This is a genomic window from Yoonia sp. SDW83-1 (assembly GCF_046762885.1).
GTDB lineage: Bacteria > Pseudomonadota > Alphaproteobacteria > Rhodobacterales > Rhodobacteraceae > Yoonia.
Genome location: NZ_JBKQXO010000019.1, coordinates 1 through 52,096, shown reverse-complemented (window position 1 = coordinate 52,096; position 52,096 = coordinate 1). Strand labels below are relative to the sequence as shown.

The 52,096-nt window shown below is 59.2% G+C and carries 54 protein-coding genes; 24 read left to right on the top strand and 30 right to left on the bottom strand.

From position 1 onward, the window contains the following. The 4 genes from ACFWW4_RS19380 to ACFWW4_RS19365 form a co-directional block, all read right to left on the bottom strand. The coding region (locus tag ACFWW4_RS19380) for a phospholipase effector Tle1 domain-containing protein (RefSeq protein ID WP_411892370.1) at positions 1 to 227 on the bottom strand (227 nt) is incomplete at its 3' end. A 678-nt stretch (positions 228 to 905) separates the two neighbouring features. Further along, the gene (locus tag ACFWW4_RS19375) at positions 906 to 2,447 is read right to left on the bottom strand and encodes a methyl-accepting chemotaxis protein (RefSeq protein ID WP_411892369.1); all 1,542 of its coding nucleotides are present in this window, start codon (positions 2,445 to 2,447) and stop codon (positions 906 to 908) included. Between the two features lie 107 nt (positions 2,448 to 2,554). Next, positions 2,555 to 4,747, bottom strand: coding sequence for a primosomal protein N' (locus ACFWW4_RS19370; RefSeq protein WP_411892368.1), 2,193 nt, complete (start codon positions 4,745 to 4,747; stop codon positions 2,555 to 2,557). Further along, positions 4,737 to 5,366: a LysE family translocator gene (locus ACFWW4_RS19365; RefSeq protein WP_411892367.1), complete on the bottom strand. Its 630-nt coding sequence runs from the start codon at positions 5,364 to 5,366 to the stop codon at positions 4,737 to 4,739. Before ACFWW4_RS19365 ends, ACFWW4_RS19370 begins: the two co-directional genes overlap by 11 nt. 98 nt (positions 5,367 to 5,464) lie before the next feature. Here ACFWW4_RS19365 and fsa point away from each other — a divergent pair, with 98 nt between their 5' ends. Together fsa and ACFWW4_RS19355 are read left to right on the top strand one after the other, a co-directional pair. Further along, positions 5,465 to 6,118 carry a fructose-6-phosphate aldolase gene (fsa, locus tag ACFWW4_RS19360; RefSeq protein WP_411892366.1) on the top strand — a complete coding sequence of 218 codons (654 nt, stop codon included), beginning with the start codon at positions 5,465 to 5,467 and terminating at the stop codon, positions 6,116 to 6,118. A gap of 10 nt (positions 6,119 to 6,128) precedes the next feature. Further along, positions 6,129 to 7,016 (top strand): hypothetical protein, encoded by an 888-nt coding sequence (locus tag ACFWW4_RS19355; protein WP_411892365.1) that lies wholly within the window; start codon positions 6,129 to 6,131, stop codon positions 7,014 to 7,016. 4 nt (positions 7,017 to 7,020) lie between these two features. Here ACFWW4_RS19355 and ACFWW4_RS19350 read toward each other — a convergent pair whose 3' ends face one another. Continuing rightward, a complete protein-coding gene (locus tag ACFWW4_RS19350) occupies positions 7,021 to 7,617 on the bottom strand; it encodes a LysE family translocator (RefSeq protein ID WP_411892364.1) in 597 nt (198 codons plus the stop codon). Between the two features lie 284 nt (positions 7,618 to 7,901). Between ACFWW4_RS19350 and ACFWW4_RS19345 the strand changes: the two genes are divergently transcribed. The 7 genes from ACFWW4_RS19345 (at position 7,902) to ACFWW4_RS19315 (ending at position 14,052) form a co-directional block, all read left to right on the top strand. After that, positions 7,902 to 8,717, top strand: coding sequence for an RNA ligase family protein (locus ACFWW4_RS19345; RefSeq protein WP_411892363.1), 816 nt, complete (start codon positions 7,902 to 7,904; stop codon positions 8,715 to 8,717). Next, the gene (locus tag ACFWW4_RS19340) at positions 8,704 to 9,840 is read left to right on the top strand and encodes an AAA family ATPase (protein WP_411892362.1); all 1,137 of its coding nucleotides are present in this window, start codon (positions 8,704 to 8,706) and stop codon (positions 9,838 to 9,840) included. The genes ACFWW4_RS19345 and ACFWW4_RS19340 overlap by 14 nt, the downstream gene beginning before the upstream one ends. Positions 9,841 to 9,975: 135 nt before the next feature. Further along, a complete protein-coding gene (locus tag ACFWW4_RS19335; RefSeq protein ID WP_411892361.1) occupies positions 9,976 to 10,608 on the top strand; it encodes an imm11 family protein in 633 nt (210 codons plus the stop codon). A 358-nt stretch (positions 10,609 to 10,966) separates the two neighbouring features. Next, positions 10,967 to 11,671 (top strand): DUF484 family protein, encoded by a 705-nt coding sequence (locus ACFWW4_RS19330; protein WP_411892360.1) that lies wholly within the window; start codon positions 10,967 to 10,969, stop codon positions 11,669 to 11,671. Continuing rightward, on the top strand, positions 11,668 to 12,582 hold the full coding sequence (locus tag ACFWW4_RS19325; RefSeq protein WP_411892359.1) for a tyrosine recombinase XerC: 915 nt from the start codon (positions 11,668 to 11,670) through the stop codon (positions 12,580 to 12,582). Before ACFWW4_RS19330 ends, ACFWW4_RS19325 begins: the two co-directional genes overlap by 4 nt. 104 nt (positions 12,583 to 12,686) lie before the next feature. Further along, on the top strand, positions 12,687 to 13,268 hold the full coding sequence (locus ACFWW4_RS19320) for a cytochrome P460 family protein (RefSeq protein ID WP_411892358.1): 582 nt from the start codon (positions 12,687 to 12,689) through the stop codon (positions 13,266 to 13,268). Positions 13,269 to 13,356: 88 nt separating this feature from the next. Beyond that, positions 13,357 to 14,052, top strand: coding sequence for a CDP-alcohol phosphatidyltransferase family protein (locus tag ACFWW4_RS19315; protein WP_411892357.1), 696 nt, complete (start codon positions 13,357 to 13,359; stop codon positions 14,050 to 14,052). Here the strand turns inward: ACFWW4_RS19315 and ACFWW4_RS19310 are convergent. After that, positions 14,049 to 14,885: an EamA family transporter gene (locus ACFWW4_RS19310; protein ID WP_411892356.1), complete on the bottom strand. Its 837-nt coding sequence runs from the start codon at positions 14,883 to 14,885 to the stop codon at positions 14,049 to 14,051. The genes ACFWW4_RS19315 and ACFWW4_RS19310 overlap by 4 nt on opposite strands. 95 nt (positions 14,886 to 14,980) lie before the next feature. On the opposite strand from ACFWW4_RS19310, the gene ACFWW4_RS19305 reads away from it, so the two are divergent. Continuing rightward, positions 14,981 to 15,853 carry a LysR family transcriptional regulator gene (locus ACFWW4_RS19305; RefSeq protein WP_411892355.1) on the top strand — a complete coding sequence of 291 codons (873 nt, stop codon included), beginning with the start codon at positions 14,981 to 14,983 and terminating at the stop codon, positions 15,851 to 15,853. Between the two features lie 8 nt (positions 15,854 to 15,861). Here the strand turns inward: ACFWW4_RS19305 and ACFWW4_RS19300 are convergent, their stop codons facing one another. Together ACFWW4_RS19300 and ACFWW4_RS19295 are read right to left on the bottom strand one after the other, a co-directional pair. After that, a complete protein-coding gene (locus ACFWW4_RS19300) occupies positions 15,862 to 16,311 on the bottom strand; it encodes a methylated-DNA--[protein]-cysteine S-methyltransferase (protein ID WP_411892354.1) in 450 nt (149 codons plus the stop codon). Further along, positions 16,308 to 16,748 carry a PaaI family thioesterase gene (locus ACFWW4_RS19295; protein ID WP_411892353.1) on the bottom strand — a complete coding sequence of 147 codons (441 nt, stop codon included), beginning with the start codon at positions 16,746 to 16,748 and terminating at the stop codon, positions 16,308 to 16,310. Before ACFWW4_RS19295 ends, ACFWW4_RS19300 begins: the two co-directional genes overlap by 4 nt. A 113-nt stretch (positions 16,749 to 16,861) precedes the next feature. On the opposite strand from ACFWW4_RS19295, the gene ACFWW4_RS19290 reads away from it, so the two are divergent. Further along, entirely contained in the window at positions 16,862 to 17,863 is a 1,002-nt protein-coding gene (locus ACFWW4_RS19290) for an LLM class flavin-dependent oxidoreductase (protein WP_411892352.1), read from the top strand. 37 nt (positions 17,864 to 17,900) lie between these two features. On the opposite strand, the gene ileS is transcribed toward ACFWW4_RS19290, so the two are convergent. From ileS to hisC, 5 genes are all read right to left on the bottom strand, one after another. Continuing rightward, the gene (gene ileS / locus ACFWW4_RS19285) at positions 17,901 to 20,855 is read right to left on the bottom strand and encodes an isoleucine--tRNA ligase (protein WP_411892351.1); all 2,955 of its coding nucleotides are present in this window, start codon (positions 20,853 to 20,855) and stop codon (positions 17,901 to 17,903) included. A gap of 266 nt (positions 20,856 to 21,121) precedes the next feature. Beyond that, complete coding sequence (locus tag ACFWW4_RS19280; protein ID WP_411892350.1) at positions 21,122 to 22,738, bottom strand: FAD-dependent oxidoreductase; 1,617 nt, start codon at positions 22,736 to 22,738, stop codon at positions 21,122 to 21,124. A gap of 49 nt (positions 22,739 to 22,787) precedes the next feature. Then, on the bottom strand, positions 22,788 to 23,654 hold the full coding sequence (locus ACFWW4_RS19275; protein WP_411892349.1) for an extensin family protein: 867 nt from the start codon (positions 23,652 to 23,654) through the stop codon (positions 22,788 to 22,790). Continuing rightward, complete coding sequence (locus ACFWW4_RS19270; protein WP_411892348.1) at positions 23,651 to 24,574, bottom strand: prephenate/arogenate dehydrogenase family protein; 924 nt, start codon at positions 24,572 to 24,574, stop codon at positions 23,651 to 23,653. The genes ACFWW4_RS19275 and ACFWW4_RS19270 overlap by 4 nt, the downstream gene beginning before the upstream one ends. Next, positions 24,574 to 25,659 carry a histidinol-phosphate transaminase gene (gene hisC, locus ACFWW4_RS19265; protein ID WP_411892347.1) on the bottom strand — a complete coding sequence of 362 codons (1,086 nt, stop codon included), beginning with the start codon at positions 25,657 to 25,659 and terminating at the stop codon, positions 24,574 to 24,576. The genes ACFWW4_RS19270 and hisC overlap by 1 nt, the downstream gene beginning before the upstream one ends. 149 nt (positions 25,660 to 25,808) lie before the next feature. Between hisC and ACFWW4_RS19260 the strand changes: the two genes are divergently transcribed. The 3 genes from ACFWW4_RS19260 to ACFWW4_RS19250 are packed head-to-tail and all read left to right on the top strand — an operon-like array spanning position 25,809 to position 27,484. Beyond that, a complete protein-coding gene (locus tag ACFWW4_RS19260; RefSeq protein WP_411892346.1) occupies positions 25,809 to 26,435 on the top strand; it encodes a class I SAM-dependent methyltransferase in 627 nt (208 codons plus the stop codon). Then, entirely contained in the window at positions 26,432 to 26,725 is a 294-nt protein-coding gene (locus tag ACFWW4_RS19255) for a putative quinol monooxygenase (protein WP_411892345.1), read from the top strand. The genes ACFWW4_RS19260 and ACFWW4_RS19255 overlap by 4 nt, the downstream gene beginning before the upstream one ends. Positions 26,726 to 26,734: 9 nt before the next feature. Further along, positions 26,735 to 27,484 (top strand): AraC family transcriptional regulator, encoded by a 750-nt coding sequence (locus tag ACFWW4_RS19250; protein WP_411892344.1) that lies wholly within the window; start codon positions 26,735 to 26,737, stop codon positions 27,482 to 27,484. A 48-nt stretch (positions 27,485 to 27,532) separates the two neighbouring features. Here ACFWW4_RS19250 and ACFWW4_RS19245 read toward each other — a convergent pair whose 3' ends face one another. The 14 genes from ACFWW4_RS19245 to rpsD all read right to left on the bottom strand — a co-directional run bounded on the left by ACFWW4_RS19245 (position 27,533) and on the right by rpsD (position 40,453). Then, positions 27,533 to 28,033 carry a hypothetical protein gene (locus tag ACFWW4_RS19245; protein WP_411892343.1) on the bottom strand — a complete coding sequence of 167 codons (501 nt, stop codon included), beginning with the start codon at positions 28,031 to 28,033 and terminating at the stop codon, positions 27,533 to 27,535. A gap of 325 nt (positions 28,034 to 28,358) precedes the next feature. Next, on the bottom strand, positions 28,359 to 28,910 hold the full coding sequence (locus ACFWW4_RS19240) for a hypothetical protein (RefSeq protein ID WP_411892342.1): 552 nt from the start codon (positions 28,908 to 28,910) through the stop codon (positions 28,359 to 28,361). After that, complete coding sequence (locus ACFWW4_RS19235; RefSeq protein WP_411892341.1) at positions 28,907 to 29,791, bottom strand: hypothetical protein; 885 nt, start codon at positions 29,789 to 29,791, stop codon at positions 28,907 to 28,909. The genes ACFWW4_RS19240 and ACFWW4_RS19235 overlap by 4 nt, the downstream gene beginning before the upstream one ends. Next, complete coding sequence (locus ACFWW4_RS19230) at positions 29,775 to 30,719, bottom strand: DUF4123 domain-containing protein (protein ID WP_411892340.1); 945 nt, start codon at positions 30,717 to 30,719, stop codon at positions 29,775 to 29,777. The genes ACFWW4_RS19235 and ACFWW4_RS19230 overlap by 17 nt, the downstream gene beginning before the upstream one ends. A gap of 114 nt (positions 30,720 to 30,833) precedes the next feature. Next, positions 30,834 to 32,252, bottom strand: coding sequence for a homospermidine synthase (locus tag ACFWW4_RS19225; RefSeq protein ID WP_411892339.1), 1,419 nt, complete (start codon positions 32,250 to 32,252; stop codon positions 30,834 to 30,836). A gap of 783 nt (positions 32,253 to 33,035) precedes the next feature. Next, on the bottom strand, positions 33,036 to 33,386 hold the full coding sequence (locus tag ACFWW4_RS19220; RefSeq protein WP_411892338.1) for a hypothetical protein: 351 nt from the start codon (positions 33,384 to 33,386) through the stop codon (positions 33,036 to 33,038). Positions 33,387 to 33,470: 84 nt separating this feature from the next. Further along, on the bottom strand, positions 33,471 to 33,818 hold the full coding sequence (locus ACFWW4_RS19215; RefSeq protein ID WP_411892337.1) for a DUF1801 domain-containing protein: 348 nt from the start codon (positions 33,816 to 33,818) through the stop codon (positions 33,471 to 33,473). A 90-nt stretch (positions 33,819 to 33,908) separates the two neighbouring features. After that, the gene (locus tag ACFWW4_RS19210; protein WP_411892336.1) at positions 33,909 to 34,235 is read right to left on the bottom strand and encodes a hypothetical protein; all 327 of its coding nucleotides are present in this window, start codon (positions 34,233 to 34,235) and stop codon (positions 33,909 to 33,911) included. Continuing rightward, positions 34,232 to 34,651 (bottom strand): hypothetical protein, encoded by a 420-nt coding sequence (locus ACFWW4_RS19205; RefSeq protein ID WP_411892335.1) that lies wholly within the window; start codon positions 34,649 to 34,651, stop codon positions 34,232 to 34,234. The genes ACFWW4_RS19210 and ACFWW4_RS19205 overlap by 4 nt, the downstream gene beginning before the upstream one ends. Positions 34,652 to 34,894: 243 nt before the next feature. Next, on the bottom strand, positions 34,895 to 36,310 hold the full coding sequence (locus ACFWW4_RS19200) for a hypothetical protein (RefSeq protein ID WP_411892334.1): 1,416 nt from the start codon (positions 36,308 to 36,310) through the stop codon (positions 34,895 to 34,897). Positions 36,311 to 36,602: 292 nt separating this feature from the next. Further along, positions 36,603 to 38,033, bottom strand: a complete 1,431-nt coding sequence (locus ACFWW4_RS19195) for a cytochrome c peroxidase (protein WP_411892333.1) — start codon at positions 38,031 to 38,033, stop codon at positions 36,603 to 36,605. Positions 38,034 to 38,052: 19 nt separating this feature from the next. Continuing rightward, a complete protein-coding gene (locus tag ACFWW4_RS19190; RefSeq protein WP_411892332.1) occupies positions 38,053 to 38,820 on the bottom strand; it encodes a carboxypeptidase regulatory-like domain-containing protein in 768 nt (255 codons plus the stop codon). A gap of 28 nt (positions 38,821 to 38,848) precedes the next feature. Beyond that, positions 38,849 to 39,589 (bottom strand): c-type cytochrome, encoded by a 741-nt coding sequence (locus tag ACFWW4_RS19185; RefSeq protein ID WP_411892331.1) that lies wholly within the window; start codon positions 39,587 to 39,589, stop codon positions 38,849 to 38,851. A gap of 243 nt (positions 39,590 to 39,832) precedes the next feature. Then, positions 39,833 to 40,453: a 30S ribosomal protein S4 gene (rpsD, locus tag ACFWW4_RS19180; RefSeq protein ID WP_393926200.1), complete on the bottom strand. Its 621-nt coding sequence runs from the start codon at positions 40,451 to 40,453 to the stop codon at positions 39,833 to 39,835. Between the two features lie 250 nt (positions 40,454 to 40,703). Between rpsD and ACFWW4_RS19175 the strand changes: the two genes are divergently transcribed. From ACFWW4_RS19175 to ACFWW4_RS19155, 5 genes are all read left to right on the top strand, one after another. Further along, positions 40,704 to 41,132 carry a hypothetical protein gene (locus ACFWW4_RS19175; RefSeq protein WP_411892330.1) on the top strand — a complete coding sequence of 143 codons (429 nt, stop codon included), beginning with the start codon at positions 40,704 to 40,706 and terminating at the stop codon, positions 41,130 to 41,132. A gap of 11 nt (positions 41,133 to 41,143) precedes the next feature. Then, positions 41,144 to 41,611 carry a DMT family transporter gene (locus tag ACFWW4_RS19170; protein ID WP_411892329.1) on the top strand — a complete coding sequence of 156 codons (468 nt, stop codon included), beginning with the start codon at positions 41,144 to 41,146 and terminating at the stop codon, positions 41,609 to 41,611. Beyond that, positions 41,608 to 42,051, top strand: a complete 444-nt coding sequence (locus tag ACFWW4_RS19165; RefSeq protein WP_411892328.1) for a DMT family transporter — start codon at positions 41,608 to 41,610, stop codon at positions 42,049 to 42,051. The genes ACFWW4_RS19170 and ACFWW4_RS19165 overlap by 4 nt, the downstream gene beginning before the upstream one ends. Positions 42,052 to 42,166: 115 nt before the next feature. Further along, positions 42,167 to 42,673, top strand: coding sequence for a hypothetical protein (locus ACFWW4_RS19160; protein ID WP_411892327.1), 507 nt, complete (start codon positions 42,167 to 42,169; stop codon positions 42,671 to 42,673). Positions 42,674 to 42,706: 33 nt separating this feature from the next. Next, the gene (locus ACFWW4_RS19155; RefSeq protein WP_411892326.1) at positions 42,707 to 44,689 is read left to right on the top strand and encodes a putative bifunctional diguanylate cyclase/phosphodiesterase; all 1,983 of its coding nucleotides are present in this window, start codon (positions 42,707 to 42,709) and stop codon (positions 44,687 to 44,689) included. Between the two features lie 68 nt (positions 44,690 to 44,757). Here ACFWW4_RS19155 and ACFWW4_RS19150 read toward each other — a convergent pair whose 3' ends face one another. Then, the gene (locus tag ACFWW4_RS19150; protein ID WP_411892325.1) at positions 44,758 to 45,456 is read right to left on the bottom strand and encodes a rhomboid family intramembrane serine protease; all 699 of its coding nucleotides are present in this window, start codon (positions 45,454 to 45,456) and stop codon (positions 44,758 to 44,760) included. 100 nt (positions 45,457 to 45,556) lie between these two features. Between ACFWW4_RS19150 and trpS the strand changes: the two genes are divergently transcribed. Further along, entirely contained in the window at positions 45,557 to 46,573 is a 1,017-nt protein-coding gene (trpS, locus tag ACFWW4_RS19145) for a tryptophan--tRNA ligase (protein ID WP_411892324.1), read from the top strand. 175 nt (positions 46,574 to 46,748) lie between these two features. Here the strand turns inward: trpS and ACFWW4_RS19140 are convergent, their stop codons facing one another. After that, positions 46,749 to 47,711: a sulfurtransferase gene (locus ACFWW4_RS19140; protein WP_411892323.1), complete on the bottom strand. Its 963-nt coding sequence runs from the start codon at positions 47,709 to 47,711 to the stop codon at positions 46,749 to 46,751. Positions 47,712 to 47,872: 161 nt separating this feature from the next. After that, complete coding sequence (locus ACFWW4_RS19135) at positions 47,873 to 48,370, bottom strand: GNAT family N-acetyltransferase (RefSeq protein ID WP_411892322.1); 498 nt, start codon at positions 48,368 to 48,370, stop codon at positions 47,873 to 47,875. A gap of 452 nt (positions 48,371 to 48,822) precedes the next feature. Here ACFWW4_RS19135 and ACFWW4_RS19130 point away from each other — a divergent pair, with 452 nt between their 5' ends. Genes ACFWW4_RS19130 through ACFWW4_RS19115 form a run of 4 tightly spaced genes read left to right on the top strand, consistent with a single transcriptional unit; the run spans position 48,823 to position 51,842 of the window. Then, complete coding sequence (locus ACFWW4_RS19130) at positions 48,823 to 49,686, top strand: branched-chain amino acid aminotransferase (protein WP_411892321.1); 864 nt, start codon at positions 48,823 to 48,825, stop codon at positions 49,684 to 49,686. Next, positions 49,683 to 50,738 (top strand): AbrB family transcriptional regulator, encoded by a 1,056-nt coding sequence (locus ACFWW4_RS19125; RefSeq protein WP_411892320.1) that lies wholly within the window; start codon positions 49,683 to 49,685, stop codon positions 50,736 to 50,738. The genes ACFWW4_RS19130 and ACFWW4_RS19125 overlap by 4 nt, the downstream gene beginning before the upstream one ends. Positions 50,739 to 50,772: 34 nt before the next feature. Beyond that, complete coding sequence (locus ACFWW4_RS19120; RefSeq protein ID WP_393931513.1) at positions 50,773 to 51,228, top strand: universal stress protein; 456 nt, start codon at positions 50,773 to 50,775, stop codon at positions 51,226 to 51,228. Further along, the gene (locus tag ACFWW4_RS19115) at positions 51,228 to 51,842 is read left to right on the top strand and encodes a type II CAAX prenyl endopeptidase Rce1 family protein (protein ID WP_411892319.1); all 615 of its coding nucleotides are present in this window, start codon (positions 51,228 to 51,230) and stop codon (positions 51,840 to 51,842) included. Before ACFWW4_RS19120 ends, ACFWW4_RS19115 begins: the two co-directional genes overlap by 1 nt. Positions 51,843 to 52,096: the final 254 nt, after the last annotated feature.

The following is a 52,096-nucleotide window of genomic DNA, read 5'->3' as shown; positions in this document are numbered from 1 at the left end:
GGGTAATCCCCCACCTGTCCACCCACATCACCATGGTTTCCCTTGAACCAAACCTGCTCCATATGGCCTTTCCAACCCGGTGGGCAGGCCCACATTACCGGGGCATAGGCCTCGCGACGTTCATCCATGCCCAACGCATGAAAGCCGTGGCGAACATGACCGCCGAGCGAATGGTTGTGAAAATCATGCTGCGCTTGCGCCCAGCGCCAGACAATCGGCAGGCGCAATCCCGGGGCCTCTTCTTTAACGCTGAGAACCGTCGGAAGAGGCCATTCAGGCCGCTCTTTTGATCCTCAACTGCCTGACGTTTCGACCACTGGCCAACCTTATCCGGATTGATATCCAGCGTCCGCCTCAATTCCACAATGTCAGCTTGCGATCGCCATAAAGCCGCCCGGAAGGCGTACCTCTGCTTTCGACCTTCGCCCAGCAAACGATTGCCTGACAGCGAAGCGTGTCGCTCCTGTCGCAAACTTGTCCGATCATGCTTCCATTTATTCTGTCGATAGGATCAAAAAACTGGCGGCCCCACGGGTCATTGATGGCATGAACTGGCGGAAAACTCCCAGGGACACCGCCTTGATCCCCGTACCGATAAGACCCGAGGATACCTTGGTTATGCCAGCAATACAGGGTGCGCCCGCGCCCTGCAAAGTACGGCGGGTTTTGCCGCTGCCTACGCCAATTGGCTCTTGGTGCCGAACCATAATGATGCGGTTCAAACAGCTTACCGCCACAAAAACGGTCTTGAGCGAATGGCGAGAGATGCGCGCAAAGGCTTACCTTTTTTCTCGCAAATCTGGGCCCGCTTTCGCGTGAAATAGTGCAACGCTTCCAATGAACGGGTTTTTCGCCAGAATGCCAGCGTCCAAAGGGTTTGCATGAACCGTTATGAGACGGCGATCCTACCCCGCCAGCCGCACGTCGTCCCGATCGTCAAACTGAAAGCCTGACAGCGCGCCTGACAGTTCCGCCGCACCTGCATTCAGCTGGTGACCCATGGATTTCATCCGGTCACACATCTGGGCGTTTTCCTGTGTTGCCCGGTCCAGCGATTGCACCGCATCATTCAGATCACGCGACACGCCGGCCTGGCCGCTGACCGATTGCGTGATCTCGCCGATCATTTCGCTGGTCTGCGAGACCTGCTCGACAATGATCGACAATGCCTCGCCCGCCGCATTCACCAGATCGGACCCGGCTTCGACCTCTTGCGAGCTTTTGAAGATCAGTTGCTTCACGCTTTGCGCGGCCTCCGATGTCCGCTGTGCCAATGCGCGCACTTCCGAGGCGACAACGGCAAAGCCGCGCCCGCTTTCGCCTGCGCGGGCGGCTTCGACACCGGCATTCAGCGCCAGAAGGTTGGTCTGGAAAGAGATATCTTCGATCATGCTGATAATATTGGAAATCTCACCTGACGAACCTTCAATCCGTTTCATGGCCTCAACAGCGTTCCGGACAATATCGCCGTTGCGCGCGGCACTGTCGCGGGCCTGCGATGCGGTTTCATTGGCCTTCTTGGCCCCCTCAGCGGTGTCCTGCAACGCGCGGGTCAGATCCTGCAGCCCGCCTGCCGTCTGCGACAGGGTATCGGATTGGCGCATCGTCCGCTTGGCCAGTTCATCCGCCACATCTGACAATTCACGCGCGCTGATATTGTAATCGCTCGATGTCTCAGCAGCGGTCCGCAACACATCCCGCAGGCTGATCACAAGGTTATTGAAGCTCTGGCGCGCGCGGTCATATTGCCCGTCCAGTCTTTCGTCGATCATCCGCGAGAAATCCTGCTGCGACAGCGCCTGCAAATGCATGCTCAGCACTTCCACAGCGGTATCCGCCGACCGGCGCTCACCCTCTGCCGCCTCTTCTGCAGCGCGGCTCGCCTCGCTCGAGGCTTCAATCGCCTCGCGTTGTGAGGCCATTGCCCTGTCCATTTCGCGTCGCTGCAACAGTCCCAGTGTCAAGATAACCGTTTCCATCACAACAACCGCCGCATGTAGCAATGTGCGCGCGATAAACCCTTCGGTCATATCAGGATACAGCATCATAGGCATCGTAACACTCATCCCCAGATGATGCAGGGCAATAAACGCCGCCGACCCGATCAGCACCCTGATGTCGTACATCACGGCGATCACCGCCAGCACGGCAAAATACATCATATGTGTGTCGATCTGCCAAGGATTCCCCTGAAACGCCGCCGTCAGCACCATCGTCTGGATCAACAAGGCAAAAGCCACCGCTGGCTTGGCCAATGCGGGCAGCTTCAGCGCAACAGCAAAGGTCGCCGCGCAAAGGACAAAGGACACAACCGCAATACCCAGCACCGCATTGCCGATCATCCAGGCCGCAATTGCCGGTATCGGCGTAAGAACGGCAAGGTTCCACAGGGCCAGTTGAACCCCTTCCATATTGTGAGGGGCATGGTTGTCAGAATGCGTTGTCATTGCGATCCGTGGGTCCTGTCGTCAAATACACATCCCCGCCAAGGGGTTCGCGGTCAGAAGTGCACAACAGGATTTAAGATAGCGTTATCAGCATAACCGTTTGTTTTTTAATAAAAACTCTGCGGGTCGATATCAATCGACAGGCGCAGATTTGCTGGCAGCCGGAATTGCGACACCCATTGCGACAGCGCTTTTTGCAAGGGCGCGGTCTTATCAGCCTTGATCAGCAGCCGCACCCGGTGCCGCCCGCGCACCCTTGCAATGGGCGCCGGTGCAGGTCCAAACAACTGCGCCCCGATCTGGCGCAGGGGCTGATCCATGCGCGCCATTTCCGCACCCAGATCAAACACCTCCTGCACATTTGGACTGCTCAGGATGATGCCTGCCATGCGCCCATATGGCGGCACGCCCGCCGCCTTGCGCTCGGCGGCCTCAGCAGCCCAGAACGCCTCTTCATCGCCCGCAAGAATAGCCCGGATCACACCATGTTCCGGCTGATAGGTTTGCAACAGCGCCTCGCCCGGCGTGTCGCTGCGCCCGGCACGCCCCGCAACCTGACGCATCAGCTGGAATGTGCGCTCAGCGGCCCGCAAATCGGACCCCTGCAAGCCCAGATCGGCATCAATCACCCCCACCAGCGTGAGTAGCGGAAAGTTATGGCCCTTCGCCACCAATTGCGTGCCGATGATGATATCGGTGCCACCTTCCGCAATCTCCTCGATATGCGCTTTCATGGCCCGCGCAGACCCATACAGATCCGACGACAACACCGCGATCCGCGCATCCGGGAACAGCCCTGCAATCTCCTCACCCATCCGCTCGACGCCGGGGCCAACAGCGCTCAACCGATCCTCAGCCTCGCAACTCGGACAGACCGTCGGCATCGGCTTTGTCTCGCCGCATTGATGGCACATCAGCCGCTTGAGAAACCGATGCTCCACCATGCGCGCATCGCACTGATCGCAGCCAATCTGGTGGCCACAAGCACGGCAGAGTGTAATCGGGGCGTAGCCCCGGCGATTGAGAAAAACCAGCGATTGCTCGCCCTTCTCAAGACGGCTCTGGATCGCGGCCCGCAAGGTGGGCGAAACCCACTTGCCGCCAGGCACGTCCTCCACCCGCATATCAATCGCCGCCATCTTCGGCATGACGGCAGCCCCGAACCGCGACGTTAGCTCCAGCTTGGCATATTTCCCCGCCTCGACATTGGCCCAGCTTTCAAGGCTCGGCGTGGCCGAGGCGAGCACCACCTGCGCGTCATTGATCGCTGCCCGCAGCACAGCCATATCGCGGGCGTTATACAGCACGCCATCCTCCTGCTTGTAGGAGGTATCGTGTTCCTCATCGACCACGATCAAGCCAAGGTTCTGATAGGGCAGAAACAGCGCCGAACGGGCACCCACAACCAGTTGCGCGTCCCCCTGCCCGACCATGCGCCAGCAGCGGCGGCGTTCGGTCATGGTCACGCCGGAATGCCATTCAGCAGGCTTCATGCCAAAACGTGCCTCGACCCGGTTGATAAACTCGCCGGACAAGGCAATCTCAGGCAGCAACACCAGCGCCTGACGGCCCATCCGCAAGGCTTCGGCCACAGCCTCCAGATACACCTCGGTCTTGCCTGACCCGGTCACCCCTTTCAGAAGGGTCGTGCCATAGGTATCGCTGCGCAGGGCCGCGCGCAGCGCGTCGGCACCTGCGGCCTGATCCGGGCTCAGTTCCTTGCCGCCATAATCGGAGTCCAGTCGCGGATAGGGAGTATCGCGCGGGGCTTCCTCCTCCGACACCGCCCCTTGCTTGACCAGCCCCTTCACAACAGAGGTGCCCACCCCCGCCATCTCAGCCAATTCACGCAGAGTGAATGACAAGCCGCCATAGTCGCGCAAGACGCCCAGCACCTTCTCACGCGCCCCGGTCACGCGGTCCGGTTCCCGATCGCCCAGCCGGTACACCTTGCGCATCGACTGCGGGTCGCCCAGCCCCGGCGCACGGGTCCCCAAGCGCAGCATCGCTGGCATCGGGGTCAGCGTGTAATCGGCAGCCCGCCCCAGAAACTCCCGCATCTCATCGCGCATGGGCGCCACATCCAGCACCCGGATGACCGACCGGATCTTGGCGCGGTCATAATCACCCTTGCCCGGCCCCCAAACGACGCCCAGCACCTTGCGCGGTCCCAGCGGCACCTCCACAAAGGCCCCCAGATGGCACCCCCCCTCGGGCGCCTTGTAGTCCAGCAGGCGGTCGAGTGGCTGGGTGGTCAGAACACCAACCAGATCGCCTTCATGAAAGAACTCAGGCGGCACGGCGCAATGTGGCCGTCAGCGCACCCATCGCGATCAGAGCACCGCCACCGGCGCGGGTCAGCCAGGTCAGGATCGTAGGGCGGCGGATGGTCGCCCGCAGCCGGTCCGCCAACAAGGCGTAAGCCAGTGCATTCATGGCCGCGAGGCCGACAAATGTGCCAATCAGGATCGCAAATTGCGGGACAAGCGGCGCATCGGGCCGGATAAATTGCGGAACGAAAGCAATGAAAAACACAATCGACTTGGGATTCAGTGCCGTCACGACAGTTGCATGGCGAAAGATGCGGCCCGCAGGCAGCGCCGGGGCATCCACTACGCGCAGCCCGCTCTGTTGGCCAGACGCACGCAGCATCCCCCACCCCATCCATACCAGATAAGCAGCGCCCACCCATTTGATCATCGTGAACAACGCGGCCGAGGTCAGCACCAACGCCCCCAGCCCCACCAGCGACGCGGTCATCGCGATCAGATCTCCCAGCGCCACACCTGCGGCCGACGCAACAGCGACCTTGCGCCCTTGGCTCAGCGCATAGCTGAGCACCAGAATGACCGTCGGCCCGGGGATCAGCAGCAGCGCGATCGAGGCCGACACAAACGCAATCCAAAGCTGAAAATCCATCACGCGCACCCCTTGCAGACCCGAAGGGCTTTTCCCTCCGACCCCCATGAGGTAAACGAGGCTCAAGCAAACGCCAACCCCTTCCCCGGAGCACCGACATGCAGTTTTTCGTAGACACCGCCGAGATCGACCAGATCAAGGAACTCAACGACCTCGGGATGGTCGACGGGGTCACCACAAACCCGTCGCTGATCATGAAATCCGGGCGCGACATCCTCGAAGTGACCAAGGAAATCTGCGCCATCATCGACGGACCGGTGTCGGCCGAAGTGGTCGCACTGGAAGCCGATGACATGCTGGCCGAGGGGCGCAAACTGGCCAAGATCGCCGATAACATCGCGGTAAAGGTCCCGCTGACATGGGCTGGCCTCAAAACCTGCAAGACGCTGACGGATGACGGGATCATGGTCAACGTCACCCTCTGCTTCTCGGCCAACCAAGCACTGCTGGCCGCCAAGGCAGGGGCCACATTCATCAGCCCCTTCATCGGGCGGCTTGACGACATCAACATGGACGGGCTCGACCTGATCGAAGACATCCGGACGATCTATGACAATTACGGGTTCGAGACGAACATCCTCGCCGCCTCCATCCGGTCGGCCAACCACATGAGCGAATGCGCCAAGATCGGGGCGGATGTGGCCACGGCCCCACCCAATGTGATTAAGGCGATGGCGAACCACGTCCTGACCGACAAAGGGCTCGATGCCTTCATGGCCGACGCGAAAAAGGCCGGCATCAAAATCGTCTGAGGAGGCACCCATGACCATCGGAGCCAAAACATGTCTGGGTGTTCTGGTTCTGATGAGCGCCCTCGCGCCGATCACCGCCGCCGCACGGCCCTGCACCACTGACGAGACGGTCCTGCTGTCCTGCACCGTTGAAGACGGCGCGCGAACGCTGAACCTCTGCCTTGCAGGCGACACGCTGCACTACGCGTTCGGCCCCACCGGCGGCGCGCCAACGCTGGAAATGACCCGCATATTCGAAGATGTCGCCTACACGCCGTTTGAGGGCACCGGCGCTATCATCTACGAAAACGTGACGCTCTATAACGGCAATTACGGGTACGAGATGTTCACCTCATCCCGCCTGCGCATTGATCCCGATGCGACGGCCGAAGGCGGGATCATCGTGCGGCTGCCCAATGGCGACACCCAGACGCTGACCTGCGATGCGGGCACGGTCGAGCCCAACAACCCGTTTGACGGGATCGGGGTACTGGCGCGGCTGACGGGTGATGGGCAGGATGACCCGCTTGGCTATTGTCTGGAACGGCTCAGCCCCGGCGCACCGGCAACACTTTGCATTGGGCGTCAGCGGGAGGTCGAGATTTCCAATGGCCTCTGCGATCCGGCCGCCGATGCCAGCAATTGCTGGGCAGAAGAGGCTGCCGCATGGAATACCTTGTTGGATACACGGTTCGATGCAGCGCTGGCCTATCTTGCCGAACTCACTGAACCGGTCTTTCTGGATACGTTGAAAGTGGCTCAGGACACATGGTCGATCAGCCGCAACCTCGACTGCGATATCTATCTGCGTAATCCGTTTGCACCCGACGGCGGCAAGGCGGAATGCCAGGCAATTTATGCTGCCGCCCGGGTTTCTTTTCTGCAGGATGTCGTGAGCAGTGCTGAGTTCGACGGCTGAACCCTCAAGCCACCAACATCCAGACCGCCACACCCGCCAGCACAATCCCAAACACCGCATTCAGCCGTCGCGCGCTGTCCTCACTCCGAAACCCCGCCGCAATCGCGTCGCCCATCAGCGCCCAGAGCGAGAATGCCAGCAGATTGTTCAGCGTAAAGACCGTGGCAATCACGAGCACCGCCACCAACTGTCCCGCCTGCGAGCCCTCCAGAAACTGCGTGAACATCAGCGCCATGATCACGTAGGCCTTGGAGTTCAGCACCAGCAGCAGCGCCCCATCAACAAACCGCGCCGGACGGGCAGCGCCTTCATCCTTCAGCACGCTGGACCGGAACATCTTCCACGCAATCCACAGCACATAGAGCGACCCGGCAATCTTGAGCATATCGAACACCTGCGGAAACCGCTCCATCACGGCCAGAAAGCCAAAGCCGATCCCCGCGGTCACCACCCATGTCGCCAGATGATAACCCGCATTGGCAGGCATCGTCGCCCGAAAGCCGAACCTGGCACCATTGGCGGCAAAGAACAGGTTGCCGGGTCCGGGGCTATAAGCCAGCGGGAACAGGAAAATAACAAGGGCGGCAATGGTTTCGAACATGGGGCAACTCCGCGAATGGTCTTCATCAGCATGCGCCCGGCCAGCCCGCCAAGCGACCCGTTTCCTGCGCATTGACCCGTCGACTGTCCGCACACCGCCAATCACAACGCTTGATTTTGAACAAAGCCCCGTTTAACCCGCTCCAACGCAAACCCTTTGCCCCATGAGAGAGCCATGTAACGCGCAGCGACATAACCTGAACCTTCAACCCACCCTGACGGGATGGGCTGTTTGTTATGTCCAATTCGGGCGGCCCAATCGCCCCAACCTCTCGTGAGATACCAATGACACTGCTGAAATACCCGCGCACGCGGCATATTGAAGGGTCGCGGCTGCAAACCGGTGACCTGAACGATGACAAACCCATCGCCGAGTTGCGCGATACCCACCTCACCATCGAAGAAAAGGTGGACGGAGCGAATTGCGCCATCTCATTCACCGACGGGCAGTTGATGCTGCAAAGCCGGGGGCACTACCTGACCGGCGGTTACCGCGAACGGCATTTCGACATGCTCAAGACATGGGCCAATGTGCATCTGACGCGGCTGCAGGCCGTGTTGGGTGCGCGCTATGTGATGTATGGCGAATGGATGTATGCCAAGCACACGGTCTTTTACGACAAGCTGCCGCATTACTTCATGGAATTTGACGTTTATGACCGGGAAACCTGCTTGTTCCTGTCCACCGCCGCCCGGCGCGAGCTGCTGACAGGCCTGCCCATCATGCCGGTGCCGGTTGTGCATCACCGGCCCATCCGGACCGCCGCAGACATCACCAACCTGATCAGACCCTCGCTTTACAAATCAGCCAGCTGGCGGGATGCGCTGGACAAGGCGGCCATCGCCTCTGGCAGCCGCGCCGATTTTGTCGCCAAACAGACCGAAGACAGCGATCTGGCTGAGGGGCTTTATATCAAGGTCGAACCAGCGGGCAGCGTGACGGAGCGCTTCAAATATGTGCGCCACGATTTCCTGCAGGCGATCGAAGCGTCCGAAGGCCATTGGCAGGACCGGCCCATACTGCCGAACCAATTGGCAGAAGGGGTGGATATTTTTGCGCCCGTGCTTGGGGTGAAAGGGGCCTATGATGAAACGGCCTGACTTTGCCCACCTGCTATCCCTTGTCCCACAGGCCCCGGGCTGGCAGATCGACTGGCCTGCCATCTGGGGCCTCTGGCCAGAGTTCGCCGCCCTCGACACCTGCCCGCAGGACCCGATCCATCATGCCGAAGGCGATGCAGGCACCCACACCCGCATGGTGGTCGAGGCACTGGTGACCCAACCCGACTGGCGCGCCCTGCCGGATCCAGACCGCAGCATGTTGTTCTGGGCCGCCTGTCTGCATGACATCGGCAAGCCGGGCACAACCAAACACGAAGAGGACGGCCGGATCACTTCGCGCGGACATTCACGTCTGGGGGCGTCCATCGCACGGGGGGTCTTGCGAGAGGCACAGGTAGATTTCCATTGGCGAGAGGCCGTCTGCGGGATCATCGCCAAGCACCAACTGCCCTTCTGGCTGATCGAACGGCCCACCCCGGAACGGCTCGCCATCGCGACGTCGCTGATCTGTCGGCCCGATCTACTCTGCTTGCACGCACGTGCGGATGCGCTCGGGCGTATTTGCGATGATCAGCAGGCGGTGCTGGACAACGTCGCACTGGCGCAGACCAGCTTTGCTGAGGCCGGGTGCCCAACAGGCCCCTTCCCCTTCGCAAATGCCGAAAGCCGCCTTGCCTTTCTCGAACGCGACGACCGGGACCCGCATTATGCCGCGCAAGAGGATTTCCGCTGCACCGCCCATGTCATGTCCGCCCTGCCGGGCACCGGCAAGGACACATGGATCGCCGCCAATCTGCCCGACCTGCCAGTTGTCAGCCTCGACGCCATCCGCGCCGCGACAGGCACCGCCCCCACCGACAATCAGGGCGCAGTCATTCAGGCCGCCTATGAACAGGCACGCGTGCATCTGCGGGCAGGACAGGATTTCGTCTGGAACGCCACCAACATCACTGCCCAGACACGGGCCAAGGTGCTGCGGCTCCTGCGCGACTACAGCGCACGCATTCACCTGATCTATCTTGAGGTGCCACCAGACCAACTCACCCGGCAAAACGCCAACCGCCCTGCACCCGTTCCAGGCGGCGTCGTCAGCGATCTGGCACGCAAACTGGAACCTCCAACCAGCCTGGAAGGACACGACGTGACGTTCATCGTCCCGTAGGGTGGGTGATTTCACCCACCCCGCATTGGTGGCAAATATATGGTTCTCTCAGTTGGATTATTTGCAGGCCGACCACATGGATGTTCTTGGTTAAAGTAGGTTCATAACGAAATCGAAGGCGCAAAGTGACCGAGCATGATGTACAATCTTTTTCCAACAACCGAGGGCGCCTATAACCTTTACTTCGAGGAGTTGGACGGCGACTATGACAAGGTCGATATGGTGGACAAGTCACCTGACCGCACGCCCGCTCGTATTATGCAGACACATGCTTTCCGCGCAGGGCGCGAGATCGAAACCGAATATCTGCCGACCAAGTTACGCCCCAAGAAACGCAAGGGAAACCTGCCCGATCTGGCGATACACCGGATGGGCCAGATCTGCTCGCAACGGTTCCGCGATGTGATCGAGGCGCTGGAGCCGGGCGTGCATCAATTCGTGCCGGTGCAGATCGTCTGGAAAGACAAATCGGTCGATGAACGGCCGTATTACTGGTTTGTACCCCGCACGCGTATCTGGACGCTTGATCACGAGGCGAGCAATCCGCCGCTAAGAGAAAATGGTAAATATCTCGGATACGCTATGATGGGAGAGCCTCGCCCTGGCCCGATCCAACCGGTTTTCCGAAAGGACGGGGTGAAGGACCATCACATTTTTGTGGAAGGCGGCATCACGGGGCATTTCTATGCGTCTGAAAGGTTGAAGCAGGCGGTTGAAGACGCGAAGCTGACTGGCGTTGGCTTCAGCGATCCGCTGCCGCTGATTTAGCTCTTTGCAAGGCATCCCATAGGGCGGGTGATTTCACCCATTCTGCTCCAAATCCCTAACACCCGTTAACAAACGCCGCCGCACGCTCCGTTAATCGACCCCACCGCACGGTGGGGTCCGACGTTTTGCCGACGCAAATCCGACGCGATGCCGACCGGGCATTTCCCAATAAAATATGGCGTTAACACTTGATTCGCATGGCCCGCACATTTCCACCGCGCGGTGGGGGTCACGCAACACCCGCCAGCAGCCGGGGTGACACCGAAAAAACACCCTCGGCCGGTTTGGGAAAAATAAATGAAGAAATGCCCGCATCCCTCTGCTAATCTGCAAAAAAACCAAAAACAGAGCAGGCAAAATGAACAAAACACTGATGGCGAATGATCTGCGGGAAAAGATCATCGCGAACCCCAATGTGCTGTTGGAAGATGCTGACGTGATGCGCGCCCTCGTCGGTGCCAATGACGACAATATGGGCGTCAATATCGTTGATCTGCGCTCCATCGCCATGGAACGGCTTGAGGCGCGGTTCGACCGGTTGGAAGACACCCATCGCAACGTCATCGCCGCGGCCTATGACAACCTTGCGGGCACAAATCAGGTCCACCGTGCGATCCTTCGGATGCTTGAGGCCGACACGCTTCTCGCGTTTCTGACCGCGCTGACCGGCGATGTCGCCGACATCCTGCGCGTGGATACCATTCGTCTGGTGCTGGAAAGCGAAACCGGGGAAGACTTCGCCGATTTGGGCCCAGCCGTCGTGGTCATGCCCGAAGGTTTTGTTGATGGCTACGTCACCCTTGGTCGCAATGTACCCGTCCGCCCAGTGACCTTGCGGGCCACGCAAAAGATCAGCAGCGCGCTTTACAATGGGCAAGGCAAGGACATCCTGTCAGAAGCCTGCCTGCATCTTGATCTGGGGCCTGACCACCTGCCCGGTATGCTGGTGATGGGGGCGGAGGACGCGGCGCAGTTCACGCCGCAGCAAGGCACTGACCTGCTTACATTTTTTGCCGGTGTGTTCGAAAGGGCCATGCGCCGCTGGCTGACCGCTGACCGGTGATCGCCCCGGCGCTCACTGACGCGCTTGCCAAATGGCTCGACCATCAGCGGGCACTGGCGGGTGCTGCGAAAAACACGATCAAGGCGTATCAGACCGATGTGCTGGGCTTTCTGTCTTTCATGACCCAGCATAATGGCGACACACAGGGCCTTGGCCCGATCGCCAAAATCGGTGTGCGCGATATGCGATCTTGGATGGCCCATGAACGGGCACGCGGCGTTCGCGCCCGGTCGCTGGCCCGCTCATTGTCAGCCGTCAAATCCTTCTACCGTTGGCTGGCAGAGCGTGAAGGGTTCGAACCCACTGCCGTCCTGTCCACTCGCGCGCCGAAGTTTCAGAAAAAACTGCCCCGCCCGCTCGAGGTGAGCGCGGCCAGCGCCATGATCGACACGGTCGAATTGCAGGCCCGCGACCCTTGGGTCGCCGCCCGCGACGCAGCCGTCGTCACCCTGCTTTATGGCTGCGGGCTGCGGATATCAGAGGCACTGGGCTTGATGGGGCGTGACTTCCCCTTGCCAGAGGTGCTGCGGATCACCGGCAAGGGCGGCAAGGAACGCATCGTGCCAGTCATTGATGCCGCGCGCGACGCGGTTGAGACCTATGTCCGGCTTTGCCCCTACCCGGTCGAGGCGGACGCCCCCTTGTTCCGGGCCATCCGCAGCGGGCCACTGCGCCCCCGGGCGATCCAGAAAGTGATGGAACAGGCCCGGATGCAACTTGGCCTGCCAGCCACCGCCACCCCACATGCGATGCGCCACTCCTTTGCCACGCATCTTCTGTCAGCGGGGGGCGATCTGCGCGCGATCCAGGAACTGCTCGGGCACGCATCCCTGTCGACCACACAGGCCTATACCGCCGTTGATGCGGCCCACCTGATGGAGGTTTACGACAAGGCCCATCCGAAGGCCTGACTGACACAAACCGTCACGCCAATGTGTCGCCTTGTGACTAGGTGGACAGGCGCATCGGTGTCAGTATCCATTTGCATACCAATACATCGCGCATAGGATCAGCCATGAAACTTCGTTTGACAATTGCCGCCCTTGCCACAGTAACCGCAGGTGCTGCTGCGGCGCAGGACTGCACCGCATATACCGCCGAAAGCTCTTTCGATCTGGAAGAACCGGAAATCCTCGCCTTTTATGATTGCCTGAAGGATCAGATGGCCGAAGGCTATGCTGCAGAAGGCGACCCGGTCGGCAGTGTTTACCGCGACTGGGCGGTGACATCCACACGCCCCGCCGTCGCCGGACCGCATGGTGAGCGTCTGTTGCAAACCTTCGCCAATGATATCGCCGCCGATCAATATCTACAGTTCGCCGAGGAAGGGTTCGTCATGCCGGCCGGTTCTGTTCTGGCCAAGGAAAGCATCACGCTTAGTTCACAACGCGGGGCTGCGCGGCCGGGGCCGCTCTTTATCATGACCAAGCTTGATCCGGGCGCTGCCCCCGACACCAATGATTGGCTTTATGCCGGCGTGCAGCCCAATGGCAAAGTCATGAATGTCCAGCAATCGTTCTGCCATGATTGCCACATCGCATGGGACTACCGCGACATGCTGGCATACCCGCTGGAGGAAGTCCGCATCGGGCAATAGACGCATCATCGCCACGGTTGAAAACCCGTCAGCCATGCTGGCGGGTTTTCCTTTTGCATCCGGCGCGGTCATGGGCCATGACAATCCGATGACATTGCGTGCCAAAGCCCTTTTCGTTCACCTGCTCACTGCCAGCGGCGCCGTTTTTGCGATGCTCGCCATGCTGGCCGCCGTCGAAGAAGAATGGAGCCTGATGTTCCTTTGGCTGGTCGTGGCCTTTGCCGTGGATGGCATCGACGGGCCGCTCGCACGCAAATACGATGTCAAATCCAACGCGCCTGCCTTTGATGGCGTCCTGCTGGATCTGATCATCGACTACCTCACTTACGTCTTCGTACCCGCCTATGCGCTGTTCAAATCCGGGCTGCTTCCAGGCTGGACGGGGTGGCTGGCGATCATCATCATCACCTTCACCTCGGCGCTTTATTTCGCCGATACACGGATGAAGACCAAGGATAACTCATTCTCCGGCTTTCCGGGCTGCTGGAACATGCTGGTACTGGTCATCTTTGCGCTGGAGCCGAATTTCTGGGTCTCCCTCGCCTTGGTCAGCATCCTTGCCGTCGCGATGTTCGTCCCCGTCAAATTCGTCCATCCCGTCCGCACGGAGCGCTGGCGGATGCTGACGCTGCCGACAGCGCTCGCCTGGACATTCTTTGCCGGCTGGGCCGCCTGGGTCGATTTCTATCCTGATAGCTGGGCCCATTGGGGGCTGGTGGTGACATCCGTCTATCTGCTTTTTGCCGGGGCCGCGCAGCAGTTGATGTATGGCAGCGATGGCTAGAGCCGGGTCAGGACGACCCCACCCACGATAAGGGCTGCCGCAATCGCCTTGGTCACCCCCAACCTTTCGCCAAACCAGACCCAGCCGATCAGCACCGCAAACAGGATCGAGGTTTCGCGCAAGGCGGCAACCAGCGCAATCGGGGCAACCGTCATTGCCCAGACGGCAATCGCATAGGCGCCATAGGATGCCCCTGCCGCCAGACTGCCCATGACCCATGCCCGCCGATCCGCCACCAGCACTGCGCGCCCGCGCAGGGCCAGGCAGATTGGTGTAAAAAACAAGGCATCCAGCGCAAAAAGCCAGCCCACATAAGCGGTTGCGTCACCCGAAACCCGCGCGCCCAAGCCATCCACCAGCGAATATCCCGCCGTTGCCATGGCCGACCCGATGGCAAGGGGAACCAACCGGCGGCTTTCGCCTGACGAAAACACTCCTTGCGCCATGGTCAAAATGCCAAGACCCAGCACGAACACGCCCACATATTCCCACGGCAGGATCACATCCGCCAGAAATAGGGCCGAAATCACAACGACCATTAGTGGTGCCGCCCCGCGCGCGATTGGATAGACCCGGCTCAGATCACCCTGTTCATAGGCATAAGCCAGAAACAATTTATAGGCCGAATGAAACACGCCAGAGGCCAGAAGCCACAACCAGACCTGGGCGTCCGGCCACGGACGGCTCAGCGCGATGATCAGGCCCGCGCCCCCCTGCACCAGCGTCAGGATCAGCATGCCGGTCATTTTCGACGCGCCCAACTTGATCAGGGCGTTCCATGACGCATGCAGAAATGCAGCGCCCAGCACGGCCAGAAATACCCCGATTGTCATGATACCCGTCCTACCGGCCTGCTTTCGTTTGACACACAATGCATCGGCGCAATAGCTTTTCAAAGCGCCCAATTCTCAAACCCGTTGTGAGTTTCATGAACATTGAACGCCGTACCCTGCCCTTGACTGCACTACGGGCGTTTGAAAGCTTTGCGCGGCTGGGCACGATGGCCGCTGCAGCCCAGGAACTGGGCGTGACCCATAGCGCCATCAGCCGCCAGATCGCACAGCTTGAACATCTGCTGGATGCGCGGCTGCTCACCGGGCCACGCAACCTGCGTTCAGTGTCGCCAGACGGCGTGACGTTGGCACGCCGCACCGGCGAAGCGCTGGATCTGATTGAGGATGGGTTGCGGGCGCTTGCCCCTACACCGGGCATCATCGACCTGTCCTGCCTTGGGACACTGGCGATGCGCTGGCTGATCCCGCGTCTGCAGGATTTCCAGCATCGGCACCCCCAACTCAAGGTACGCCTGACCACCGATGACGCGCCGATCGCCCGCCTGAGCGGACCATCAGATGTGGCCATCCGCGTCGGGCCGCTGCCTGCGGATAACAGCCTGACCGTCACACCGCTGATACCTGACGCGACAGGCCTTGTTGCCGCCCCACAACATGCATGGCTGTTCGACGTGCCATCGCTGATCCCACCCGGCATCCCGCGATTGGCGACCCGGACCCGACCGGACGCATGGACAGATTGGTGCGCAGCACAGGGTCTTGGGCCGCCTGATGACGACGTGACCTGGTACGAACATTTCTACTTTCTGTTGCAGGCGGTCACATCCGGCCTTGGCATGACCATCGCGCCCGAGGTGCTGGTGCGCGACGATCTGGCGGCTGGGAAATTGATTGCACCGCACGGCTTTGCGCCAAACGGGCATATCTATCACGCGTTGACGCAACCGCGCGCGACGCCAGAAGTCATCTTGTTTGTCGATTGGCTCTCTCGGCTCGCCCACAATTGACCCTACCGTCAGATCAACAACCCTGCCGCCCCTTCCAGCCGCAACAGGGTCACCTTCGCCTCGATTCCGCCGGCGCCGGAATACCCGCCCAATCCGTTCGCTGCCAAAACCCGGTGGCACGGGATCAGGATCGCAATCGGGTTGGCCCCACAGGCCTGCCCGATGGCCTGCGCCGACACACCCAAATCCGCCGCCAGATCGCCATAGGTCCGGGTTTCGCCATAGGGAATGGCACAAAGGGCGGTGTAGAATTCCTGCTGAAAGGCGCTGCCACGTGGCGCCAGCGGCACGGTGAATTTCTTCAAATGGCCCGCAAAATAGGCAGCCATCTCATCGCGCAACTGGTCGTGCAACGCCCCTTGGGTCAGCGTCCCACCACGCCCCCAGATCAACCGCGTAATGGCACCGTCCTCGGCATCGGCCCCCAACGGACCAACCGGCGACGCCTCACAAATCACGGCTTCAAGCCGCGCACGGCCATCATCGTCGCGGTCATTGTCGCAACGGTCACAGCCGCGTCGCCATCCAGCGCAATGGCACGGCCTTCGGTAAAGGTGAGCGTCCGGCCCGATTTGACCACCTCACCTTCAAACCGGAACTGCGCACCTTTGGCCGGGGCCATGAAGTTGCATTTGAACTCAACCGTCAGCACCTCGGCGTCCGCCTCCATCAGCGTGAAGGCGGCAAAGCCACAGGCGCTATCCATCCCTGACGTGATCACCCCGGCGTGCATAAACCCATGATGCTGGCTGAAATCCGCGTTGAACGGCATCTCCAGCACCACCCACCCCGGGGCAACATCCGTAACCGTAATCCCCATCGCCGACATGGCCCCCTGCCTGGCGAAATCGGCCCGCATCCGGGCCACGGCATCTGGATTGCGAAACTCTGTCATCTCGGATCTTCCCATCAAACTCCTGCGCAACCTAGACTGACGCGGTGATGGCCGCCAAGCCCCTTGGTTTTGGCCAGCCCGCCCCCTAGATCAATGGGCAGGAGCCTTGCCACATGTATCACTTCTCACTGCTCGACCTGTCGCCCATCCCTGAAGGCCACAGTGCCGCTGATGCGCTTGCCAACACCGTTCAGCTGGCACGCGCGGCAGAGGCCCAAGGATATCACCGCTACTGGCTGGCCGAACATCACAACATGCCCGGCATCGCCAGCGCTGCCACAGCGGTGGTGATCGGCCATGTGGCCGCGGCGACGAAGACCATGCGGATCGGCGCCGGTGGTATCATGCTGCCTAACCACGCCCCGCTGGTGGTGGCCGAACAATTCGGCACGCTGGCCACGCTCTATCCTGACCGGATTGATCTTGGCCTTGGCCGTGCCCCCGGCACCGATATGGCGACAGCCCGCGCGCTGCGGCGGCACATGGCACCCGAAGACAGCTTTCCACAGGATGTGACCGAATTGCTTGGCTATTTCGGTGATGCGCCCGGCCGGGTTCAGGCCATTCCGGGGCAAGGCACACATGTTCCGGTCTGGATCCTCGGCTCCAGCCTTTACGGCGCGCAATTGGCAGCCCAACTGGGCCTGCCCTACGCCTTTGCTTCGCATTTCGCGCCAGCTGCATTGGAAGAGGCAATTGCGATCTATCGCCACCGGTTCCAGCCCTCGCAATGGCTGGCGCAACCCTATGTCATGATGGCAGCAGGCGTCTGCGCGGCAGACACGGACGACGAAGCCGCCTATTTGCGAACCTCACAACAACTGGCCTTTGCACGGTTGCGCACAGGCAAGCCGGGCAAACTGCCAAAGCCCACGCATGACCTTTCGCAAGAGATCCCACCGCAGGTCCTTGCACAGGTCAACGCCGCCCTCAGCTGTTCGGCCACCGGCGGACCAGACACCGTCAGATCGCAGTTGAAATCGCTTCTGGACACCTACCAACCAGATGAGTTGATCATCACAGGCATGATCCATGACAGCGCCGCGCGATTACGGTCGTTCGAGATTGCAGCGGATATTTTGACAGGGCTGCAAACCCGGTCAGCAGCCGCCTGAGGACGGCCCGGCATTGATACCGGGCCGCTCAGATCGCTTAGCTCAACGCTTCATTACATCGTGCGCATACGCCCGCATGGGTATGCGTGCCCACATCCGGCAGGATCTTCCAGCAGCGCTGGCATTTCTCACCATCCGCGCGGGCAAAGACCACGGTCACATCCGCCAAGTCATCCAGCCGGAATGCATCCGCTGGTGCCGCGTCGGTGGAAACTGTGATGTCGGACGTGATGCACAGATCATCAAAACTGACGGTCTGCAGCACCGCAGCCGCATCCGGTGTTACATAAACGGTCGGTGCCGCCTCAAGCGACGCACCGATGACTTTATTGGTACGCTCCACTTCCAAGGCACCTGTCACAACCCGGCGCACCTTGCGCACGGTGGCCCATTTTGCCGCTAGTTCTGCGTCAGACCAATCCGCTGGCGTCTCTGCGAAATCCTCCAGATGGATAGAGCTGTCATCGCCTGCGAACCGTTCCAGCCAGACCTCTTCCATGGTGAAAGTAAGCATGGGCGCTAACCATTTCGTCAACCGATGGAACAGGATATCCAGCACCGTCCGGGCCGCCTTGCGCCGTGCTGTATCGCCATCGCAATAGAGCGCATCCTTGCGGATATCGAAATAGAAGGCCGACAGGTCTACCGTGGCAAAGGTAAAGATCGCCTGGAACACGCCCTGGAAATCGTATTTCGCGTAGCCATCGCGCACCTGCCCGTCCAGTTCGGCCAACCGATGCAGCACCCAGCGTTCCAGTTCCGGCATCTCTGCCGGTTCCACACGGTCGGCTTCGCTGAAATCACTCAGTGACCCCAGCATGAACCGCAGCGTATTGCGCAACCGGCGATAGCTGTCAGCCACCCCTTTCAGGATCTCGTCGCCGATCCGGTGATCGTGCTTGTAATCCGTCGTCGCCACCCACAGCCGCAGGATATCGGCCCCGTATTGCTGCACCACCTGCGCGGGCTCGATGGTGTTGCCAAGCGATTTGGACATCTTCTCGCCCTTGGCATCAAGCGTGAAGGCATGGGTCACAACGGCCCGATAAGGCGCATGACCGATCGTGCCACAAGCCTGCAACATCGAGGAATGGAACCAGCCACGATGCTGATCGGTGCCTTCAAGATAGACATCGGCCATCCCGTCCGCGGACCCGTCTTCGCGGTCGCGCAGCACGAAAGCATGGGTCGAGCCACTATCAAACCACACATCCAGAATGTCGAACACCTGATCGTAATCGTCGTGGTTCACATCGTTCCCGAGGAACCGTTCCTTGGCCCCGTCCTTGTACCAGGCATCGGCACCTTCGGCCTCGAACGCCTCAAGAATGCGGGCATTCACGGCTTCGTTGCGTAGCAGATAATCCGGGTCGGTCGGCTGCGCCCCTTTCTTGACGAAACAGGTCAGCGGCACGCCCCAGGCACGCTGGCGGGACAGCACCCAATCCGGGCGCGCCTCGATCATGGAATAAAGTCGGTTGCGGCCCGTCTTCGGCGTCCATGTCACCAGTTCATCGATGGAGCGCAAGGCCCGCTCACGGATCGTGGTGCCGTAGGTGTCCTTGCCATCGCCCACGGGCTTGTCAATCGCCGCAAACCACTGAGGCCGGTTCAAGCGGATCACCGGGGCCTTGGACCGCCAGGAATGCGCGTCAGAGATCGTGATGCGCTTGCGGGCGAGCAGCGCGCCCACCTCGACCAGTTTGTCGATCACCGCCTTGTTGGCACCGCCCGGCTTGCCATTGGGTTTAAGGATGCATTCGCCAGAAAAGAATGGGACAAATTCAGCGAAGGAGCTGTCATCGAGGATGTTGTAGGTCATTTCCAACCCATGCTTCACCCCAATGCTGTAATCGTCATCGCCGTGTGAAGGCGCGGTGTGTACTAGCCCGGTCCCAGCATCGCTTGTAACATGGTCGCCTGGATAGAGTGGTACTGAGTAATCCCACCAAGGATCGGCCTCTCCAAACGGATGTTCGCAAGCCAATTGAGACAACTCATCTACGGTGACGTCTGCTTTTCGGACAAACATACTTTCGTCCAAACGCGCCGTCGCCATCACATCAGATACCAGGTCGTCGGCGATCAAATAACGCTCACCCTGCTTTGCCCAGCATTCATCCGGAGTGTCGATTACCTCATATAAACCATATGAGATATCAGGACCGAAACAGATCGCTCGGTTTTGCGGGATGGTCCACGGCGTGGTTGTGAAGATCACAACGGATGCACCCCGAAACTTTTTGCGAAGACTCATCCGTCGTTCATTATCTTTGCGTTCCGCCTCATCTCTCGGATCAGCGCGCTGTATACTCGATAAGTTGATCTTAAACTTCACCCAGATCGCATCCGTCTGCCGGTCGTGATACTCCACCTCCGCCTCGGCCAGCGCGGTCTTCTCGACCGGCGACCACATCACGGGCTTGGACCCCTGATAGAGTGTGCGGTTCATCAGGAACTTCTGGAATTCCTCGGCGATCACCCGTTCGGCGTGGAAATTCATCGTCAAATACGGGTCAGACCAATTACCGGTCACCCCCAGCCGCTTGAACTCTTCGCGCTGCACATCCACCCAGCCTTCTGCGAACTTGCGACATTCCTGTCGGAAATCAACAACATCCACGTCGTCCTTGTTGCGGCCCTTACTGCGGTACTGTTCCTCGATCTTCCATTCGATCGGCAGCCCGTGGCAATCCCAGCCCGGCACATAGCGCGCGTCGCGGCCCATCATCTGCTGAGAGCGGACAACCATGTCCTTGAGGATCTTGTTCAGCGCGTGGCCGATATGCAGATGGCCATTCGCATAGGGCGGGCCGTCATGCAGGGTGAACGGTTTGCGGCCCGCGGCCTTCTCGCGCAGCTTGTCATAGACCCCGATCTGCGCCCAGCGGGCCAGCCATTCGGGTTCACGCTTGGGCAATCCGGCCCGCATCGGAAAATCGGTGCGCGGCAGGTTCAGGGTGTCTTTATAGTCGGGTGTTTCGGCGCTCATCTCGGGCGTCCTTCAGGCAATCATATCAAAAAGGGAAAGCGGAGCGGTGCGCAATCGCAGACACCTTTTCCCGGCCGGTCCGTGGTTCAGACCGCCGGGCAACTAATGCGTATGATCATCAGGCTCAACATGAGCGCGCTTATAGGGCCACGACCCAAAAGGGTAAAGCCTTCGCTTTCGACTTCTTTCTTCCAAAAATACTCCCGCCGGAGGCTCCGACAGGTCCGCACCCACAGCGCTTTGACGATGGCGGGTGCGCTCCTGTGTCAGTCCTGCACGAAATCCCAAACCTTGGAGATCACGACCGACCCTTCGCCGACAGCAGAGGCCACGCGTTTCACCGATCCGGCGCGCACATCGCCCACGGCAAAGATACCGTCATGCGAAGTCTCATAAGGCGTCTCCCGTCCGACCGCCTGCCCGGTCAGCACAAACCCTTTGTTGTCGAGCTTCACAAGCCCCGACAGCCAACCGGTATTGGGGGCCGCACCCACCATGATAAATGCCGCACGCGCATCTATCTCGAGGGTCTCGCCCGCCACTTTGTCGCGCACGGTGACACGTTCCAAGTGGTCCCCGCCGTGCAGGCCCGCAATTTCGGTCTGATAGTGTATCGTGATCGCCGGATCAGCCTCCAACCGCGAGAGCAGGTAGTCCGACATGGACGACGCCAAGCTTTCACCCCGCACCAGCACATGCACATGGCGGGCCGTGCGCGACAGATACATCGCCGCCTGCCCGGCCGAGTTGCCACCGCCCACGACAATCGCATCCGTATCGCGGCAATAGCGGGCCTCCACATCCGTTGCGGCATAATAAATGCCGACGCCTTCGAAATCCTCCAGCCGGTCGATAGACAGGCGGCGATATTGCACGCCGGTCGCCACGACAACGGCCTTGGCGCAGACCTCTTCGCCATCATCCAAAGTGGCACAGAAAACACCGTCATCGCGCCGTTCCAGCGCCCGTACCCGGCGGGGCACAGCAAATTGTGTGCCGAATTTCATCGCCTGCACCTCACCCCGCCAGACCAGATCGGCCCCGGAAATGCCCGTCGGGAAGCCCATGTAATTCTCGATCCGGGAGGACGTACCAGCCTGTCCGCCAATGGTCAGATCTTCGACCACCAAGGCGCACAGGCCCTCTGTTCCCGCATAGACCCCGGCCGCCACACCCGCAGGGCCACCACCAACGATCAGGACGTCAAAGACACGGTCGTCGCGCACGGCCATATCGAGGCCCAGCAAGGCTGCAATCTTGGATGGGGTCGGATCTGAAACGACATCGTATTTCCCAAAGATCACAGCAGGCTTGGCCGCGCCGATATTGCAGGAATGGGCCACCGCCTCTGCCTCATGTTCGCCCAGAGTCAGGCTCCGGAACGGAATGCGGTTGCGGCCCGCAAAGGCGGCAATCTGGCGGATCTTGCGGTCTTCTTCGGCCCCGATCAGGGTCAGGCTCGCCTCGCCGCTTTCCAACAGCCGCCGGCGCCGGGCCGCAAAGACCGTGATAACAATGTCCGACATTTCAGGGATGCGGCCCATCAGCTCCAGCATCGGCTCGCGCTCTACCGTGATAATCCGGGATTTTTCGATGCAGCGTGCGCCCATCATCGCCTTGCCTGCCGACAGAAAGCTGATTTCACCGAAAAACTGGGTGGGGCCCAGATACGCATCGCCATAGCGCCCGCCGGTGCGGGGATCGACGGCCTCGACCCCGCCATCTACCACGTAATGAAATGTCTGGGCAGGTTTGCCATATTCCTGCAGCGTCTCGCCAGCCTCCCAGTCCCGTTCAACGCCGATCTCGCGCAGTGCTGCGACGTGGCTGTCATGCAAGGGGGTGCGCACCATGGTGGCAAGGTCTTGGGCAAGGCTTTCCATCAATGTCTCCTGTTATTGAACAGTTCAGATAGGGCTGAAATCAGAAATGTTAACGGCAATAAGGCCCGTTACGGTAGCGGGCCGTGTCGAAATGGAAATGATCGCGGTGAAACCGGTTTGCTTCCGGGCCCAATACGGTGCCAAACGGCCCACAAGCCGCCCGCCACATCTGGCGCAGCCGCCCCCCGTCACGCGCCGAGCCCCAATCGGTCAGCACAGTAATCTCGCGCCCGCTGCGCAGCCGGATCCCCGCAATGTCAATCGCCCGCCCCTTGGCGTGTTCGGACAAACGCCCACTGGCCGCATTATTGCGATTACGGCAGGCATAATGGGACACCACGCGCAGGCCAGCCATGCCGCCACCTTCGCCGCCAACCGCCGGGATGGCACCGCGTTCGACCCAGCGTTTCAGCGCGGCTGCCGTCCGGCAATCCATGGTGGCCTGAGGCGTCAGCGTGATCCCCGCAACCGAACGGACCCGGACGGCCTGATCAATCCCGCAAGCGCCTGCGCCATCCACACGGCCAATAGATTGCCCTTGAATGGCAACATCACCACAGACCTGACCGCGCAGACGCGCAAGCCGCCGTTCCTCTGCTGCCGCCTCAATGGCTGCCGTGCGGCGGACAGGCCGCATGGATTTTGCAAGAGCGTAGGGGCTGAAAGCGAATAGGCCCTGTTCGGCCCGGTTGATCGCGCGGGTCCGCGCGTCATGGGCCAGATCGGGGCGCGGGGCCGGGCGTGCCGCGGGCCGCATCACCGGCCCGGCGTCCTGCGACCCACGCGCCACCGGGCGGATCAAGGGCGCTAGCGCGTCTGGCGTCCCCCTTGCCACTGGTCGAACCGATCCATCAAGCTCCTGGGCCGCAGCCGTGCCTGCCAACAAGGCCAGCACAAACGCGACTGCCCGGATCAATCGCCCTTCGCCTTGATGCGGCCGAAATCCGGGGCGTCGGTATCCTGCCCCGCCTCGATAATCCCCCGCCGGATGGCGCGCGTCCGGGTGAAATACTCATGCAGATGATCGCCATCCTCTTGCCGGATGGCGCGCTGCAGCGCGAACAGTTCTTCGGTAAACCGTCCCAGAATCTCCAGCGTGGCGTCCTTATTGTTCAAAAACACATCCCGCCACATCACCGGGTCAGAGGCCGCAATCCGGGTGAAATCCCGGAAACCGGCAGCGGAATACTTGATGACCTCACTATCTGTCACGCGACGCAGATCGTCGGCCACACCAACCATCGTGTAAGCGATCAGGTGCGGCGTATGGCTTGTGACGGCGAGCACCAGATCATGATGCTCAGGGTCCATTTCCTCAACCAACGCCCCCATGCCCTTCCACAAGGATGTCAGACGATCTATCGCGGCCGGGTCGCTGCCCTCCACCGGCACGATGATGGTGTAGCGCTGCTCGAACAATTCGGCAAAGCCGGATCGCGGCCCCGAATGCTCGGTTCCTGCCAGCGGGTGTGCGGGAATAAAGTGAACGCCATCAGGTATATAAGGCCCAACCGCGTCAATCACCGTGCGTTTGACCGACCCGACATCACTCACCGTCGCACCGGGTTTCAAGCGCGGACCGATTTCACGCGCGACAGCTTCCATCGCACCAACAGGTACGCAAAGCACAACCAGATCAGCGCCGTCCACTGCGTCGACGGCGCTTTCAGCCACGCGATCACAAAGGTCGATCTCGCGGGCGATGGCGCGCGTCTCTGCGGACTTCGCATAACCCACGACCTCATTGGCCAGCCCCGCGCGACGCATCGCCAGCGCCATGGACCCCGCGATCAGGCCCAGCCCGATCAGCGCCACACGTTGGTAGATCACCGCCATCAAACGGCCCCTTTGAACTGGGCCACCGCATGCACCACCCGGCGGCAGGCGCTTTCGTCGCCCACGGTGATGCGCAGGCAATGGGGCAACCCATATCCGGCCACCTGCCGCACGATGATCCCTTCACTGCGCAAATGCGCATCGCACGCCTTTGCTTCGGCCTCATCAGTAAAGCGGGCCAGAACGAAATTCGCCGTCGAGGTATCGGATGGCACACCCAGTTCGGCCAGTGCCGTCGCCATCCATTCGCGCCACTTGGCATTCTCGATCCGGCATTTCTCTGTATGGTCGCTGTCGCGGACAGCGGCTTCGGCGGCAGCCAATGCAGCCCCAGACAGGTTAAAAGGCCCCCTGATCCGGTTGAGCACATCAATCACCGGCTGCGGGCCATAGCCCCAACCAACACGCATGCCACCCAACCCGTAGATCTTGGAAAATGTCCGGGTCATGACGACATTCTCGCGGGTCTCGACCAGCGTTTTGCCCGCGTCGAACCCGTCGACATATTCAGCATAGGCCCCGTCCAGCACCAGCAAGGCCTGCGGCGGCAGCCCGGCGGCCAAACGCGCAATCTCGGCGGCGCCAACCATCGTACCGGTCGGATTGGCAGGGTTGGCGATGAATACCAGCCGAGTTTTGTCAGTGCAGGCAGCCAGAATGGCATCCACATCCACAACACGCTCATGCTCGGCCACCACCATAGGGGTCGCGCCACAGGCATGGGCATATATCGGGTACATCGAAAAGCCATGCTCGGTGAACACAATCTCGGTGCCCGGCCCGGCATAGGCCTCTGACAGAAGCTTGAGCACCTCACCAGACCCCACCCCGCAAAACACGCGATCCGCATCGACGCCCCAGACCTCGCCAATTGCCTGCCGCAGGGCCGCGTGATCGGTGGGTGGATAGCGGTGCAGATCATGGCTGGCCCGCACGACAGCTTCCTTCGCCGCATCGCTGGGGCCCAGCGGGTTTTCATTTGATGACAGCTTGAGCACATTGCGCACCCCATCCAGATGGGACGCACCACCCTGATATAGCGCAATCTCCATGATGCCGGGTTGCGGTTGAATGCCGTCAGCCATTGCCAGTGCCTCGTCTCGTTTGGCCCGTTCTATCGCCCTGTCCGGGCGGTGACCAGTACCAAGGCACAGCAGCGCAAATTGTCCGATCACCGCGTGTTTTTGGCAAACCCGCGAAAGCCTGCCAGCCCATGACGGCATAGACCGGCATCATGACCAATCAGATGCACCTCACCCGATCCTACGACGCGATTGCCGCGCGCTGGCGCAGCAAGATCGAAGGCTTGGGATACGCCGCCGCCTATCGCTGGCTGATCGACCAGACCGGGCTGCAGACGCAAGATGCAAGCCTGCTGGACGCAGGCTGCGGCACCGGCGATTTCACCCGCGCGCTGATCGAGGTTGCAGGCATTCCCAAATGCGTGACGCTGCTCGATCCCGCGGCGGAAATGGTGGCGACCGCGCAGCATTCGCTGATCCATATCGCGCCAACAGTGCGCACTGTCACCGCCGGTCTCGAAGAGGTCCCGCCCGATGCATATGACATCGTGTTGTGCGCCCACGTGATCGAGCATTTTTCAGATCCTGTTGCGACCTTGCAACTTCTCAAATCCCAGCTCGCGCCGGGTGGCAAAATGCTCCTCGTGGTCAGCAAACCCCATTGGTGCAACTGGATCATCTGGGTGCGCTGGCGACACCGGATGATCAGGCCCCGACACATGCTCCAGTATCTGAATGCGGTCGGACTGACCTGTCTTTGGGATGCAGGCTTTCCCGCTGGCCCACCCAGCCGCTCCAGCCATGCCTATCTGATCCAACATATGAAAGACCCATCATGATTTATGTCGAAGTCAATTTCACCGTTGCCCCCACTGACCGCGCCGCCGCCATCACCTGTCTGACTGATGAGGCGCCGCAGATGCGCGCCCTGCCCGGCAACCGCGCAGTACGCGTCCTGACTGACCCGGGCGATAAAAGCGCGATCACCCTGCTGCACCGATGGGATGATCTGGCCAGCCTTGACGCCTATCGCGCAGGCCCGCTTTTCGCCGCAGTCGGTAGCATCCTGCGCCCGATGATGACTGGTTCGCCCCGCACAATGGTTTATGACGCCCGGCCCATCGGCTAATCTGAGGTCATGTCCGACCTGCCCGCCTTTTGCGTCTACCGCGACTTCCCGCCAGAGGCGGGCAAGACCGTGCAGTTTGACCGGCATTACCTGCTCTATGCGGCCAAGGGTACCATGCGGCTTCAAGCGGCGGGACGCGCATGGACATTGCCACCCGCACGCGCGGCGCTGATTGCGGCCGACGCGCCCATCACGCTTGATATCGCCACGACGATCACCTGCTGCTCGGCCCTTTTCGCCCGGGCCCATTATGACGCCCCGGCAGAACCGCTGCGCGTCCTCGATATGTCACCGCTGGCCCGCGAACTGATCCTGGCCTGCCGGGCCCATGGGCCAGACGCAGCAGCGCTTGATGCCGATGGCAAGATGCTTTTCGACACGCTCTACATGCTGGCGACCCGCGCCGCCGCAATGCCCAACGCAATGTGGATGCCAGTGGGGCAATCCGCGCCCGTGCAAAAGGCGCTGACCCTGACAGAGGCACGCATGGGCGAGCCGGTCACATTCAGCGACATCGCCACCGCCGTAGGACTGACCGAAAGAACCCTCGCCCGGCGCTTTCAGGACGAGGTCGGAATGCCATGGCGGGACTGCCTGCGGCGGCTGCGGATGATCCGCGCCGTCGAGGCACTGGCGGACCCAAACAGACAAATCACGCAGATCGCGATGGATGTCGGCTACAGCTCCTCCAGCGCGTTCAATAGCGCGTTTCTTGAGTTCACTGGCCAGACGCCCAGTCAGTTCAGATCAGACATCTGACCAATAAGGTGCCCGGAATGCAGTATCCGACGCACAGACTGCCGCATCCTACAGTCCCAGCACAAGGTCAGGGTTTTCGATATCGAAGAACTGGAACGTAAAGTCGGAGAGATTTGTCTCAAAACTGCAATCGGATAAATGCGCCAGATGCCCCGCCTCCGCGATAAACAACAGGTTCATACTAGCTGTTGTGGCGGCAAGTTGATGCAAATCGGCACGAAATGGCATGATCTGATCTGCAATACTGACGGGCCAGCCAATAACTGACCAGGGAAACGTCGGCTCGCCTACAATCGTGAAACTGAGTTCGTCACATAGGCTCGCGTCAAAATCAGTCGAAAGGAAATCCATGTTTGCAGATGGCACATCTGGCATTGGCATAACTATCAAGACCAAGGAATGCTCGGTATCCTCCACCACTTTCAATGTCACTGGCAAACCCCAGCCGCCAGCCACAGCGGGCGCAGCAAAAAACATGGCGAGAAATGCCGCAATAGAAAGATGATTTGACAGCTTAAAGATTCCCGTTCCCGATTGGCTTTTGATCATCCAAATCCATATCTCATTCTTGCAAGGTTCGGGTGAGAAAATCAATTTTCAAAGGGATCGATGTGTCCAGCCAATACCGCACACCACACCGATCCGACCTGACAAATCACACAAATCGTCAGGGATGTCGGATAGAGCTCATCCGGCGCGTTCAACAGCGCGTTTCTAGAATTTGCCAGCCAAACGTCCAGCGCGTTTCGAGCGGAGCTCTCTGACATAAAGCCGCGAGCGAAGTATGCTCATTCAAGGAGTAGTTGGCGAAAAAGCAAAGGTCGTAATGACGACGGCGGCAAAACGCGGCAGAAGCCGGCTACTGAGCATGATGCTATTCCACCGCAGTAATTCTGGTCGTGCGCGTGCCGCCATCCGCTGTCGCAATCTCATCGCGTAACAACTCCACCCGCCACGTTCCTGCAGCAGGAGGCGCAGGCAAATCAAACCGCTCTTCGGCATTCCAGCCGCAGGTGATCCGCTCCGCCTCACGTATCAATTCCACAGATAACCAATAGACCTCGGCTGCGTCTTTTGCTGGAATGGCCAGCTGAGCGGAGATTTGGCCTCCTTCCGGCGGAGGGCCGTCGTAAATTCTATGTTCGACACCACGGCCCGCGCCATAGGCCTCGAAGAGAACAATATCGTCTTTTGTAACCTCAAATGGAAACTCCAAGATGAAAGTCACAGCCCGCGTCGGTGCGTCAGGCGCTGACGTAATCCCACGTTGATAGCTCGAGAAAATTTCCTGCCATTCTGGCGGTTCAGCGATATAGCAACCCTGCACGTGTCTCGGATTTGTCAAGTAAAATACTCCAAGTAAGCCAATACAGAGAGCAACAGCTACTCCGCCTGTGGCGATGTATTTCAGCCGCCTTGCGATCAAGCACTTGGCTCCAGCGTGAAAATTCCAGCAGGCTGATCTTCGGGTGTGGTGCCACTGACCGGCAGTGCGCGTGCGCCGTTCAACCGCCACAGAGCGTAATCGTTGATACCCTCCGCCTCACCCCCGTCTGAAAAAAATGGAACAGTACCGGCACTCAAACCTGGATGCGGATAAGCCTCGTGTTCCGGAGGCAGGTCGATACGCTGCCCTTCGTTGCCTACACGAGCGGCAGCCATCTGGCTCGCAATCGCTTCATGATCGCTCCGGTTACGGATGACGCTGCCGTAGTTTGTCCGTTTCTTGAAAGCCGTAACAACAACACCAAAATGATCGGCCAATGCCTGACCGTACCCCTCCATAGCGGTCCGACAAGCATAAGAAATGATACGGCCATTCGGCGCGAATAGGTCTGTTGGAAGGGCGGTCATATGGTGCGCGTAAACCCGCATATTGCTGCCCGGTCCACGGTAGTTCAGCGCAAGGTAATTCGGCAGGCCATGACAAAACAAGATCAGGTTCTTTATCGCATGGCGATCAGCCCCGGCGCCTCTTTCTCTTAGCAGATTTGTCATACCGCTGACGCTGGTCAGACGGACGATATTCACGTCCAGATTATCGCGAAGATAGTCCAGATTTAGGCGCTCCCAGCGGTTGTAGCCCATTGGGACATACGCAATCGTTGTTTTGTCCGCTGAGCCCCAGCCGCGCGGCAGCAACGTGCCCGAAGCAACGGCATAACCACATGACAAAAACATAAGCTTCAGCTGAAATCCGGCGCGCATATACTCAAATTCGGAACCTACAATAATGATGTTCTCGGTCTTGTCTGGGCAATGAGCGCAGTCATCGTCTGCATCACTGGTGCTAAAGTCCTGCGCCATAGCTTTGCCCTTCTCTTTTTCTAGCGACACCGCGCGCATGTTCCAACAATTCTCGCGCCGCGCTTCGGTCATCCGCCGGTCGATGATCCTGCCAAAGCTGTGCGGCTTCCGATTGAATGTCGCAACCAGCAGAATGTAACGATGCAATAGCACGCACCGCATCCCAGATTGCAATCTCTTTGCGATAACCGGATCCCCGTGCGTCTTCGCAAAGCCGAGCGACGTCGTCGAATGACAGCGTATCAAAGGGTGGCCCCTCCTCAGCCAATTCTTTGGCGACACGCTCCACAAACCGATTCCAACGGGCTACCTTAAATAAGGGGCGATACGCAGAAATTGCATTCGTCAAAACTGGTCGCCTTTCCATGGGAGCAGCCAGTTCGACCCGCTCAATTCCGGCGTCCGATTGCCACATAACCGCAGCGACTTCAGACCCAAAACGCCAGGCAACGTGATCAGCATTATCTGCGAAGGCCGCCCAGAAAGCTTGAGCGACAGAGGGCTCCCAAAAGCGCAAAAAATAGGCGTTTCCTGGATTGTCCGTCACGCGGCTCAAACGGCGCAAATGATGCCGCAAAGAAGGCAAACCCTTGCGCGCTTGGATAAGTAAGCCGGGCCATCTTCCCCACAAATGCCACGGTGCATCACCCTTTGTTATCAAACTTCGCAAGGTGGCGCTGTTTTCATCCAGGACGGCGAGCCACGGAGCGTGCTCACCCAACGCATCTTGAGCCGCTCCCTGCCAAAGGCACGAAGCTGTTTCAGTGTCTCCATTCAGCATTTCGGGAACTTGATGATGCGCTGCGGCGTCCAACAGTGCCACAACAGCACCGCCATCAAGGCCGAGCGCCGCCTTGTGCGCCGGCGAAAGCTGCCCCTCTGAGACAAGTGGTTCAACCTCTTTGGTGGAACGTATCAGATATGTCATAACACTTCACAGTTTCGCTTCTGCTGTTTCTCATAAGTGTCAAAAAGCGTGCAAAACGAGCATTCCGACTGAAGGTTTGAACGCCTGGTTTGCACTGCACAGCGGCCAATATACCTAAGTCGCCAGCACGTTCCTGAACTGCCATGGATCGCTTTCGTCGATGTCTTCGGGGAAATGCTCCCACCGGTCCTGCAAAGGCGTCCAGTCGGTGTAATGCGCCTCGACCGGGCCGAGATAGGGGCGCTGCACTTCGAGGCAGCGCACGTGGTCCATTTCGTCCGTCTCAACAATGCCAGCCTGTGGGTTTTCCAGCGCCCAGACCATGCCTGCCAGCACGGCAGAGGTCACCTGCAATCCGGTCGCGTTCTGATAGGGGGCGAGTGTCTTGGTTTCTTCGTTTGACAGGCGCGATCCGAACCAGAGAGCGTTCCTTTCGTGGCCGTAGATCAGCACGCCCAATTCGTCGATTCCGGTAATGATTTCATCGACATCCAGGATTTCATGCACCTTCTGCTGAACCCCTGCCCCGAACATTTCATGCAACGACAGCACCGCATCGTCGCAGGGGTGATAAGCGTAGTGACAGGTCGGGCGGAACTCAGGGTTGGCCGGATCGCCGACGGTGAAATAATCGGCGATTGAGACGGATTCATTATGCGTCACCAGAAACCCGAATTGCGGCCCCGGCGTCGGGCACCAGGTGTGCACGCGGGTGATCGCACCGGGCCGTTCGAACCAGATCGCGGACTGGCAGCCGGTGTCAAATTTGTGGGCCGTCTCAGGCATCCATTTTTCATGGGTGCCCCAGCCGAGCTCTGCCGGTTGGAACCCCTCGGCGATGAAACCCTCAACCGACCATGTGTTCACAAACACGTCGCGGGGGCGGGGTTTAGCCCGGGCCTGGGTGTCTCGCTCAGCAATATGAACACCCTTAACCCCTAGATTTTGCATCAGTTTTCCCCATCCTGCCCGGTCCTTGGGCATGGAATCATCGCGGTCCAGATCATGCGCCAAAGTCATCAGGCCTTCCTTGACGAACCAGCTGACCATACCCGGATTTGCGCCGCAGCAGCTGACCGCCGTGGTCCCGCCGGGATTGGCCGCTTTTTCATCGCGCACGGTCTGGCGCAGCGCATAATTTGTCCGCTCGGCGTTGTCGGTCGTGTCGAAATAGAAACCGGCCCAGGGTTCGACCACGGTGTCGATGTAAAGCACGCCAATCTCGCGGCAGAACTTCATGATATCGAGCGAGGATGTGTCCACCGACAGGTTCACGCAGAACCCGTTGCCCTCGGCAAACAGACCACCCAGAACATCGCGATAATTGTCAGGGGTCAGGGCGACCTGATGACGGGTAATCCCTTGTTCTGCAAGGAATTCCGCGCTGTCCGGGTTCGGGTCGATCACGCTGAGCTTATCGGCATCGAAATCGAAATGGCGCTGGATCAGGGGCAATGTCCCCTTGCCGATGGAACCGAAACCGATGATGACAATCGGCCCGTCGATGCGGCCGTAATTGGGATGAGAGGTCATGCGCTGCGCCCTTTGCGTTTCAAAGCTGATGATTTTGATAGGGCAAAACCGTTGCGATGAAAATGCTTATGGCAACGAACGGTGCATGCGGGCGGATGTGACGGCCCGGTCGCGCGAATCAAGTGTTAACACTGTTATTTCAGCCCAAATCGCCCTGTCGGCATCGCGTCGGCGTTGCGTCGGCAAAACGTCGGACCCCAACGCACGGTGGGGGTGGGTTAAGGGTGCGAACGGTGATGTTTGTTAAGAATTTGGCAATGCCGGTGCTTGGCCTCCAACCGGTTTCAATATTGGTGGGCATTGGCGGATGAGGAAGGGATTGGGTGTACCGCACGCATGGTGGCGGCGGGAAACCCGCGTTATCGGTCCGGTCCGGTTTCGTCGGGACTGCGCGTCGCTCGGGACATTTAGCCGCTCCTCAAGACCTGAACGCAAGGTGGCAGGAACGTCGGGTAAGACTGCCTCGTCTGCGCGATGTCGTCAGCACCGACGGTGACCCAGACGATCACGCAGCGGGTACCATATTAGAAGTGTGGCAGGCCAACGCACGATTGGGTTCAATTGGCGCAATCGTCAACTGCTTGTTCTATCGTCAGCGAACATGCTGTGGGGTGTCTTTGGTCGGCCAGGAGGCCATCTTACCAAACTTCTACACTGCAGCTAACGTCTGCCATTATTGGGCTCTGCCGGAGCAGAGAGACCTCTTCTCTCCAATTTTTGGTGTCATTGAGCAAGGCTATGCGACTTAGTCGTGTGGGAGCAAACATGAAGAGCGACGTCTCATCAGTCGGCCGCCAACTCTTTTTCGAGCGAAAGCGCCAAGTCGCGACCCGCTTTGTGAACCCATTCGGGTTCATAGTTTCTGATGGTGATCCAGAATAAAGGACCATTTGGCCAATAGGTAACATCTAGGCAGCCTTTGGATTTCAAGTCTTGCTTAAAGTGCCAATGTCGGTTGCCGGGGTACTTCTTGCTACTAAGTGTCGTGATATGGGAAATGACCAAACCAAGGTCAGTTCCGACGTTGGTCAGAACCTGCTCCATCTCATCCAAGGTCATATCGCTTCTGATTTCGACTGGAATTTTTTTCGAATTGTCAGTGTCCTTGATGGCTACGCGTCTTGCTGTTGTCACCGAACGTCTCCATTTTGGTCGTGAGAGAAGACGACATTGCGCCCAAGTCTGACATCACGAGTTGGGTATTTGCGCATGCGTCAACTAGTCTGCGTCTTGAGAAAGCGAATACTCAACAGCGTTATCGACCAACTCCCCAAGTATCGCGGGATCAATCTCTTGAAGACTTAAGAAGTTGATGTGGCGGCGAAACTTTCCAGTTCCGACAAGAACCTGTTTTGGGTCCTTGAGTGCAGTGCCATTGCTAAAGGCAAGCTGGACATGATCTTTGTACGGAAAAACGCCGCAGAACTGTCCTTCCTTTTCATCCGGTTTTAGTGTGTAGAGCGTCCCGCCATATTTCGGAACTTTTTGCGCTCTTGGCGCTGATCGAAGAATGATCTCATCAAGCCTTTCGACAATCGCATCCTGCTCAATGCCGCTCATCGCCATTGTCGATCTCCTCATTGGTGCAAGTTCAGGATATGTGCGCAAGGGGCTTAATCACCTTGATTCAGGTCAATGCGAGATACGCCGAACGCCCTAAATCTGACCTTCTGATGCTAACAAAGGAGAGGGGCATCGTGCCATCCCCGCCGCCTCGTACCCAACATGCAGGGCGGTCAGCGTGGTGCCGAATATGTTGATGGTTTCGTTGAAATCGTCGATGACCGCTGCGTCGGCGTGGCCGCCGCCGATTTCGCAGGCTTCGCGCTTGAGCTTTTCAGCGAACATTTCCTGCCGTTCAGCGAGTGAGATCGCCAAGGCGTCGGTCAGCAGCACCTCGAACGGGTCGGCGCATTCATTGACGATGATGGATACCAAAAACTCTGTTTTCCAGAAGCGCCTGATTGGCCATGGCGTGATCATGGGTGGTCACCTTCGAGCAGGGCAATTGCGGAGGCATCCATTGGTTCCCAGATTGCGTGGATGTCGCGGATTGCCACCACGGCGGAGCGGTTGCGTTCCGGTGTCGGGATACCGACCGTCATATCCCCGTGTTCCAGCGCCCAGAGCAGGCGCGTGAAATCTTCATGCGCCTCTTCCAGCACGTCTCGTTCATGTGCGATATCGTAGCCTGAATCGAGCATGCAAGCCGTGGCTGCCACTGTCTGACCAAGGACGGTCAATCGGCCTGCCAGGTTCATTCGGGCCCGCCCGCCGCCATCAATGCTTTGGGCCAGTGCCGCATCGGTTTCCTGTGCAACTGAGTGTAGCAGTGGTGCCGAAAGGGTCAGTGCCCCGCCTACCGCAATCGTCAGTGCAAACTTTTTACCGTGGCGCACAGAATAAATTTTTTATACTCGTTACCACGCGTTTTCTGACACATGCGATGCCACGACAAGACTGATTTTTGCGCATGATCTGCCAGAAGCATCGGCATCAACAAAAATAGATCAGGTCATGGAGCCCGATTTGAATAGAGCGTCATTCGAACATGGTTTTCTCACGGCTTTAATTAAGCCAATAACTTCGTGGGTCGAAAAGTAGCCCACCCGCCGCAGGTCGCAGCGGGTGGGCGAAACGGATTAGCCCGACACGACCTGGACTCCGCTGCTGTCTACGCCGTCTGTAATGTCGGACGCGTCAAGCCGCAGCACGCCTGATCCGGAACCGTCCTGATAGACCTCGATCCCGGTATCGTCGCTGTCATCATTGTTGCCGGTGATCACTCCACTGGCGTCAATCAGGATGTTACCTCCATCCTCTTCTTCGAAGACGGCCCCTTTGCCACCATTGTCGGACGCAGTGACGCCCTGCAGCGTCACATGGACATCACCATTGCCCTGTTCGGTATATTTGAACCCGTCATCTGTGTTGCCGTCGGCAGTTGTGGTCCAGACCGCCATTGCGATGTTGCCGCCATCCTCTTCATCAAAATCAAGCCCCTCGTCGAGATTACCGGCGATTGTCCCGCCGATCATGATCCCTTCAATACTGCCGGGGCCCGCTTCGTCCACGTCGAACCCGTCATCAAGGTCCAGACCGAGTGCGAATTCGGCCACGCTGCCGCTGTCGTAGTAGCTGACTTCGCGTTCAACGCAGCGATCATCGGCGGATCCGGTGACGGGGCCGGGAATGAAGGTATCGGTCACGGCCCCATCTTCAAATTCAGCTTCGACCATGTCGGGCAATGACGCCGTCAGAACAGCGGGATCACAATAGCCGCCATTGTCACGGAAAACGTCGTTGCGGCTGATCAGTTGCACGTCGCCAGCCTGTCCTTCATCCAGTTCAACACCGTCCGCACCGACACGTTCGAACAGCGATCCGGTCGAGGCAAATATGATGCTTCCATCGCCCCGCTCGTCCACGCGAAGCCCGTCGGCGTCAAAGCGGCCATTGCCCACATTGGACACAGTGACATTGGTCAGGGTAACCGCAATCGACGCAGCAGAGCCTTGACCCGCACCGCCACCACCGCCGCCGCAATCATCGGCCAGCGTACAGTCGGAAATGTGGATGCCGTGTCCGGCCACATCTGCCACCGTCACATCTGACAGATGCACAGTCAACGTTCCGGTCTGGTCGTCGCGCACATCGACAAAAATACCCTTGCCCGCCGCACTGGCCAAATCGCCCCGGTTTTGAATGTCAAAGCCACCGGGCCCCGCAAATGTCAAAGACGACACCGTCAGATCGGCCCCGTTGGTGACTGCCAGCACGTCGACATTGGCGCTGGTGATGATCGACTGGCCGTTGCCCACCAAAGTCAGCGGCGCGGTGCCGCTGTAGACCAATGCGCTGTCGATGGTGATGTCGTCGTCGGTAGCGACGAATATCTGGCTGGCCGTCAGTGTTTCCGCGGCTATTTGTAAGGCTGCACGCAGCGATCCGTCGCCCGCATCATTTACACTTGTCACAATAAGGGGGTTCGCGCTGGCGACGCCAGCGGACGCGGCCAGCGCCAAGGCCGATATGGCCAGACGATTTCGAATTGTCATGTTACTTACTCCACTCTTTACATGTACTGCCACCGCAGCCTGTGAACGGAGTTTGTCATTTTTGTAGCGATTTGATGAAAGCCGGTCGAAACATGACTTAAGGACAGGTTCGATGGTGCTTAAGCACGAACCGGTGGCGATATGGCATTTATTTGAGGTGGTTTACCCTTGGCCGAAGGTGATCCGCTAACAAACACATCGGATGTATATAAGGACCGCACCATGCGTCCATTGCGGATACGATGGTGCGATCAAGTCTCGGTCGTCAGTGTTCAATGCCGCTCAGGGTCGACTATTCCGGCAACCGCAAGCGTACCCCGACCTCCAGCGCGTTCGGATCAGGAATGCGGTCACGGTTGGCGTTGTATATCTTCTGATATTGCAGCACGTCGCCATAGATCTCTTCGGCCAGGGTGCCAAGCGTGTCACCGTCCTTGACGATAACCAAACGTTCCCCGTTTTCGATGATAACGGTGGCGGCGGCAGGTGTGGCTGTGACCGGTTCGGTGGGTGCTACCGTCAGACCGGGCGAAATCATTTGAATATCCGCTTCCAGGTTGATCGTCATGACCTGCGACTGAGGCGCTTGCGCAAAGGTATAGGCACCTGAGCCGGTTGTCATTGGGAACTGCGCAATCTCGTAGTCCGGCAATTCGGGATAGTCTTCTGTCACTTCGGACCCCGACAGGCTTTCCAGAAACGCGACCAGATCGGCCTTTTCCTCATTGGTCAGCCCCAGCGGCTGGATCAGCGTTGACTTGGTGCCAAAGACGTCTTGCGTGCCACCGTCATTGTAGAAATCAACCACTTCTTCCAGCGTATAGAATACACCATTATGCATGTAGGGAGCTGTGTATTTCAGGTAGCGCAGCGGTGGTGTCCGCATGGTCCCGAGGTCGGCGGGATTGCGCGTCGCCAGAAAACGGCCCGGATCGCGGTCGAAGGACTCATAGACCTCTTTTTCGATGCCAAATCCACGCATCATGGTGCGGAATGTCACCTGACGCAGCGGCTCTTCGGTAAAGCCCGGATTTGGCGGCACGCTGGTGTTGTAGAACTGCATGTCTGTTGCAAGTGGCCCATTGTGGCAGGACAAGCAGTTGCCTTTGCCTTGAAAGACAACCAAACCCCGCACCGCCTGCAGGCTCAGCGCATCGGCCTCGCCCCGTGCAAAACGGTCGAACGGGCTGTCATCGGAAATCAAGGTCCGCTCATAAGCGGCAATCGCCTGACTGATGGTTTCGATGCTGGGTTCAGCATCCCAAATCTGTTCGAACCGCGAGACATATTCGGGGATTTGGCGCAGCCGTTCTTCGGCCAGAACCGCGTTGATGTTGGAGACAACCGATGTGCCCATGGCACCGGGAACCTGTTCCGTCAGTGACGGCACTGTCCCGTCCCAATGCATCCCGCCTGTCATATAGGCAGCGTTGACCAATGTCTGCGAATTGCGCCAGTGCATCGTGCCGGGATAGCCACGCGCAAGGTCAGATCCATCACCCCAGCCATAAGCGGGATCGTGGCAGCTGGCGCAGGATGTTGAGGCATCGCCAGACAGCCGCGTGTCAAAAAACAACAGCCGGCCCAAGTCGGACATCGCCTCTTCGTCAAAGCCTGTATTGGCCTGTTCCAAAGGCGGCAAGGGGCTGATCACAGGGAAATCCTGTGCAGCAAGACTGGTCGCGAAAACAGCTGATGACAGCGCAAGTACTCGATAAAACATTACTCTTCTCCTGAACCGATTATGTCCAAACCAAATCGAACCGCAGATCAGCTCCTTCTGTGACACTCAGATTGATCAGTTTCTCACCAAGCATGGGATGCCAGATGGCCAGTTCGTAGTCTCCTGGCGGGATGTCGGGCAATTCAAATTGCCCATCGACACTTGTGACCGCGATATATGGATTTGGCGACGTATACAGCCATGCCGCCATCCAGTTATGTGCATTGCAATCAATGGTCAAAAGATGCCCGCGACGCAGGCGCAATGGAATCCGGTCTTCCATACCCGCATTTGGCTGCGAGAAATTAAACATGGACCGGCGGGTGCCGCGATAGAATTCATACGCATGTATGTTGTGCAGAATAGGATCAAAATTCACGACATAGACGTCTGCCGTATTCTTGATGATCTGAACGTAGGGCTGAAAGCTGCACCCGATCTGATAAATGCGTGCTTCATCAAAGATCGGCTCCCACGCTTTTCCCTGCGTGATGTTGCGTATCTGAACGACAGTATCCGCCAAGGCACCGTCATCTCTCACGCGGATTGTTTGCGGCTCTCTGAGGCCTTCACCGCAGATCGTCGTGTCCTTGGTCACCCGGACTTTCGGAATATCAAACGACGGACCATCGTATTTGATGCTGCCCGTCAACCGGCCAGCGTTTCGCGGAACACCGATTTCCTGATAAGCCGGGCCACTTTGGGCAAAAAGGCTCGATCCGAAAGATAACCCAGCGGCACCGGATGCCGCGCCCAGCAGCAATTCCCGCCTATTCAAACTCGTCACCAACTCAACTCCACAACCTGTTTATTCACTACTCTTCGTCACCGAACTCCAGAACGTATTCGACCAGCGACCACGATTCATCTAGCGTCAGATTTCGACTAAAAGAAGGCATTGGTGTGCCGTCCAGGCCGGTTTGTATTCTCATCCAAATCTGTTCGGGATTGTTGCCGCCTTTGAATAACCCGGTCCGAAAATCGGTCGGCCGGATCGGCAGGCCGTCTGCGTCGCGCAAGTCCTGTGCAAGCACGCCGAGGCCATCGCCATTTGCACCGTGACATTCGATACATCCTTGCTCGACATAGAGCTGGCGCCCTTTTTCCACATTGGCGCTGTCAGGTCGCGGTTGTATGCCCCGCGATACGCCATAGCTGGCGATACCAGCAAATTCCTGAATGACTTTCAGCAGTTTCACCTGTTGATCGAAGCTCAGATGTTCAAAGGACGGCATGGACCGCCCGTAAGAGCCCTCTACCCCTCTGGTGATGGTTGTCAGCAGATCGACCGCCGCCGGTGGTTCGCCAAAACCGGTTGAGCGGAACTTGAAACTGCCCTGCGTGAAATCGCGCGGTCGTGGTGTGAATTGCGGTGCCAGACTGCCGCCGCCATCCCCGTTGGGCCCATGGCAAATGGCGCAGTTTTCGTTGTAGATCGCAAGACCTTCGGCGAAGGATTCAGAGTCTTCGGAATTGGTCTGTGCGACCGTCGGCTCAATTGCGATTACTGTGACGGCAACAAAAACAGCGACGCTCTTTAACGGGGACAGCACCATGATTCTCCCTAGTGAATAATTCCAACTGAAGGCCAGTAATGCACGTCGGGCGAGAAACCAATTGTTTCTTTTCCCGTTATTACTTTAGGACAGGTTCCGACACGAAAAAGCGACGGCGGCGACCGATAATGGCGGATCAGTGCGCGATCAATTCATCAATCTTGAGACCCACAAATGAAAATGCCGCGCCATTTGGGCGCGGCATTTTTTATTTCCCGGATGATTTCTGAAAAGATGCAGAAATCAGTTCTTGGCGTAGAATTCGACGACCAGGTTCGGTTCCATCGAGACCGGGTATGGCACGTCGCCCAGGCCGGGGGTCCGGGTGAAGGTTGCGCTCATCTTGTTGTGGTCAACGTCCATGTAGTCGGGCACGTCGCGTTCGGGCAGTTGCGCGGCGACCAGGACCAGCTCAAGCTGCTTGGACTTGTCGCGCACGGCGATCACGTCGCCTTCCTTGACCCGGTAGGACGGGATGTTCACACGGTTGCCGTTCACGGTCACGTGGCCGTGGTTCACGAACTGGCGGGCGGCAAAGATGGTTGGCACAAATTTGGCGCGGTAGACCACAGCATCCAGCCGGCGTTCCAGCAGACCGATGAGGTTTTCACCGGTGTCGCCTTTGACCCGCTCGGCCTCTGCATAGATGCGGCGGAACTGCTTTTCGGTCAGGTCGCCGTAGTAACCCTTCAGCTTTTGCTTGGCGCGCAGCTGCAGGCCGAAGTCGGACAGTTTGCCCTTGCGGCGCTGACCGTGTTGGCCGGGGCCGTATTCACGGCGGTTGACGGGTGATTTTGGGCGACCCCAGATGTTTTCGCCCATCCGGCGGTCAATTTTGTACTTGGCAGCGGTACGCTTTGTCATACGCTGATCTCCTTCTACTGTTGTGAAGGGCGTTGTCCTTTCCCCGGATTTGGCCGGGGCGACAGGCATCCCCTTGCGGGGGCCACCAACACCAATGAATGCCGGGCTTATAGACAGGATTCGTGCCATGTCAACGAAGATGGCGGCCCGCACTTGAAGTTGACGAAATAAGGTGCCGTTTGCGTCAAATTGTAACCATACCAGCCCGCTATTCCTGACGTTGGGGCAGCAATAAGGAACGATATCGCCCGTGTTTGTTAGTATTTTGTTAGTAGGTGTGGCGGCAGCGTGGCTGTCCATTCACCAGGTTGTGCGGCGCAAGCTGCACAACCTGCACAAATTCTTACCCGCGGCCTATCAATCTGCAATTGCTGCCCCACCTGCCGAGGACGATGCGCCACGGTTGATTCCGCTGGCGATTGACCTGATCCGCAAGGAACATTGCACCCTGCCCTATAACGCGCTGACCCCCGCAGAACAACGCATCGCCTTGCACGCCTATGCGGTCGAGCAACTGCCGCGCTGGGTGGTCAATATCGCGAAGCGGCGGTTGCGCAGCACTGAACGGACTGTTGTCAGTCAGTTGCAGTTCATCAAGACATCACGCCCAGACCACAAGCCCATCCATTTCGGGGCGATCCGGGCGCAACAACGATTGCGTTCCGCCTCCGAAAGCTAGATGCATTGGCCATGTCCGACATGGCCCCGCCCCCGTGTTTTTACCATTTCGCCGCCGCCTTTGGTGCGGGCGGATTGCTGACGCTGATGATCCTGTTCAACGGCACGCTGGCGATTTACGGATCGCTTTATTTCGCATCCTGGGTGCCGCATCTGACCGGCACGGTTGCCGCGCTGGCTCTGCTCATCATCCTGCGTCCGAAACGGGTTGCCGCAGTTCGCCCCCCGCTCTGGACTTATCTGGGCGGTGTGTCCGGGGCGCTGACGGTCATGCTGACCTCGGCCACGATGAACACGGCCCTGGCCTTGTCCGGGACCATCGCGCTTGGGCTGGCGGGGCAAGTGATGTTCAGCCTGTTCGCGGACATGCGCGGGCTGTTCGGGCTGCCGCAACGGATGCCCGGCGCGCGCGATTACCTTTCGCTGACCCTGATCATCGCGGGCAGTCTGATCCTGATTTTCTACGGGGGCGGCGCATGATTATCTTTGCGGGTCTTGCGGTGCTGGCGGGCGTGCTGGTGGGCCTGTCGCGGCAGATCAACGGGCGGCTGGCGCTGTCGACTTCTGCCATGGAATCATCGTTCTGGAACCATATCGTCGGGCTTGTCTTTATCACTTCGGTCGCCCTGTTGTTGGGCGGGCTCTTTGCGGCCGCACCGCAGGCATCGCCATGGTGGGCCTATCTGGGCGGACCGATCGGGGTGATCTTTATTGCGGCGGGCAGTTGGCTGATTGCGCGGATCGGGGCAGCACAGACCGCATTGCTGATCATTGCCGGACAGATGATTTCAGGTGTCGCGCTGGATATCATCATGGGCGCGCCTGGCAGCATTTGGGCACGCAGCATCGGAGTCGCCCTGATCCTGGCGGGCATGTGGGTCGCCCAGGGTGGAAAACGCCCCGAACCGGCAGATCGCTAAAGTTTTATCCAGTTTTCCGGATGTGCGGCTGGCGAGACCCTTGCATTGATACCAGCATTTAACCAGCGGCGGGTTAGGACGGTGCGCAATCACGAACTGATCAAGGAAATTGCGCATGTCTATCAAAGCCCTATTGCACCTGATTTTCGCGTTTCTCATCGCGACCCCGGCCCTGGCCCAGACGCCTGAACCGGTGACACTGGAACCCATGGATCTGCTTGATGCGGAACTGATCGTGATCGGCGCTGACGGGACCGAAAAACGCTATACCCCCGAACAGCTTGAAACGCTGACCACCTACCGGCTGCGCACGACCACGCCCTGGCGGCCGGACCCGGCGGATTTTGACGGCGTACTTTTGTCAGACATCCTGAAGGAAAGCGGGCTGCATGATGTCGCGGCCATCCGGGTGACCGCCGAAAACGACTTTGGCTCGACACTGCAGCGCGCTTTGTGGGAAAACGTGCCGGTTCTTGTGGCGACCCGGGTGAACGGGCAACCTCACTCGCGCCGGGAACGCGGACCGATCCAGTTTGTGATCGGCGCGGATGACTATACCTCCTCCGGACTGGCGACCGAGGCGCATCTGGTCTGGATGGCCGCCCGGATCGAAGCGGAATAGGCACGAATATTGCCCACCCGGATCAACAAACACATGACCACCTACCAGACGCGCGGTGCGTTCTGGGGGCGCATTCTGGCCGGCGCCTGTGTGCTGGCCATTCTGGCGGTGTGTCTGGTTGCGGGCAATTACGTGCAGGCCACTGTTAACCAACTCAAAAGCACCCATCAGGTGTTCAACGATCGCCAGTTGCGCAACGGCTATGTCGCGATGAGCGATATCCAACGCCTTGTTCTGGTTCTGCAGGAAGCGCTGAGCGCTGGCAGGATGACCCCGGAAGCTGCGGCCGATTTTCAGGCAGCGGCCGATTTTCTTTATGTACGCACCGATAATTTTCGCCGGGTGCTGGGCACAAGGACGGATCAGCAGACCGCCCGTCAGGCCATTGCACAGCTTGAGGTCATCGGTGCCATCGCTGATGATGCCATTGCGGCAGATTTCGATGATCTTGACCAGCTTTGGATTGATCTGACCGAACAATCGCAACAGGCGCGGCAGGCGCTGGTTATCTATATGGACGAAATGCGTCGTCTGCAGGATGCGCTTCTGCTCAAGCAATCACTGGCGGTGGAAAGGCAGCTGTCGTTGCTCTGGACGACGCTGGGCGGATTGACGGTGCTGGGCATTGCCGCGATCGTTCTTCTGCGCCGCGAGGTCATGTCCAGGCGTGCCCGGCAGGTTGCGGAAGAACGGGTCCATCATCTGGCCTTCTTCGATTCACTCACCGGGCTGCCCAACCGGGTGCAGTTTCAGGACAGGATGACCGCGCTTTTGAACGGAAATGCGGCGGTCACCTTGCTGCTTGTCGATCTGGACGATTTCAAACTGGTCAATGACACGCATGGACATGCGGCCGGTGATGCGATCCTGCGCCATGTGTCAAAGACGCTCAGCCGGATTGTACAGGATCAGGACGCATTCTGCGCGCGCCTGGGCGGCGATGAATTTTCGGTCCTGATCCAGTCGGATGATCTGGGTCGCTTGATCCCGTTATGTGAGCGGATCATCAACGACGTTGGCGAAACGATCCAATTCGAGGGCGAGGCGCTGGCGGTGAATGCCAGTATCGGCCTGGCCACCAACACCCAGATCGGGGCGGAAATTGACGTCAACGTGGACAGCCTGTTTCGCGTCGCCGATTTCGCGCTTTATGCGTCAAAATCCAATGGTCGCAAGATTTTCACGATCTATGATAAAGAGCTTGAACAGCAGTTTCTTGACCGTCGCGCCATGGTCGATGAACTCCCACGGGCAATCACGGATGGCAGCATGGAGTTCTTTCTGCAGCCGAAGGTTCTGCTGAATACCGAAGAAACATATGGGTTTGAGGCATTGGTGCGGTGGCGCCGCAACGGGGAAATCGTACCGCCGCAGATCTTCATCGCCACGGCCGAGGAAAGCGGTGTGATCACCGATCTGGATTGTCATGTACTGCGCCAGGCGAGCCGCAAACTGGCACAGTTCAATGCCCGGCATGGCACGGAATTTTCGGTCAGCATCAATTTTTCAGCCTTGCATTTCAATTCCGACAAACTCGTCGGTGTGATTGCCGAGGCGTTGGTGTATTCCGGATTGCGCCCTGATCTTTTGACCATCGAAATCACGGAATCGGTGGAAATGCGCGACTGGGACAAGGCCAAGCAGATCATCGCCGGCATTCACAATCTGGGGGCCAAGATTGCCATTGATGATTTTGGCGCCGGTTTCTCTTCGCTGGCTTATCTGCGCAAAACCGTAGCCGATGAGATCAAGATCGACAGGTCACTGATCGAAGATATCGAAAGCTCTGACACATCGCGGTTCCTGCTGGATTCGGTGCTGGACATTGCCCATAACCTGAAGTTCGCGGTGACGGTCGAAGGGATCGAAACCGCCCAGCAAGCCCGCATCGTCAGCGAGATGGGCGCGGGCAATGCGCAGGGCTATTTCTTTGGCCGCCCCCTGCCCGCCGATGAGGCATTGTCGATTGCACTGGATCAGATCGCGGGCACAGAACCCGCCGTCGCCCTAGGGTGACCGATATGGCTGGGGCAACCAACCCGATTTTTACAAAACTCGCGGCGTTGATCCAGAGATGCGGTATGTCAGGAGCGCTGACGCATCCGGTCCAGGAATGTCGTCCAGCCCCCAGGCGCCAAGAGCACCGAGATACCAAGCCCGCCAAAGAAACCTGACAGCTCGGCAATCCATGATGGCGGTGGCGGTGCCTCGGCGATTAGGCCAAACACCACGCCAAAGATCAGTTGAATCAAGAGCAGCACACCAATCAGGCGAAAGGCAAGCAACTGGTTCTGACCCGCCTGCCCCAGTTGCAGCCACAGCGCATATGTATAGGCGCCGATCAGGCCATAAACCGGGGTAAACCCGCCATAAAGCGGGAAATCCCCATTCGCCAGCAGGCCAAACACAAACGCGCCGACGATGCTGGAAAACACATAGATGACCAAGACCTTCAGCCCGCCGTAATATTCGCCTGCGAACTTGCCCAGGGCCAGGGTCAGCGCGGCGCAGAACGCCACCTGGGTCAGTTGGGCATTGACATAAGGATAGGTGACAAAGCGCTTGAGCATATCGAAAGAGTAATCCGCCCGCTCCACCACCCGATCAAACACGCGCGTCGAAAAGCCGAATTCATTGACCGCATTCAATCGCCAGCTCAACCCCTGCGGTCCGCCAATAAAACCGTTATTGGCCAGTTGCAGAACAACCTCGATGCCGACAATCAAGAGCGTCAGTGCGATCACAACAGGCGGGATGGCATTCAGCGGCTTTTCGGGGGTCATCGGGCGGCCTTTGCGGGCAGTTGAAGTTGACGGGTCTGTCTGGCATGGGTATGCGACGCCTGCCCCGAAATCCAGCCCCGAAACCAAACCGGACCCTGACATGACCGACACAAAATTCACCCCCCGCGTCTTTTCCGGGATCAAGCCCTCTGGCGGGTTGCAACTGGGTAACTATCTGGGGGCGATCAAGCGGTTCGTCGGCATGCAGGGCGAAATGGAAACCGTCTATTGCGTGGTCGATCTGCACGCCATTACTGTCTGGCAGGACCCGGCAGAGCTGGCCAATGGCACGCGCGAGGTCGCCGCAGGTTATCTGGCCGCCGGGCTGGACCCGACCAAATCCATCCTTTTCAACCAGTCACAGGTGCCCGCCCATGCTGAACTGGGCTGGGTCTTCAGCTGCGTCGCCCGCGTCGGCTGGATGAACCGGATGACACAGTTCAAGGACAAGGCGGGTGCCAATGCCGAAAAGGAGTCGCTGGGGCTTTATGCCTATCCGGCCCTGATGGCCGCAGACATCCTGCTTTATCACGCCACCCATGTGCCGGTGGGCGAGGATCAGAAACAGCATGTGGAACTGACGCGGGATATCGCCGCTAAATTCAACCACGATTTCAAATCGGATTTCTTCCCGATCACCGAACCGGTGATCGACGGGCCAGCCACGCGGGTGATGAACCTGCGGGATGGGACGAAAAAGATGTCCAAGTCGGGCGAAAGCGACATGGAGCGGGTCAACATGACTGATGACGCCGACACCATCGTCAAGAAATTCAAAAAGGCCAAGACAGACCCGGCACCGCTGCCCGAAACCGTCGAGGGGCTCAAGGACCGGCCAGAGGCGCGAAACCTTGTCGAAATCTATGCGGCACTCGATGATACCACGCCAGAGGCCGTGATCGCCCAATATCCCGGCGCAGGCTGGGGCACGTTCAAACCCGCACTCGCTGACCTGGCAGTGGCAAAACTGGCCCCTATCGCCGATGAAATGGGGCGGCTGATGAACGACCCCGCTGAAATCGACCGGATCCTGGGTGAGGGGGCGGAACGGGCGCGTGCCATTGCCGACCCGATCCTGCAAAAGACCTATGACATCGTGGGGTTGCTGCGGTCGTAAGCAAGGCGCGGGGGGCGCGGCGACAGGGGCAGACGCGTGATCCTGTCTGTGTCCCGTGGCGGGGACCATGCCATGGTCAGGCTGTGATGACGCCGGACCGGACCGTAGCGGCCCAGTTTGCAGGCCGGGACCAGCGTGATTTCACATTTCTGCACCATCACAGCCCGTCCCATGATCAACTCTCCAGCGCGTCCAGAGCCCGTTCGCGGGCGCGCAGCGAATGGCCATAAACCTTCACATTCGGAATGCCCGCAATCTCACTGGCCATGAACCAGTCAACCGCCGCCAGCGCCCCGTTATTGCAATAGGTGATTACCTCGCCACGCTGCCATTCCAGCCCGGCATCCTTGATCCGCATGAAAATCTCAAGATCGTCACCGGCCATGCCCTTGTCGCCGGTGATCAGTTCCTCGGCATTCAGGGTGAATGACCCTTCGATGGATGCGTCACTCATGATCTGATGCAGCGGGCGGGCATCCAGCAATTGCGCGTCGCTGGTGCCATTGATGACGGCATCCACATCCTCATGAGTGGCAAGCCAGGTCTGATCTACCGTGATGACCTCTTGCGATGGCACGATCTCGACCGCTTCGGTGGACATCTCGCCGCCCATATCCTTCCAGCCGCGCACCCCGCCATTCAAAATGGCGATGTTTTCAAAACCGGCGGTCTTCAGCACCCAATAGACCCAGGCGGCCGATCCAAAGTTGCCGCGCGCGGCACTGCTGTGCACGATCACGACGGGACGATCCTTGGTCAGGCCCATGGACTGGATGGCACGGGTCATATCCGCATCAGTGGGCACGTTCAGCGGGTCGGTCCAGATATTGCGCCAGGTGCCATAGGGGACATTCACCGCACCGGGAATATGGCCGCTGGCATAGCTGTAAAGGCTACGGATGGCGCGCGGGTTGCGGATATCGACGATCTGCGGCTCTGTCAGGCCCATCAGTACCTGCAGATCAACCGCGCCGATCAACGGGGGGACCTGCACCTGTTCTACAGCACTGTCTGCCAGCGCGCTGGACGCGTACATTGATTGCTGGGCCGTTGCAGGACTTGCCATGATCAGGCTCAGCGCCAGCGCGGCAGCCACTGTCGCTTTGGCAAGGATCGGGCGGTTGGACATTACAAACATCGGGGTACTCACTTACTCACTGTCGCTTGTCTGATACCGGTTCAACAAAGCCGAATGAGGGCGCATTCCCGACCAAAGCTGGCTTTTTCAAGGGACGAAAAGTGACTTTACGGCAACTGAAGATGAACGGGACAGGTCAGGGAACCGCCTTTCAGGATCCGTCAGACCGGGCGGCGATGCGCCGCCATGGGCAGAATTAGACCCCAACGGGTCTGGCGCGGGGCACCCTGCTTGCGAAATCCGACCTTGGCATAGGCGGCGATGGCGCGGGTATTGTCCGGATGCGGGTCGATCGCAATCAACGGGGCCCCTGCATCAAACAAATCTCCCATACGCTGCGCGATAAATCCGGGGCCGTGCCCCTGCCCCAACATATCTGCGGGGCCAATGAACTGATCAATGCCGCGCGCGCCCGGCGGAAGATGGGAAAAGTGGTGATCCGTCCACCCATGCACATCATAATCCTGCAGGTAGCCAAAGGGCGTGCCATCCATCGACACAATCCACTGCGAGACGCGCGGATCGGCCAGATCCGCCGCATCATAGACCGGGTCATCATCCCACCACCGCGCCACATGCGGCAGCGCCTGCCAGGTGCTGACCATCGGCAGATCATCCATCGTGGCCGGACGAAACTGATATTGGCGGATGGGTTCCATAGCATCAGCATCGCAAATCAGGACCGGTCCGCGAAAGGCACAATCCTTAACGCCCCGTTCATCTTTCCGCCGGGCGGGGCGTTAATGCGGTGATTTGGGCCTTTGGGGTCCGACGCAAGGCCGACGCTTTGCCGACGCGATGCCGACCGGCGATTTCGCACCAAACCCCAATGTTAACTGATGATTCGCTCATTCAGGCAAATCGTGGTGTTGCGCCGTCCTGCCGCACCCACCGAACGTTGCGCACACACTGTCATAAATCTGAAACGCGCCGGGTGAATTCTGCAGCCATCCGGCGGAACAGAATCGCTTTGCCCGCCATTGCACGATGCCCATACCGTCCCTCGGGTTCATCCTGCAGGCGCGTTCGATGTTCCCCGGCATCGAACGCGCCGCCCCTTCTTTACCTTCGGTAAACGCAGGCCTAGGGTTCCGGCAAGGGAGAGACGAAAATGGCAACCGGGACGCATATCCGCACATATTTTCAAGGGCAATGGCATGATGGCGATATCCCCATCATGCGCGCTGCCGATCATGGCAGCTGGCTGGGCACAACCGTGTTTGACGGTGCGCGTGCGGTCAACGGGCTGACCCCGGATCTTGATCTGCATTGCGCCCGCGCCAACCATTCCGCCAAGGCGCTGATGCTGACACCCACGGTCAGCACCGACGATATGCTCGCCATCATCCGCGAAGGCCTGCAGGCCTATCCCAAGGACGCCGCGATCTATATCCGGCCCATGTATTGGGCGATCCACGGTGATGCGGCGGCCATCGTGCCCGATCCGGGCGAGACCGGCTTTGCCATCTGTCTAGAAGAAATCCCCTTTGCCCCGCCCACCGCCACCACCACGCTGGGGCTGACGAAATTCCGACGGCCGGTGATGGAGGATAATGTGGTCAACGCCAAGGCGGGCTGCCTTTATCCCAATAACGCCAGGATGTTAGCCGAGGTGCGCACACGCGGCTTTGCCAATGCTCTGGTCGCTGACGCGATGGGCAATGTGGCCGAAACCGCCACCACAAATGTGTTCATGGTCAAGGATGGGGTGGCGTTGACGCCCATCGCAAACGGCACGTTCCTCGCCGGGATCACCCGCGCCCGGCACATCGCCAATATGAAGGCCGACGGGATAGAGGTGCATGAGACCGTGCTGACCTTTGACGATTTCCGCGACGCCGATGAGTTGTTTCTGTCCGGCAATATGTCCAAGGTCACGCCCGTCACCGCCTTTGAAGACAGGCAGTATCAGGTTGGCCCGATCACCAAGCGGGTGCGCGAGTTGTATTGGGATTGGGCGGCGTCCAACGCATGACGGATTGGCGCAGGATCGCTGTCAGACTGCTGCTTCTCGCCGCCCTGTCGGTCGTCGGGGCCATTGCGGCGATCCTGCTCAAACTTCCCATCCCGCTGTTGATCGGACCTGCAGTCGCCACGACCATTGGCGCGCTTGGCGGGCTTGACCTGCGGTTCCCGAAACCCCTGCGCAACGCGGTCTTTCTGGTTGCGGGTGTCGCAATCGGGGCCACCGTTTCACCGGCGTCGGTCGTGGCGTTAACCAAATGGCCATTTGCCTTTGCCATCCTCGGGTTTTCCCTGATCGCGATGGTTCTGCTAGGGCAGCGATTGATGCAGCGCCTGATGGGAACCGATGCCCGATCTGCCTTGCTTGCGGCCACGCCAGGGCATCTGAGCTATGTCATCGCGCTGGGCGAAGACCTCAAACTCCCGACCGAGCGGGTCGCCATCGTGCAATCAATCCGGCTTTTGGCGCTGACATTGGCCGTCCCTTTCGCCGCCTATCTGGCGGGGATTGAAACAGGCGTCGGGATCACGCCCAGCGACACGACCGAGATGACCCTGCTGCAAACGGCCCTTTGCCTTTTGGCGGCCGCAGCGCTGGCACCGCTGGCGATGTATCTGCGCATCCCTGCCGCCACCCTGATCGCCGGTATGGCCGTCGGGGCCGCCGCGCGGCTGATCGGGTTCACGCCCGGAACGCTCAGCCACTGGATCGCCTATCCCGCTCTTGCGGCCATTGGCGCCTTGATCGGCACCCGGTTCGTGGGGATCAGGCTGCAGGAATTGCGGCAATCGGCATTTGCCGGTCTTGCCGGCACGACACTGGCCGCGCTGATCACCCTTTTGGCCGCTCTGGCAGCGATGCGGATCGTGGATATGCCGCTCTTGCATGTGCTTGTGGCCTTCGCGCCCGGCGGTCTTGAAACCATGACGGTCATGGGGGTCGCCATCGGGGCCAATCCCGGCTTTGTGGCGGCGGCCCATGTGGCGCGGCTCTTACTGCTGTCGGTGCTGATCCCGGTCATGATCGGACGTGCGCAAGGCCCGTTGCCAGCGCCGCGCTGATACGACACAATCGGCCCGACTGAGGGAGAATACCATGCGCAAGTTTCTGGTCGTGCTGGATGACAGCCGCGAATGTCTGAACGCGATGCGCTTTGCCGCGATGCGGGCGGCGCATTCGGGCGGGGGCGTTGCGATCCTGTCGATCATTCCGCCTGATGAATTCAATCACTGGATCGGCGTGGGCGAGATCATGCGCGCCGAAGCCCGTGAACGGATCGAGGTGCATTACGAAGTCTTCGCCAAGTGGATGCGCGACAAACAGAACGTGCATCCCGAACTGATCATCCGCGAAGGCGAACCATTGGTCGAGATCATGAACCAGATCAAGGAAGACCCGGATATCGGTGTGCTGGTTCTGGGCGCGGGCACCGATAACAAGGGACCGGGCCCGCTGGTCACGCATCTAAGCCGTCAGGCAGGCAGCCTGCCCATTCCGATCACGATTGTGCCCGGTGATTTGTCCAAGGAACGGCTTGAAGCCATCACCTGATGGATCGCCACGCGGCATGGGCCGTCACCGCCGCCATCCCCCTGCTGGCGCTTGTGTTCTACGGCGCGACGCGTCTGCTACCACCATTCTGGGGATATTTCGCCGCGCTGGCGGTGTATTGGGGCTGCATCCTGATCCCCTTGATCGCGTGGCGCGGCGGCTTTCGCCTGACGCGTTTGCAGCTCAAATGGCCCGCTTGGTGGCTGGTCATTGTCAATGTCTTGGTGATCTTGGCGGTCGCCGTTGCGGCCATTCTGGCACTACTGGACAACGCCCTGCCGCTCTGGATCATCGCGGTCATGGCGACATGTGCGGTGTTAAACGGCACACTGGAAGAACTGTTCTGGCGCGGCACCGTGTTGCAGGACGACGCGACACGGTCTGATCAGGCGATACAGCTTTTCCTTTTCACCGGCTGGCACATTGCCTTGCTGTTCGCCGCTGACGTCGCGATCACCGGCGGTGCAACAGCACTTTTGGGCGGCGCATTGCTCGGCGGAATTCTATGGACCGCATCGAAAGTTCAGACAGGTACGGTCGGATTCGGCGTGCTGGCACATGTTGGTCTGAACCTGTTTGCCTTCACCGAACTGGCCGCGAACAACGTGATTTGATTTCATTCCGGTCACACCCCCGCGAATTGGTAGAAATAATTGCGCCTCACGCAATTGGGTGCGCCTGAAATCTGTGAACGGCTGAAAGAGTTTGCGGGGGTCCGAGACTGACCTAGGGGCAGTCTGGCGCACAGATCGGGGTGGGGTTCTGTGCATGGATGCACGCGAGAGGCAGGTAGGGTGCCGCGCCCTCATGTCAAGCACTTGAGCCGATCACATTCAGCCCCGTTTTCGTGATCAGCACGGCCCTACCC

Bases quoted from the DNA above. Each gene is read 5' to 3' on its own strand.
- ACFWW4_RS19375 (WP_411892369.1), bottom strand. From the start codon at position 2,447: ATGACAACGCATTCTGACAACCATGCCCCTCACAATATGGAAGGGGTT.
- ACFWW4_RS19365 (WP_411892367.1), bottom strand. From the start codon at position 5,366: ATGGATTTTCAGCTTTGGATTGCGTTTGTGTCGGCCTCGATCGCGCTG.
- fsa (WP_411892366.1), top strand. From the start codon at position 5,465: ATGCAGTTTTTCGTAGACACCGCCGAGATCGACCAGATCAAGGAACTC.
- ACFWW4_RS19355 (WP_411892365.1), top strand. From the start codon at position 6,129: ATGACCATCGGAGCCAAAACATGTCTGGGTGTTCTGGTTCTGATGAGC.
- ACFWW4_RS19350 (WP_411892364.1), bottom strand. From the start codon at position 7,617: ATGTTCGAAACCATTGCCGCCCTTGTTATTTTCCTGTTCCCGCTGGCT.
- ACFWW4_RS19345 (WP_411892363.1), top strand. From the start codon at position 7,902: ATGACACTGCTGAAATACCCGCGCACGCGGCATATTGAAGGGTCGCGG.
- ACFWW4_RS19340 (WP_411892362.1), top strand. From the start codon at position 8,704: ATGAAACGGCCTGACTTTGCCCACCTGCTATCCCTTGTCCCACAGGCC.
- ACFWW4_RS19335 (WP_411892361.1), top strand. From the start codon at position 9,976: ATGATGTACAATCTTTTTCCAACAACCGAGGGCGCCTATAACCTTTAC.
- ACFWW4_RS19330 (WP_411892360.1), top strand. From the start codon at position 10,967: ATGAACAAAACACTGATGGCGAATGATCTGCGGGAAAAGATCATCGCG.
- ACFWW4_RS19320 (WP_411892358.1), top strand. From the start codon at position 12,687: ATGAAACTTCGTTTGACAATTGCCGCCCTTGCCACAGTAACCGCAGGT.
- ACFWW4_RS19315 (WP_411892357.1), top strand. From the start codon at position 13,357: ATGACATTGCGTGCCAAAGCCCTTTTCGTTCACCTGCTCACTGCCAGC.
- ACFWW4_RS19310 (WP_411892356.1), bottom strand. From the start codon at position 14,885: ATGACAATCGGGGTATTTCTGGCCGTGCTGGGCGCTGCATTTCTGCAT.
- ACFWW4_RS19305 (WP_411892355.1), top strand. From the start codon at position 14,981: ATGAACATTGAACGCCGTACCCTGCCCTTGACTGCACTACGGGCGTTT.
- ACFWW4_RS19295 (WP_411892353.1), bottom strand. From the start codon at position 16,748: ATGACAGAGTTTCGCAATCCAGATGCCGTGGCCCGGATGCGGGCCGAT.
- ACFWW4_RS19290 (WP_411892352.1), top strand. From the start codon at position 16,862: ATGTATCACTTCTCACTGCTCGACCTGTCGCCCATCCCTGAAGGCCAC.
- ileS (WP_411892351.1), bottom strand. From the start codon at position 20,855: ATGAGCGCCGAAACACCCGACTATAAAGACACCCTGAACCTGCCGCGC.
- ACFWW4_RS19280 (WP_411892350.1), bottom strand. From the start codon at position 22,738: ATGGAAAGCCTTGCCCAAGACCTTGCCACCATGGTGCGCACCCCCTTG.
- ACFWW4_RS19270 (WP_411892348.1), bottom strand. From the start codon at position 24,574: ATGGCGGTGATCTACCAACGTGTGGCGCTGATCGGGCTGGGCCTGATC.
- hisC (WP_411892347.1), bottom strand. From the start codon at position 25,659: ATGGCTGACGGCATTCAACCGCAACCCGGCATCATGGAGATTGCGCTA.
- ACFWW4_RS19260 (WP_411892346.1), top strand. From the start codon at position 25,809: ATGACCAATCAGATGCACCTCACCCGATCCTACGACGCGATTGCCGCG.
- ACFWW4_RS19255 (WP_411892345.1), top strand. From the start codon at position 26,432: ATGATTTATGTCGAAGTCAATTTCACCGTTGCCCCCACTGACCGCGCC.
- ACFWW4_RS19250 (WP_411892344.1), top strand. From the start codon at position 26,735: ATGTCCGACCTGCCCGCCTTTTGCGTCTACCGCGACTTCCCGCCAGAG.
- ACFWW4_RS19245 (WP_411892343.1), bottom strand. From the start codon at position 28,033: ATGATCAAAAGCCAATCGGGAACGGGAATCTTTAAGCTGTCAAATCAT.
- ACFWW4_RS19235 (WP_411892341.1), bottom strand. From the start codon at position 29,791: ATGGCGCAGGACTTTAGCACCAGTGATGCAGACGATGACTGCGCTCAT.
- ACFWW4_RS19230 (WP_411892340.1), bottom strand. From the start codon at position 30,719: ATGACATATCTGATACGTTCCACCAAAGAGGTTGAACCACTTGTCTCA.
- ACFWW4_RS19225 (WP_411892339.1), bottom strand. From the start codon at position 32,252: ATGACCTCTCATCCCAATTACGGCCGCATCGACGGGCCGATTGTCATC.
- ACFWW4_RS19215 (WP_411892337.1), bottom strand. From the start codon at position 33,818: ATGGCGATGAGCGGCATTGAGCAGGATGCGATTGTCGAAAGGCTTGAT.
- ACFWW4_RS19210 (WP_411892336.1), bottom strand. From the start codon at position 34,235: ATGATCACGCCATGGCCAATCAGGCGCTTCTGGAAAACAGAGTTTTTG.
- ACFWW4_RS19200 (WP_411892334.1), bottom strand. From the start codon at position 36,310: ATGACAATTCGAAATCGTCTGGCCATATCGGCCTTGGCGCTGGCCGCG.
- ACFWW4_RS19195 (WP_411892333.1), bottom strand. From the start codon at position 38,033: ATGTTTTATCGAGTACTTGCGCTGTCATCAGCTGTTTTCGCGACCAGT.
- ACFWW4_RS19185 (WP_411892331.1), bottom strand. From the start codon at position 39,589: ATGGTGCTGTCCCCGTTAAAGAGCGTCGCTGTTTTTGTTGCCGTCACA.
- rpsD (WP_393926200.1), bottom strand. From the start codon at position 40,453: ATGACAAAGCGTACCGCTGCCAAGTACAAAATTGACCGCCGGATGGGC.
- ACFWW4_RS19170 (WP_411892329.1), top strand. From the start codon at position 41,144: ATGTCCGACATGGCCCCGCCCCCGTGTTTTTACCATTTCGCCGCCGCC.
- ACFWW4_RS19165 (WP_411892328.1), top strand. From the start codon at position 41,608: ATGATTATCTTTGCGGGTCTTGCGGTGCTGGCGGGCGTGCTGGTGGGC.
- ACFWW4_RS19160 (WP_411892327.1), top strand. From the start codon at position 42,167: ATGTCTATCAAAGCCCTATTGCACCTGATTTTCGCGTTTCTCATCGCG.
- ACFWW4_RS19155 (WP_411892326.1), top strand. From the start codon at position 42,707: ATGACCACCTACCAGACGCGCGGTGCGTTCTGGGGGCGCATTCTGGCC.
- ACFWW4_RS19150 (WP_411892325.1), bottom strand. From the start codon at position 45,456: ATGACCCCCGAAAAGCCGCTGAATGCCATCCCGCCTGTTGTGATCGCA.
- trpS (WP_411892324.1), top strand. From the start codon at position 45,557: ATGACCGACACAAAATTCACCCCCCGCGTCTTTTCCGGGATCAAGCCC.
- ACFWW4_RS19140 (WP_411892323.1), bottom strand. From the start codon at position 47,711: ATGTTTGTAATGTCCAACCGCCCGATCCTTGCCAAAGCGACAGTGGCT.
- ACFWW4_RS19135 (WP_411892322.1), bottom strand. From the start codon at position 48,370: ATGGAACCCATCCGCCAATATCAGTTTCGTCCGGCCACGATGGATGAT.
- ACFWW4_RS19130 (WP_411892321.1), top strand. From the start codon at position 48,823: ATGGCAACCGGGACGCATATCCGCACATATTTTCAAGGGCAATGGCAT.
- ACFWW4_RS19125 (WP_411892320.1), top strand. From the start codon at position 49,683: ATGACGGATTGGCGCAGGATCGCTGTCAGACTGCTGCTTCTCGCCGCC.
- ACFWW4_RS19120 (WP_393931513.1), top strand. From the start codon at position 50,773: ATGCGCAAGTTTCTGGTCGTGCTGGATGACAGCCGCGAATGTCTGAAC.
- ACFWW4_RS19115 (WP_411892319.1), top strand. From the start codon at position 51,228: ATGGATCGCCACGCGGCATGGGCCGTCACCGCCGCCATCCCCCTGCTG.